The sequence below is a fragment of the Pseudomonas sp. NPDC077186 genome (assembly GCF_044543505.1).
Classification (GTDB): Bacteria; Pseudomonadota; Gammaproteobacteria; order Pseudomonadales; family Pseudomonadaceae; genus Aquipseudomonas.
This window is the reverse complement of the sequence record NZ_JBITWE010000004.1, coordinates 391,591-446,008: the sequence shown is the minus strand read 5'-3', so window position 1 is coordinate 446,008 and position 54,418 is coordinate 391,591. Positions and strand designations below refer to the sequence as shown.

55 protein-coding genes, 1 tRNA gene and 1 pseudogene (2 of these 57 running past the window's edge) are annotated in these 54,418 nt (G+C 66.1%); 26 read left to right on the top strand and 31 right to left on the bottom strand.

Annotated features, from left to right (window positions below; all coding sequences use genetic code 11):
• From ACIGKL_RS17620 to fnr, 4 genes are all read right to left on the bottom strand, one after another.
• Window positions 1-91: the 5' portion of a metal-dependent hydrolase gene (locus ACIGKL_RS17620; protein WP_397487765.1), read on the bottom strand. Its footprint begins 746 nt before the window's first position; only the first 91 of its 837 coding nucleotides appear in the window; the start codon lies at window positions 89-91; its stop codon lies beyond the left edge, outside the window.
• 202 nt (window positions 92-293) lie between these two features.
• Window positions 294-1,109 carry an ion transporter gene (locus tag ACIGKL_RS17615; protein WP_397487764.1) on the bottom strand — a complete coding sequence of 272 codons (816 nt, stop codon included), beginning with the start codon at window positions 1,107-1,109 and terminating at the stop codon, window positions 294-296.
• Window positions 1,110-1,343: 234 nt separating this feature from the next.
• Window positions 1,344-1,892 carry an adenine phosphoribosyltransferase gene (locus ACIGKL_RS17610; RefSeq protein ID WP_021442869.1) on the bottom strand — a complete coding sequence of 183 codons (549 nt, stop codon included), beginning with the start codon at window positions 1,890-1,892 and terminating at the stop codon, window positions 1,344-1,346.
• 44 nt (window positions 1,893-1,936) lie between these two features.
• Window positions 1,937-2,671: a fumarate/nitrate reduction transcriptional regulator Fnr gene (gene fnr, locus ACIGKL_RS17605; RefSeq protein WP_397487763.1), complete on the bottom strand. Its 735-nt coding sequence runs from the start codon at window positions 2,669-2,671 to the stop codon at window positions 1,937-1,939.
• Window positions 2,672-2,825: 154 nt separating this feature from the next.
• Here fnr and ACIGKL_RS17600 point away from each other — a divergent pair, with 154 nt between their 5' ends.
• Entirely contained in the window at window positions 2,826-3,269 is a 444-nt protein-coding gene (locus ACIGKL_RS17600; RefSeq protein ID WP_397487762.1) for a hypothetical protein, read from the top strand.
• 73 nt (window positions 3,270-3,342) lie between these two features.
• Here the strand turns inward: ACIGKL_RS17600 and hemN are convergent, their stop codons facing one another.
• The 14 genes from hemN to ccoN (ACIGKL_RS17530) form a co-directional block, all read right to left on the bottom strand.
• Window positions 3,343-4,725 carry an oxygen-independent coproporphyrinogen III oxidase gene (gene hemN, locus ACIGKL_RS17595; RefSeq protein ID WP_397487761.1) on the bottom strand — a complete coding sequence of 461 codons (1,383 nt, stop codon included), beginning with the start codon at window positions 4,723-4,725 and terminating at the stop codon, window positions 3,343-3,345.
• A gap of 93 nt (window positions 4,726-4,818) precedes the next feature.
• Window positions 4,819-5,502, bottom strand: coding sequence for a sulfite exporter TauE/SafE family protein (locus ACIGKL_RS17590; protein WP_397487760.1), 684 nt, complete (start codon window positions 5,500-5,502; stop codon window positions 4,819-4,821).
• Window positions 5,495-5,701 carry a cbb3-type cytochrome oxidase assembly protein CcoS gene (ccoS, locus tag ACIGKL_RS17585; protein ID WP_096826649.1) on the bottom strand — a complete coding sequence of 69 codons (207 nt, stop codon included), beginning with the start codon at window positions 5,699-5,701 and terminating at the stop codon, window positions 5,495-5,497. Before ccoS ends, ACIGKL_RS17590 begins: the two co-directional genes overlap by 8 nt.
• Before the next feature lie 46 nt (window positions 5,702-5,747).
• The gene (locus tag ACIGKL_RS17580) at window positions 5,748-8,156 is read right to left on the bottom strand and encodes a heavy metal translocating P-type ATPase (RefSeq protein ID WP_397487759.1); all 2,409 of its coding nucleotides are present in this window, start codon (window positions 8,154-8,156) and stop codon (window positions 5,748-5,750) included.
• A gap of 8 nt (window positions 8,157-8,164) precedes the next feature.
• Window positions 8,165-8,683, bottom strand: coding sequence for a FixH family protein (locus tag ACIGKL_RS17575; protein WP_397487758.1), 519 nt, complete (start codon window positions 8,681-8,683; stop codon window positions 8,165-8,167).
• A 13-nt stretch (window positions 8,684-8,696) separates the two neighbouring features.
• Window positions 8,697-10,109: a cytochrome c oxidase accessory protein CcoG gene (gene ccoG / locus ACIGKL_RS17570; RefSeq protein WP_397487757.1), complete on the bottom strand. Its 1,413-nt coding sequence runs from the start codon at window positions 10,107-10,109 to the stop codon at window positions 8,697-8,699.
• 161 nt (window positions 10,110-10,270) lie between these two features.
• Window positions 10,271-11,266, bottom strand: a complete 996-nt coding sequence (gene ccoP / locus ACIGKL_RS17565) for a cytochrome-c oxidase, cbb3-type subunit III (protein WP_397487756.1) — start codon at window positions 11,264-11,266, stop codon at window positions 10,271-10,273.
• On the bottom strand, window positions 11,263-11,448 hold the full coding sequence (locus ACIGKL_RS17560; protein WP_397487755.1) for a cbb3-type cytochrome oxidase subunit 3: 186 nt from the start codon (window positions 11,446-11,448) through the stop codon (window positions 11,263-11,265). The genes ccoP (ACIGKL_RS17565) and ACIGKL_RS17560 overlap by 4 nt, the downstream gene beginning before the upstream one ends.
• 6 nt (window positions 11,449-11,454) lie before the next feature.
• Window positions 11,455-12,063 carry a cytochrome-c oxidase, cbb3-type subunit II gene (gene ccoO, locus ACIGKL_RS17555; RefSeq protein WP_397487754.1) on the bottom strand — a complete coding sequence of 203 codons (609 nt, stop codon included), beginning with the start codon at window positions 12,061-12,063 and terminating at the stop codon, window positions 11,455-11,457.
• Complete coding sequence (gene ccoN / locus ACIGKL_RS17550; protein ID WP_397487753.1) at window positions 12,063-13,505, bottom strand: cytochrome-c oxidase, cbb3-type subunit I; 1,443 nt, start codon at window positions 13,503-13,505, stop codon at window positions 12,063-12,065. The genes ccoO (ACIGKL_RS17555) and ccoN (ACIGKL_RS17550) overlap by 1 nt, the downstream gene beginning before the upstream one ends.
• Before the next feature lie 343 nt (window positions 13,506-13,848).
• Window positions 13,849-14,775 carry a cytochrome-c oxidase, cbb3-type subunit III gene (gene ccoP / locus ACIGKL_RS17545; RefSeq protein ID WP_397487752.1) on the bottom strand — a complete coding sequence of 309 codons (927 nt, stop codon included), beginning with the start codon at window positions 14,773-14,775 and terminating at the stop codon, window positions 13,849-13,851.
• Window positions 14,772-14,951: a cbb3-type cytochrome oxidase subunit 3 gene (locus ACIGKL_RS17540; RefSeq protein ID WP_397487751.1), complete on the bottom strand. Its 180-nt coding sequence runs from the start codon at window positions 14,949-14,951 to the stop codon at window positions 14,772-14,774. The genes ccoP (ACIGKL_RS17545) and ACIGKL_RS17540 overlap by 4 nt, the downstream gene beginning before the upstream one ends.
• A gap of 5 nt (window positions 14,952-14,956) precedes the next feature.
• Complete coding sequence (gene ccoO / locus ACIGKL_RS17535) at window positions 14,957-15,565, bottom strand: cytochrome-c oxidase, cbb3-type subunit II (RefSeq protein WP_397487750.1); 609 nt, start codon at window positions 15,563-15,565, stop codon at window positions 14,957-14,959.
• On the bottom strand, window positions 15,565-17,004 hold the full coding sequence (ccoN, locus tag ACIGKL_RS17530) for a cytochrome-c oxidase, cbb3-type subunit I (protein ID WP_397487749.1): 1,440 nt from the start codon (window positions 17,002-17,004) through the stop codon (window positions 15,565-15,567). The genes ccoO (ACIGKL_RS17535) and ccoN (ACIGKL_RS17530) overlap by 1 nt, the downstream gene beginning before the upstream one ends.
• 101 nt (window positions 17,005-17,105) lie before the next feature.
• Here ccoN (ACIGKL_RS17530) and ACIGKL_RS17525 point away from each other — a divergent pair, with 101 nt between their 5' ends.
• From ACIGKL_RS17525 to nahK, 8 genes are all read left to right on the top strand, one after another.
• Entirely contained in the window at window positions 17,106-17,813 is a 708-nt protein-coding gene (locus ACIGKL_RS17525; protein WP_397487748.1) for an alpha/beta family hydrolase, read from the top strand.
• A 152-nt stretch (window positions 17,814-17,965) separates the two neighbouring features.
• Complete coding sequence (locus ACIGKL_RS17520) at window positions 17,966-19,375, top strand: circularly permuted type 2 ATP-grasp protein (protein ID WP_397487747.1); 1,410 nt, start codon at window positions 17,966-17,968, stop codon at window positions 19,373-19,375.
• A gap of 2 nt (window positions 19,376-19,377) precedes the next feature.
• Window positions 19,378-20,328, top strand: a complete 951-nt coding sequence (locus ACIGKL_RS17515) for an alpha-E domain-containing protein (RefSeq protein WP_397487746.1) — start codon at window positions 19,378-19,380, stop codon at window positions 20,326-20,328.
• Complete coding sequence (locus ACIGKL_RS17510; RefSeq protein WP_397487745.1) at window positions 20,325-21,119, top strand: transglutaminase domain-containing protein; 795 nt, start codon at window positions 20,325-20,327, stop codon at window positions 21,117-21,119. Before ACIGKL_RS17515 ends, ACIGKL_RS17510 begins: the two co-directional genes overlap by 4 nt.
• Before the next feature lie 118 nt (window positions 21,120-21,237).
• A complete protein-coding gene (gene pqqF / locus ACIGKL_RS17505; protein ID WP_397487744.1) occupies window positions 21,238-23,625 on the top strand; it encodes a pyrroloquinoline quinone biosynthesis protein PqqF in 2,388 nt (795 codons plus the stop codon).
• A gap of 286 nt (window positions 23,626-23,911) precedes the next feature.
• Entirely contained in the window at window positions 23,912-25,096 is a 1,185-nt protein-coding gene (locus ACIGKL_RS17500; protein ID WP_397487743.1) for a porin, read from the top strand.
• 268 nt (window positions 25,097-25,364) lie between these two features.
• Window positions 25,365-26,519 carry a nitric oxide-sensing protein NosP gene (gene nosP, locus ACIGKL_RS17495; RefSeq protein WP_397487742.1) on the top strand — a complete coding sequence of 385 codons (1,155 nt, stop codon included), beginning with the start codon at window positions 25,365-25,367 and terminating at the stop codon, window positions 26,517-26,519.
• On the top strand, window positions 26,458-29,103 hold the full coding sequence (nahK, locus tag ACIGKL_RS17490; protein ID WP_397487741.1) for a hybrid sensor histidine kinase/response regulator NahK/ErcS': 2,646 nt from the start codon (window positions 26,458-26,460) through the stop codon (window positions 29,101-29,103). Before nosP ends, nahK begins: the two co-directional genes overlap by 62 nt.
• A gap of 263 nt (window positions 29,104-29,366) precedes the next feature.
• Here the strand turns inward: nahK and ACIGKL_RS17485 are convergent, their stop codons facing one another.
• Window positions 29,367-30,056: a crotonase/enoyl-CoA hydratase family protein gene (locus ACIGKL_RS17485; RefSeq protein ID WP_397487740.1), complete on the bottom strand. Its 690-nt coding sequence runs from the start codon at window positions 30,054-30,056 to the stop codon at window positions 29,367-29,369.
• 186 nt (window positions 30,057-30,242) lie between these two features.
• Here ACIGKL_RS17485 and ACIGKL_RS17480 point away from each other — a divergent pair, with 186 nt between their 5' ends.
• Together ACIGKL_RS17480 and ACIGKL_RS17475 are read left to right on the top strand one after the other, a co-directional pair.
• Window positions 30,243-30,461 carry a hypothetical protein gene (locus tag ACIGKL_RS17480; protein WP_021444924.1) on the top strand — a complete coding sequence of 73 codons (219 nt, stop codon included), beginning with the start codon at window positions 30,243-30,245 and terminating at the stop codon, window positions 30,459-30,461.
• A gap of 94 nt (window positions 30,462-30,555) precedes the next feature.
• Window positions 30,556-30,645: transfer RNA gene (locus ACIGKL_RS17475), tRNA-Ser, on the top strand.
• Between the two features lie 262 nt (window positions 30,646-30,907).
• On the opposite strand, the gene ACIGKL_RS17470 is transcribed toward ACIGKL_RS17475, so the two are convergent.
• Window positions 30,908-31,396, bottom strand: coding sequence for an SLATT domain-containing protein (locus ACIGKL_RS17470; protein WP_397487739.1), 489 nt, complete (start codon window positions 31,394-31,396; stop codon window positions 30,908-30,910).
• A 281-nt stretch (window positions 31,397-31,677) separates the two neighbouring features.
• The gene (locus ACIGKL_RS17465) at window positions 31,678-31,893 is read right to left on the bottom strand and encodes a DNA-binding protein (protein ID WP_397487738.1); all 216 of its coding nucleotides are present in this window, start codon (window positions 31,891-31,893) and stop codon (window positions 31,678-31,680) included.
• A gap of 30 nt (window positions 31,894-31,923) precedes the next feature.
• Between ACIGKL_RS17465 and ACIGKL_RS17460 the strand changes: the two are divergent.
• The 9 genes and pseudogenes from ACIGKL_RS17460 to efp all read left to right on the top strand — a co-directional run bounded on the left by ACIGKL_RS17460 (window position 31,924) and on the right by efp (window position 38,030).
• A pseudogene (locus ACIGKL_RS17460) lies at window positions 31,924-32,133 on the top strand (hypothetical protein).
• A gap of 67 nt (window positions 32,134-32,200) precedes the next feature.
• Entirely contained in the window at window positions 32,201-33,028 is an 828-nt protein-coding gene (locus ACIGKL_RS17455; protein WP_397487737.1) for a metal-binding protein, read from the top strand.
• A 25-nt stretch (window positions 33,029-33,053) separates the two neighbouring features.
• Entirely contained in the window at window positions 33,054-33,824 is a 771-nt protein-coding gene (locus ACIGKL_RS17450) for a hypothetical protein (protein WP_397487736.1), read from the top strand.
• 2 nt (window positions 33,825-33,826) lie between these two features.
• Entirely contained in the window at window positions 33,827-34,303 is a 477-nt protein-coding gene (locus ACIGKL_RS17445; protein WP_397487735.1) for a hypothetical protein, read from the top strand.
• 216 nt (window positions 34,304-34,519) lie between these two features.
• The gene (locus tag ACIGKL_RS17440; RefSeq protein WP_397487734.1) at window positions 34,520-34,816 is read left to right on the top strand and encodes a type II toxin-antitoxin system MqsR family toxin; all 297 of its coding nucleotides are present in this window, start codon (window positions 34,520-34,522) and stop codon (window positions 34,814-34,816) included.
• A 2-nt stretch (window positions 34,817-34,818) separates the two neighbouring features.
• Entirely contained in the window at window positions 34,819-35,220 is a 402-nt protein-coding gene (locus ACIGKL_RS17435; protein ID WP_031306592.1) for a type II TA system antitoxin MqsA family protein, read from the top strand.
• 743 nt (window positions 35,221-35,963) lie between these two features.
• Window positions 35,964-36,170, top strand: coding sequence for a hypothetical protein (locus ACIGKL_RS17430; protein WP_397487733.1), 207 nt, complete (start codon window positions 35,964-35,966; stop codon window positions 36,168-36,170).
• 107 nt (window positions 36,171-36,277) lie between these two features.
• Entirely contained in the window at window positions 36,278-37,420 is a 1,143-nt protein-coding gene (earP, locus tag ACIGKL_RS17425) for an elongation factor P maturation arginine rhamnosyltransferase EarP (protein WP_397487732.1), read from the top strand.
• A gap of 34 nt (window positions 37,421-37,454) precedes the next feature.
• Window positions 37,455-38,030: an elongation factor P gene (gene efp / locus ACIGKL_RS17420; protein WP_397487731.1), complete on the top strand. Its 576-nt coding sequence runs from the start codon at window positions 37,455-37,457 to the stop codon at window positions 38,028-38,030.
• A 120-nt stretch (window positions 38,031-38,150) separates the two neighbouring features.
• Here efp and ACIGKL_RS17415 read toward each other — a convergent pair whose 3' ends face one another.
• Entirely contained in the window at window positions 38,151-39,113 is a 963-nt protein-coding gene (locus tag ACIGKL_RS17415; RefSeq protein WP_397487730.1) for a LysR family transcriptional regulator, read from the bottom strand.
• A 100-nt stretch (window positions 39,114-39,213) separates the two neighbouring features.
• Between ACIGKL_RS17415 and ACIGKL_RS17410 the strand changes: the two genes are divergently transcribed.
• Window positions 39,214-39,966, top strand: coding sequence for a sulfite exporter TauE/SafE family protein (locus ACIGKL_RS17410; RefSeq protein WP_397487729.1), 753 nt, complete (start codon window positions 39,214-39,216; stop codon window positions 39,964-39,966).
• A 17-nt stretch (window positions 39,967-39,983) separates the two neighbouring features.
• On the opposite strand, the gene ACIGKL_RS17405 is transcribed toward ACIGKL_RS17410, so the two are convergent.
• Window positions 39,984-40,838: a LysR substrate-binding domain-containing protein gene (locus ACIGKL_RS17405; RefSeq protein ID WP_397487728.1), complete on the bottom strand. Its 855-nt coding sequence runs from the start codon at window positions 40,836-40,838 to the stop codon at window positions 39,984-39,986.
• A 97-nt stretch (window positions 40,839-40,935) separates the two neighbouring features.
• Between ACIGKL_RS17405 and ACIGKL_RS17400 the strand changes: the two genes are divergently transcribed.
• The 3 genes from ACIGKL_RS17400 to ACIGKL_RS17390 all read left to right on the top strand — a co-directional run bounded on the left by ACIGKL_RS17400 (window position 40,936) and on the right by ACIGKL_RS17390 (window position 42,976).
• A complete protein-coding gene (locus tag ACIGKL_RS17400) occupies window positions 40,936-41,169 on the top strand; it encodes a DUF1127 domain-containing protein (RefSeq protein ID WP_122107716.1) in 234 nt (77 codons plus the stop codon).
• Between the two features lie 80 nt (window positions 41,170-41,249).
• Window positions 41,250-41,732: a DUF3291 domain-containing protein gene (locus tag ACIGKL_RS17395; RefSeq protein ID WP_397487727.1), complete on the top strand. Its 483-nt coding sequence runs from the start codon at window positions 41,250-41,252 to the stop codon at window positions 41,730-41,732.
• Between the two features lie 32 nt (window positions 41,733-41,764).
• Window positions 41,765-42,976, top strand: a complete 1,212-nt coding sequence (locus tag ACIGKL_RS17390; protein WP_397487726.1) for a winged helix-turn-helix domain-containing protein — start codon at window positions 41,765-41,767, stop codon at window positions 42,974-42,976.
• 69 nt (window positions 42,977-43,045) lie between these two features.
• Here the strand turns inward: ACIGKL_RS17390 and ACIGKL_RS17385 are convergent, their stop codons facing one another.
• From ACIGKL_RS17385 to ACIGKL_RS17360, 6 genes are all read right to left on the bottom strand, one after another.
• Window positions 43,046-44,392: a class II 3-deoxy-7-phosphoheptulonate synthase gene (locus ACIGKL_RS17385; protein ID WP_397487725.1), complete on the bottom strand. Its 1,347-nt coding sequence runs from the start codon at window positions 44,390-44,392 to the stop codon at window positions 43,046-43,048.
• A gap of 135 nt (window positions 44,393-44,527) precedes the next feature.
• Entirely contained in the window at window positions 44,528-46,315 is a 1,788-nt protein-coding gene (locus tag ACIGKL_RS17380) for an amidohydrolase family protein (protein WP_397487724.1), read from the bottom strand.
• A complete protein-coding gene (locus ACIGKL_RS17375; RefSeq protein WP_397487723.1) occupies window positions 46,312-47,052 on the bottom strand; it encodes a sulfite exporter TauE/SafE family protein in 741 nt (246 codons plus the stop codon). The genes ACIGKL_RS17380 and ACIGKL_RS17375 overlap by 4 nt, the downstream gene beginning before the upstream one ends.
• Complete coding sequence (locus ACIGKL_RS17370; protein ID WP_397487722.1) at window positions 47,052-47,834, bottom strand: SDR family NAD(P)-dependent oxidoreductase; 783 nt, start codon at window positions 47,832-47,834, stop codon at window positions 47,052-47,054. The genes ACIGKL_RS17375 and ACIGKL_RS17370 overlap by 1 nt, the downstream gene beginning before the upstream one ends.
• Window positions 47,834-48,760 carry a bile acid:sodium symporter family protein gene (locus ACIGKL_RS17365; RefSeq protein ID WP_397487721.1) on the bottom strand — a complete coding sequence of 309 codons (927 nt, stop codon included), beginning with the start codon at window positions 48,758-48,760 and terminating at the stop codon, window positions 47,834-47,836. The genes ACIGKL_RS17370 and ACIGKL_RS17365 overlap by 1 nt, the downstream gene beginning before the upstream one ends.
• A 2-nt stretch (window positions 48,761-48,762) precedes the next feature.
• The gene (locus ACIGKL_RS17360; protein WP_397487720.1) at window positions 48,763-50,091 is read right to left on the bottom strand and encodes a flavin-containing monooxygenase; all 1,329 of its coding nucleotides are present in this window, start codon (window positions 50,089-50,091) and stop codon (window positions 48,763-48,765) included.
• A gap of 137 nt (window positions 50,092-50,228) precedes the next feature.
• Between ACIGKL_RS17360 and ACIGKL_RS17355 the strand changes: the two genes are divergently transcribed.
• Window positions 50,229-51,008 (top strand): spermidine synthase, encoded by a 780-nt coding sequence (locus ACIGKL_RS17355; protein ID WP_397487719.1) that lies wholly within the window; start codon window positions 50,229-50,231, stop codon window positions 51,006-51,008.
• A gap of 96 nt (window positions 51,009-51,104) precedes the next feature.
• On the opposite strand, the gene ACIGKL_RS17350 is transcribed toward ACIGKL_RS17355, so the two are convergent.
• Window positions 51,105-51,896, bottom strand: a complete 792-nt coding sequence (locus tag ACIGKL_RS17350) for a crotonase/enoyl-CoA hydratase family protein (RefSeq protein ID WP_397487718.1) — start codon at window positions 51,894-51,896, stop codon at window positions 51,105-51,107.
• A 326-nt stretch (window positions 51,897-52,222) separates the two neighbouring features.
• Between ACIGKL_RS17350 and ACIGKL_RS17345 the strand changes: the two genes are divergently transcribed.
• Window positions 52,223-53,938, top strand: a complete 1,716-nt coding sequence (locus ACIGKL_RS17345; RefSeq protein ID WP_397487716.1) for a DEAD/DEAH box helicase — start codon at window positions 52,223-52,225, stop codon at window positions 53,936-53,938.
• A 149-nt stretch (window positions 53,939-54,087) separates the two neighbouring features.
• Here the strand turns inward: ACIGKL_RS17345 and ACIGKL_RS17340 are convergent, their stop codons facing one another.
• Window positions 54,088-54,418, bottom strand: the 3' end of a protein-coding gene (locus ACIGKL_RS17340) for a DODA-type extradiol aromatic ring-opening family dioxygenase (protein WP_397487715.1). It continues 437 nt past the right edge of the window; only the last 331 of its 768 coding nucleotides appear in the window; its start codon lies beyond the right edge, outside the window — the gene reads right to left on this strand; its stop codon occupies window positions 54,088-54,090.

Here is a 54,418-nt window from a genome sequence, read left to right as displayed (position 1 = left end):
ACCAGTACTTGGGCGTCTCGGAGAAGCTGAAGTCCATGCGGCGAACCGGGAAGCTGGATTTCGTCTGGGGCAGGGTGGCGCTGGCGCTCATCGTTCGAGTCCTCTTCTGGGGAGCCGGTGCTCCCGGTTGTTGTGCGGCTCTGGGTGACACGAGCAATCGTGTCATTGAACGATGTAACTATCGGGCGCAGGCGCGCCGGACGCCGCCAACTTAAGGCGGGTCGTGTCGGACGATCACGGTGGAATGAAGGGGCCAGGGCGGGTGCAACCCGCCCGGGTTGGGGAACGCGTGGCTAGCGGCTCTGGCGCAGCTCGGCGATTTCGCTGCGCAGCGCCCTGAGCTCGTCGAGGATGGCCTGCTCGCGAGCCACCGCGGCCTGCTCCGCGGCGCTCGGTTCGTGGGTGCTCTGCATGGCGTTGACGATCACCGCGATGAACAGGTTGAGCATCATGAAGGTAGCGATGAGGATGTAGGGCACGAAGAACAGCCAGGCCAGCGGATAGGCCTCCATCACCGGACGCACGATGCCCATCGACCAGCTCTCCAGGGTCATCACCTGGAACAGGGTGTAGAGGCTGGCGCCGATGCTGCCGAACCACTCGGGGAAGCTCTGGCCGAACAGCTGGGTGGCCATCACCGCGGCGACGTAGAAGATCAGCCCCATCAACATGACGATGCTACCCATGCCCGGCAGCGAGGCGAGCAGCGCCTGCACCACCTTGCGCATGCTCGGGTTGATCGAGATCAGCCGCAGCACGCGCAGTACCCGCAGGGCGCGCAGCACGGCGAAGGGGCCGCTGGCCGGCACCAGGGCGATGCCCACCACCAGGCAGTCGAACACCGCCCAGGGGTCGCGCAGCAGGCCGGGGCCGCGGGCGGCGAAGCGCAGCGCCAGCTCGACGACGAAGCAGGCGAGGATGATGGCGTCCAGGGTCAGCAGCGGCCGGCCCCAGTCGGCCATGATCGCCGGCGAGGTCTGCAGGCCGAGAATGGCGGCGTTGACCACGATCAGCAGGGTGACCAGGCGCTGCACGGCGGCGCCGTCCATCAGCTGGCCCAGGCGCAGGCGCCAGTCGGCGGGGGATTGCTTCAGTTCGAGTTCGTTCATGGCGATGGTTGACTAGGTAAAGGGCAGCAAAGAGATCAAAAGTCTGCTCATGGCTTTGCGAGCTAGAGCCAGGCAAGGCGAAAGCGGGCGAGGATGCGGAGTTTACATCTGTAAATGAGCAATCCGAGCCCGCTTTACTCGCGTTGCTCGCCCGTCGGGCCAGCCTGCGGCTGTTACTCCCGTTGCTCGTTGCAACGCAGCCTGGCCGACGCGCAGCTAGCCAGGGGCGGGCTTTTAGCGGTCGTCGAGGGCGAAGGCGGTCAGGCAGAAAGTGGGGATGCCGATGTCCTGCAGCTTCTGCGAGCCGCCCAGTTCCGGCAGGTCGATGATCGCCGCGGCTTCATGGATGCTGGCGCCCATGCGCCGCACCAGCTTGGCGGCGGCCAGCAGGGTGCCGCCGGTGGCGATCAGGTCGTCGAAGATCAGCACCGAGTCGCCTTCGCACAGGCTGTCGGCATGCACCTCGAGAAAGGCCTCGCCGTACTCGGTCTGGTAGCCCTCGCTGAGTACGTCGGCCGGCAGCTTGCCCTGCTTGCGGAACAGCACCAGCGGCTTGTTCAGTTCGTAGGCGATGATCGAGCCGATCAGGAAGCCGCGCGCGTCCATGGCGCCGATATGGCTGAACTCGGCTTCCACGTAGCGCTGGATGAAGCTGTCGGCGACCATGCGCAGGGCGCGCGGCGACTGGAACAGCGGAGTGATGTCGCGGAAGATCACCCCCGGCTTGGGAAAGTCCGGCACCGGGCGGATCAGGGTCTTGATGCTGAATTCGTCGAAAATCATCGCGGGTTCCTGAAAGGCGCTGCGCCCACGACTCGCGGGCGAGCTCAGACGTCGAGGTTGCCGCCGGCCAGGGCGCACAGCTCGATGGGGTCGAGAATGTGCACTTCCTTGCCTTCGGCTTCGAGCAGCTTGTTCTGTTGGAAGCGGGTAAATACGCGAGACACCGTCTCCACTGCAAGGCCCAAATAGTTACCAATTTCGTTGCGCGACATGGCCAGGCGGAACTGGTTGGCGGAGAAGCCGCGGGCACGGAAACGCGCGGAGAGGTTGACCAGGAAGGTGGCGATGCGTTCGTCGGCGGTCTTCTTCGACAGCAGCAGCATCATCTGCTGATCGTCGCGGATCTCGCGGCTCATGATGCGCATCAGCTGGCGGCGCAACTGCGGCAGCTGCAGGGCCAGGTCGTCGAGGCGCTCGAAGGGGATCTCGCACACCGAGGTGGTCTCCAGCGCCTGGGCCGACACCGGGTAACGTTCGCCGTCGACGCCGGACAGACCGACCAGCTCGCTGGGCAGGTGGAAACCGGTGATCTGCTCCTCGCCACCGTCGCTCAGGCTGAAGGTCTTCAGCGCCCCGGAGCGCACGGCGAACACCGAGCCGAAGGCATCGCCCTGGCGGAACAGGAATTCACCCTTCTTCAGCGGCCGGCCGCGTTTGACGATATCGTCCAGCGCGTCCATGTCTTCCATGTTCAGCGAGATCGGCAGGCACAGGCTGGCCAGGCTGCAATCCTTGCAATGGGCTTGATGCTGCGCACGCAGCTTGATGCTCTCGGACATCGTTGGGCTTCCTGGGTAAACACGCAATGTTCGTAAGGGTACAGCAGGGGGCGCACGCCAGCCAGTCGTACCAAGGCCTGACCATCCGCTCAAGTTCGTCGCCAGACGGCCGACCCTGACAGTGGAACCATAGTTCAATGCAGGGAGCAGCGCGATGCGCATCGAATCCGGCGGTTCGCTGGCCAATCTGGTCGGTGGCGTGCAGCGACAAAATAGCGCAGGCGAGCGCAGCCCCGAGGAGGTGCGCGAGGGGTTGCGCGTCAGCCTCTCAAAGCTCGGGCAAAGCCTCTCGGCCAAGGCCGGCAAGGATCGGGACATCGACGACAGCGGGCTGCCCGACAGCATCAAGCAGCTGCTGAAGATGATCCGCGAGCTGAAGGCGCAGATCGCCGAGAAGCAGGCGCAGATCGATGCGCTGCTGGGCGATCAGCGCCTCGACCCGCAGGCCAGGCGCCTGCAGCTGGAGGCGCTGCAGAGCGAGCTGGCCAGCCTCAGCGGGGCCCTGGCCGCGGCCAACGCCAATCTGATCAAGCTGATGAGCGACAACAATCTCAGTGACGAGCAGATGATGACCGCCGCCAGCCTGGCGATGGCCTAGCCCTGAGTCGCACCGTTGCTGCGTCGGGGAACCCTGATCGTCGGCAAGCCGGCTCCTACAGGTGCGGCGGCCGTCAGATCACCCGTGAGAAGCGCTGGCGTACCTGATCGTTGAGGTAGCGATCGAACAGCATGCACAGCGAACGCACCAGCAGGCGCCCGGCGGGCAGCACCTCGATGTGCTCATCGCTCAGCGTGATCAGGCCGTCGCGGGCCAGCTGCTGCAGCTCGGGCCAGAGCGCGGCGAAGTAGTCGCGAAAGACCAGGTCGTGGGCCTGCTCGATTTCGGCGAAATCCAGCTGGAAATGGCAGATCAATTGCTGGATCACCGCGCGGCGCACCCGGTCGTCGGCGTTGCAGTGCAGGCCGCGGCGGGTGGCCAGCTGGCCGTTGCCGAGGCTTTGTTGGTAGCTGGCGATGTCGCTGTCGTTCTGGCTATAGAGATCGCCGATCTGGCTGATGGCCGACACTCCCAGGCCGATCAGGTCGCAATGGCCGTGGGTGGTGTAGCCCTGGAAGTTGCGCTGCAGGGTGCCTTCCTCCTGGGCCACGGCCAGCTCGTCGTCGGGCAGGGCGAAGTGATCCATCCCGATGTAGCGGTAGCCGGCGCGGGTCAGCTGCTCGATGCTGGCCTGCAGCATTTCCAGTTTCTGCGCCGGGCCGGGCAGGTCGTCGGCGCTGATGCGCCGTTGCGGCATGAAGCGCTCGGGCAGATGCGCGTAGTTGAACAGCGACAGGCGGTCGGGCTGCAGGGCGATCACCTCGGCGACGCTGCGGGCGAAGCGCTCGGGGGTCTGCTTGGGCAGGCCGTAGATCAGGTCGATGTTCACCGAACGGAACTGCAGGGTGCGCGCCGCCTCGACGATGGCGCGGGTCTCCTCCAGGGTCTGCAGGCGGTTGACCGCGCGCTGCACCTCGGGGTCGAGGTCCTGTACGCCGAGGCTGACGCGGTTGAAGCCCAGCTCGCGCAGCAGGCCCATGGTCGACCAGTCGGCCTCGCGCGGGTCGATCTCGATGCTGTAGTCGCCGGAATCGTCGTCCAGCAGGTGGAAGTGCTGGCGCAGGTGCTGCATCAGCCGGCGCAGTTCGTCGTGATTGAGAAAGGTCGGGGTACCGCCGCCGAAGTGCAGCTGCTCGATCACCTGGCCCTTGTCCAGGTAGCGACTGATGATCTCGATCTCGCGTTCGAGCTTCTCCAGATAGGGCAGGGCGCGGCCACGGTCCTTGGTGATCACCTTGTTGCAGGCGCAGTAGTAGCAGATGTGCGCGCAGAACGGGATGTGCAGGTACAGCGACAGCGGGCGCTTGCCCCTGCGACTGTCGCGTAGGGCGTGCAGCAGGTCGAACGGGCCGATGTCGTCGTGGAACTGCACGGCGGTCGGGTAGGAGGTGTAGCGCGGGCCGGCCAGATCGTAGCGGCGGATCAGGTCGGCGTCCCACTGGATGGCGTCGAGCATGGGGGAAAATCCTGGAAAGGCAGTGGGGCCAGTCTAGGGAGGCGGATGGACGGGGGCCTTGACCTGAATCAAGGGCGTGTGAGGGCGCTGTCGTCAGTGCCCCATCAGCCAGTGCTGGTGCGGGCCGGGCAGGGTCCAGAGGCCGAACAGCATCACCAGCAGGCCGCCGGCCATGCGCACGCCGCGCTGGCGCAGCAGGGCGGTGATGCGTTCGGCGGCCAGGCCAGTGGCCAACAGCACCGGCCAGGTGCCCAGGCCGAAGGCCAGCATCAGCAGGGCGCTGTCGATCGCGTTGCCCTGGCTGGAGGCCCACAGCAGGGTGCTGTAGACCAGCCCGCAGGGCAGCCAGCCCCATAGACCGCCGAGCACCAGGGCGCGCGGCAGGCTGCTGACCGGCATGAAGCGCCGGGTCAGCGGCTGGATCTGCCGCCACAGGCCGCGGCCGAGCGCCTCGATGCGGGTCAGGCCGCTCCACCAGCCGGCCAGGTATAGGCCCATGGCGATCAGCAGCAAGGCTGCCAGGGTGCGCATCGCCACTTCGCCGGCGCTGCCGGCAATGGCCCAGCCAGCCAGGCCGAGGAGCAGGCCGGCGGCGGCGTAGCTGAGGATGCGGCCGAGGTTGTAGGCCAACAGCAGGCGCAGGCGGCGGCCGCGCTGTTCGGCCGGGATGGCGAGGGTCAGTGCGCCCATCAATCCACCGCACATGCCCAGGCAGTGGCCGCCGCCGAGCAGTCCGAGAATCAGCGCCGATACCAGCAGCGGCGCCAGCTCAAGCATCGGGCTTGTCCTGCTTGCTCTGCTCTTCGGCCTGTTCGACGCCGGCCTTGTGCAGCGGGTCTTCGTCGTCGAACAGGATGCTGTGCGCCGGGCCGTCGAGGTCGTCGTACTGGCCGCTGTCCACCGCCCAGAAGAACAGCCAGATGGCGAAGCCGACCAGGGCGATGGCCACGGGGATCAGGATATAGAGGGCGGACATGCGGTCTCCGGCGTTGAATCAGAGCAGGCGCGAGCGCTGCTCGCGTCTAAGGGGTCGGGGTGCGGCTCAGCCGTAGCGCATTGAGCACCACCAGCAGCGAGCTCAACGACATGCCCACCGCGGCCCAGATCGGGGTAATCCAGCCGAGGGCGGCGAAGGGCAGCACCAGGCCATTGTACAGGGTGGCCCACGCCAGGTTCTCGACGATGATGCGCCGCGTGCGCCTGGCCAGGGCCAGGCCCTGCACCAGGCTGCCCAGGCGGTTGGATAACAGCACCGCATCGGCGCTGGTCTTGGCCAGATCGGAGGCCGAGCCCATGGCCACGCTGATATCGGCGGCGGCCAGCACCGGCACGTCGTTGACCCCGTCGCCGAGCATCAGCACGCGGCGGCCGGCGCCGTGCAGCTGCTTGAGCACAGCCAGCTTGGCGTCCGGGGTCAGGCCGCCGCGGGCATCCTCGATGTCCAGTTGGCGCGCTACCTCGCCAACCATCGGCGAGCTGTCGCCGGACAGCAGGTGGATCTGCCAGCCGCGGGCGCGGGCGGCGGCGATCAACTCGGGTGCATCCTCGCGCAGGCGGTCATCGAGCACGAACCAGGCCAGCGGCCCTTGTTCATCGCCCAGCAGCAGCCATTGCCCGTGTTCGTCGGCAATCGACGGCACGGCCTGGCCGCTCAGGGCGCAGACGAAGCCGGCCTCGCCGATGCGCAGCAGGCGGCCGTCGACGCGGCCCTGCAGGCCCTGGCCGGGGTGGCTGTCGACCGACTCGGCGGCGCGCGGCGCCTGGCCGAAGGCGCGGGCGATGGGGTGTTCGGAGCGATTCTCCAGGGCCGCGGCCAGCGCCAGGCAGGCGTCCTGGTCCAGCTCGCGCAGCGGCTGGATGGCCCTGAGCGTCAGGCGGCCCTCGGTCAGGGTGCCGGTCTTGTCCAGCACCAGGGTGTCGATCTGGTTGAGCCCTTCGAGCACATGGCCACGGGTCAGCAGCATGCCCAGCTTGTGCAGGCTGCCGGTGGCGGTGGTCAAGGCGGTGGGGGTGGCCAGGGCCAGGGCGCAGGGGCAGGTGGCCACCAGCAGCGCGAGCACCACCCAGAAGGCGCGCTCGGCGTCGATCTGCCACCAGATCAGGCCGACCAGCGCGGCGGCGATCAGGATAAACAGCAGGAACCACTGCGCCACCCGGTCGGCGACCTCGGCCAGGCGCGGCTTCTCGCTCTGCGCCCGCTCCAGCAGGCGGACGATGGCCGACAGGCGGGTGGCGTCGCCCAGGGCCTGCACTTCGACGGTCAGCGGTCCCTCGACATTCAGCGTGCCGGCGGTGACACTGTCGCCGACGCCGCGCGGCTGTGGCAGGTATTCGCCGGTGAGCAGGGATTCGTCGACGCTGGATTGACCGGCCAGCACGCGGCCGTCGGCGGGAATCAGCGCACCGGGCTGCACCAGCACGCGCTCGCCGCTCTGCAGTTCGCTGAGCAGCACGCGCTGGCTCTGGCCGCCTGCGTCCAGGCGCAGGCAGGAGGCCGGCAGCAGCTTGACCAGCTGCGCGGTGGCCGCCGCCGTGCGTTCGCGGGCGCGCCGCTCCAGATAGCGGCCGGCCAGCAGGAACAGGGCGAACATGCCCACCGCGTCGAAGTACAGCTCGCCCTGGCCGGTGACGGTGGACCAGATGCCGGCGACGTAGGCACCGCCGATGGCCAGCGACACCGAAACGTCCATGGTCAGATGGCGGGTACGCAGGTCGCGCAGGGCGCCGCGGAAGAACTGGCCGCAGCAGTAGAAGACGATGGGAGTGGTGAGGAACAGGCTGGTCCAGCGCAGGATCTTGTCCAGCTCCGGCGACAGGTCGATGTTGAACTCCGGCCAGGTGGCCATGGTCGCCATCATCACCTGCATCCACAGCAGCCCGGCCACGCCCAGTTCGCGCATGCTGCGGCGGTTCTCGGCGGCCAGGCGTTCGGCGGCCTGATCGGCGCGCCAGGGGTGGCCGGCGTAGCCGATCCGGCGCAGTTCGGCGAGCAGCTTGCTCAGGGCGACCTGGCTGTCCTGCCAGCGCACCTGCAGGCGGTGGTTGGACAGGTTCAGGTAGGCCTCGGCGACCCCTGGCACGCCACGCAGGTGCTTCTCGATCAGCCAGCCGCAGGCGGCGCAACTGATGCCCTCGATCAGCAGCTGGGTCTCGCTCAGCTCGCCCTGCTGCTGGACGAAGGGCTGCTGCACCTCGCTGCGGTCGTACAGTGCCAGTTCGTCCGGCAGGGCCTGGGGCAGCGCCTGGGGGTTGGCGGCATTCTCGCTGCGGTGCTTGTAGTAGTGCTCCAGGCCGCCGGCGACTATGGCCTCGGCCACCGCCTGGCAGCCGGGGCAGCACAGCTCGCGGTTCTGGCCGAGTACCACGGCGTGGAAGCGGCTGCCGGCAGGCACCGGCAGGCCGCAGTGGAAGCAGGGGGTAGGGGCGGGCATCGGCAGGGTCAGTAGGACGGGTTGTCACCGATCAGGATGGGCTGGCCATCGGCGATGTTCTCTTCCTCGAACAGGCGCCAACTCTGGCTGCCTTCCTGGCCGAGTAGTTCGACGAAGCGGCGGCCGCTGACCTGGTCGACCATCTGCCCACGGTACTGGCCATCGGCGGTCGGTTGCAGGATGACGCGGCGATCGCGCTCCGGCTGGGTCGGCGAGATCAGGTTGAGGACGATCTGCTGCGGCCGGCTGTTGCCTTGCAGGCTCAGGGTCGCGGTGCCGGTGCTGTCGTCGAGCACCAGCTCGCCGTGCAGCTGCAGGCGCTCAGCCAGCTTCTCGCGCTCCAGCGACTGGTTGATGCCCTTGCCGACGTCGTAGTAGTCGTCGGAGATTAGTCCTGGCGGGTTGCGCGAGGCCAGGGTCAGCAGGGCCAGGCCCTGCACCACCGAGTAGCCCAGCAGGGCGATGATGAACCAGGGCCAGAACTGCTTGTACCAGGGCCTGACTGGCGATGGGGTGTGTTCGGACATGCTCTTTCCGTTGTCAGCGGACGCTCGGGCCGATAAAGCGGCTGTCGGCGTCGTTCTCGATACTGGGGGCGTCCAGCGCGCGCACGCGGAAGACGATTTCGTTGGCGCTGGAGGGCAGTTTCTCCGGGGCGATGGACAGCTCCACAGGGAAGGCATACACCTCGCCGGCCAGGGCCCGGACCTCGCGCTTGCCCTCGTAGACCAGCCCGTCGAGGCCTTCGACCTCGACCAGATAGGTCATGTCGCGCTGCGCCTTGTTCATGATCTTCAGGGTGTAGACGTTCTCGATATGGCCGCGCTCGTTTTCGCGGAACAGCACGCGGTCCTTGATCACGTCCAGCTCCACCAGCGGGCGGTTGGCCACGGCCCAGGCGAACAGGCCGATCATGGCTACCAGCGCGACGGCATAGCCTATCAGGCGCGGGCGCAGCAGGTGGGTCTTGTGCCCGGAAAGATTGTGTTCGGTTGTGTAGCTGATCAGCCCCTTGGGGTAGTTCATCTTCTCCATGATGCTGTCGCAGGCGTCGATGCAGGCGGCGCAGCCGATGCACTCGATCTGCAGGCCGTCGCGAATGTCGATGCCGGTGGGGCAGACGTGTACGCACATCTTGCAGTCGATGCAGTCACCCAGGCCCTGGGCCTTGTAGTCGGCGTCCTTCTTGCGCGGGCCGCGCGACTCGCCGCGGCGCGGGTCGTAGGAGACGATCAGGGTGTCCTGGTCGAACATCACGCTCTGGAAGCGCGCATAGGGGCACATGTAGATGCACACCTGTTCGCGCAGGTAGCCGGCGTTACCGTAGGTGGCGAGGGTGAAGAAGCCCACCCAGAACAGCGCCCAGCCGCTGGCCTCGAGAGTCAGCAGTTCGGGGATCAGCTCGCGGATGGGCGTGAAGTAGCCGACGAAGGTGATCGCAGTGAGCAGCGACACGCCTACCCAGATGCCGTGCTTGGCCACCTTGCGCGCCAGCTTGTTGCCGCTCATCGGTTGTTTGTCCAGCTTCATGCGCTGGTTGCGGTCGCCCTCGGTGACCTTCTCGGCCCACATGAACACCCAGGTGAACACGCTCTGCGGACAGGTGTAGCCGCACCAGACGCGGCCGGCGAACACGGTGATGAAGAACAGGCCGAAGGCGCAGATGATCAAGAGCCACGACAGCAGCATGAAGTCCTGCGGCCAGTAGGTGGCGCCGAAGATGTGGAATTTGCGCTCGGGCAGGTTCCACCAGACGGCCTGGCGGCCATTCCAGTTCAGCCACACGGTACCGAAGAACAGCACGAAGAGCAGGGCCCCGCCGGCGCGGCGCAGATTGCGGAACAGGCCGGTGAACGCGCGGGTGTAGATCTTCTCGCGGTTGGCGTAGAGATCGACGGTGGCGGCTTTTGCGGAAGGAGGGGTGACGTCCTGGACGGGGATCTGTTCGCTCATCAATGCATACCAAAGCGGTTGGTTGGCAGCCCGGGCCGATACGTGCCGGTCAGGGTCAATTCACGGTAGCTACATGGTACGCCCGAAAGACAACGCCCGGGTGCGACCAGCGGTCGCGTCCCGGGCGTTCATTGACCCTTGTCAAAAGAGTCGTTCTGCGATTACTGCTCTTGTGCCTTGTGCGACAGGCTGTACACGTAAGCGGCCAGCAGATGCACCTTGTCGTTGCCGAGGAATTCTTCCTGGGCCGGCATGTTGCCGTGACGACCGTAGCGGATGCTCTGTTGCAGTTGCGCGTAGCTGCTGCCGTAGATGAAGGCAGCCGGGTTGGTCAGGTTCGGTGCGCCCATGGCCGGGGTGCCCTTGCCGTCGGCGCCGTGGCAGGCGAAGCAGGTACCGGCGAAGACCTTCTGGCCTGCTTCGATATCGGCTTCCACGCCTTCCGGCAGCTCACGACCAGCCAGCTCGGTCAGCACGTAGGCGGCGACGTTGCGCACGCCGTCTTCGCCGATGGCCGGGCCCTGGGCCGGCATGGCGCCCTGGCGGCCTTTGAGGATGGTGGTCTTGATGGTCTGTGCCTCGCCGCCCCAGCGCCATTCGCTGTCGGTCAGGTTGGGGAAGCCGTAGCTGCCCTTGGCATCGGAACCGTGGCACACCGAGCAGTTGGAGGCGAACAGGCGACCGCCCATCTTCAGCGCCTGCTCGTCCTTGGCCACTTCCTCGATGGGCATGGCGGCGTACTTGGCGAACAGCGGGCCGTACTGCTCGTCGGCGCGGGCCATTTCCTTTTCCCACTGGTGCACACCGGTCCAGCCGGCGTGACGCATGGAACCGTCAGCGATCTGTACGCCGGCGGCGAAGGGGGTCTGCTTGTCGTTGTCGAGGTAGTCGTAGCCCGGCAGCAGGCCTTTCCAGTTGCCCAGGCCCGGGTAGAGGGCCAGGTAGCCCAGGGCGAAGACGATGGTGGCGACGAACAGCATGAACCACCATTTCGGCAGCGGGTTGTCGAATTCGGCGATGCCGTCGAATTCATGCCCGACGGTTTCCTCGGTGGTCTCCTGGCGCTGGCCCTTGCGGGTGCCGAAGATCAGCCAGGTCAGGGCGAAGATGGTGCCCAGAGACAGAATGGTTACGTACCAACTCCAGAACGTGGTCATTGGTTATTGCTCCTGGAAGAGTCTTGGTCGCGCTTGGAATCGGGCTCTTCGTCGGCGAAGGGCAGGTTGGCGGCCTCGTCGAAGCCGGACTTGCGCTTGCTGCTGTAGGCCCAGAGCACCACGCCGATAAAGGCGATGAATACCACCGCCGTGCCGATGCCGCGAATAGTCCCGATATCCATAACGTCTTACCGTTTGTTCTTGATGGAAGTGCCGAGGACCTGCAGGTACGCGACCAGCGCGTCCATTTCGGTCTTGCCTTTCACTGCATCCTTGGCGCCGGCGATGTCCTCGTCGGTGTAGGGGATGCCGAAGCCGCGCATGACTTCCATCTTCTTCGCGGTATCGCGGCCGTCGAGCTTGTGCTCCACCAGCCAGGGGTAGGCGGGCATCTTCGACTCGGGCACGACGTTGCGCGGGTTGTACAGGTGGGCGCGGTGCCACTCGTCCGAGTAGCGGCCGCCGACTCGTGCCAGGTCCGGGCCGGTCCGCTTGGAGCCCCACAGGAAGGGGTGGTCCCAGACGCTTTCGCCGGCCACCGAGTAGTGGCCGTAGCGCTCGGTCTCGGCGCGGAACGGACGGATCATCTGCGAGTGGCAGCCGACGCAGCCTTCACGGATGTAGAGGTCACGACCTTCCAGTTGCAGTGCGGTGTAGGGCTTGAGGCCTTCGACCGGCTCGTTGGTGACGTCCTGGAAAAACAGCGGGACGATCTGGGTCAGGCCGCCGATGCTGACGGCGATCACCATCAGCAGCGCCATCAGGCCGATATTCTTCTCGATGATTTCGTGTTTCATCAGTGAGCTACTCCGGCGGGAATCTGCGCAGCCGCTTCGTATTCAGCCGGCTTGGCGGCACGCACGGTGCGGTAGGTGTTGTAGGCCATCAGCAGCATGCCGGTGACGAAGAAGGCGCCGCCGATCATGCGCACCACGTAACCGGGGTGGCTGGCTTCCAGCGCTTCGACGAAGGAGTAGGTCAGGGTGCCGTCTTCGTTGACTGCGCGCCACATCAGGCCCTGGGTGATGCCGTTGACCCACATCGAGGCGATATACAACACGGTGCCGATGGTGGCGAGCCAGAAGTGCGCGTTGATCAGGCCGACGCTGTGCATCTGCTCACGACCGAAGACTTTCGGGATCAGGTGGTAGAGCGAGCCGATGGAGATCATCGCTACCCAACCGAGGGCGCCGGCGTGAACGTGGCCGATGGTCCAGTCAGTGTAGTGGGACAGGGCGTTGACGGTCTTGATCGCCATCATCGGGCCTTCGAAGGTGCTCATGCCGTAGAAGGCCAAGGACACCACCAGAAAGCGCAGGATCGGGTCGGTGCGCAGCTTATGCCAGGCGCCGGACAGGCTCATCATGCCGTTGATCATGCCGCCCCAGCTCGGAGCCAGCAGAATGACCGACATGGCCATGCCCAGGGACTGCGCCCAGTCGGGCAGGGCGGTGTAGTGCAGGTGGTGCGGGCCGGCCCAGATGTACAGGGTGATCAGCGCCCAGAAGTGCACGATGGACAGGCGGTAGGAGTAGATCGGACGCTCGGCCTGCTTGGGTACGAAGTAGTACATCATCCCCAGGAAGCCGGTGGTCAGGAAGAAGCCCACGGCGTTGTGGCCGTACCACCACTGGATCATCGCGTCGGTGGCGCCGGCGTACATCGAGTACGACTTGAACAGGCTGACCGGCATGGCCATGCTGTTGACGATGTGCAGCATGGCGGTGACCAGGATGAAGCCGCCGAAGAACCAGTTGCCCACATAGATGTGCTTGGTCTTGCGCTTGACGATGGTACCGAAGAACACCACAGCATAAGCAACCCAGACAATGCCCAGGAGGATGTCGATCGGCCACTCCAGCTCGGCGTATTCCTTGGTGCTGGTGAGGCCCAGCGGCAGGGTGATGACTGCCAGGACAATCACTGCTTGCCAGCCCCAGAAGACGAAGGCGGCCAGACCGTCGGAGATCAGACGCGCTTGACTGGTGCGTTGCACGACATAGAAGGACGTTGCCATCAACGCACACCCGCCGAAGGCGAAGATTACCGCGTTGGTGTGCAGCGGGCGCAGGCGGCCGAAGCTGGTCCACGGAAGGTTCAGGTTGAGTTCCGGCCACACGAGTTGTGCGGCGATGAACACGCCTAGACCCATCCCAATGACCCCCCAGATCACCGTCATAATGGCGAACTGGCGGACCACCTTATAGTTATAAGCAGTCTGACTGATTGCTGTGCTCATGCTAGGGGTTCCACGGTTAATGGAGTTTTATGGGGCAAAAATCGGCGGCAAGTATGGAGAAAGCAGGTAGCCATTGCAACGCAACATACCGACACGATTAGGGTTTCAGAGCCTTTCGCGTGCCTTGGCCGGCGCCCTCGACAGAGGTGTTGGCAGGCCGTGCGCAAGCGAATTGCGCGATGCTGAGAAGGGATCGCCTTGGAGTTGTGGCAGATGACGACTGAAAGGCAGCTTAGCCCAGGTCAAGGAAATTGCCGGGCTATTGGTCGGCGGGTGCGACACTGGGTCGCAGACATATAAAGGAAGGGCCGGCGACCGCTGTTGCGGTCGCCGGCAAAGGGGGTTACTCGGCGTCGCCCTGGCTCAGCTTGAGCACGTAGGCGGCCAGCAGGTGGGCCTTGTCGTTGCCGAGGAAGTCTTCCTGGGCGGGCATGTTGCCGCTGCGGCCGTAGCGGATGGTCTGCTGCAGCTGGGCGAAGCTGCTGCCGTAGATAAAGGCGCTGGGCTGGGTCAGGTTCGGTGCGCCCATCAGCGCCATGCCGCTGCCGTCCTGACCGTGGCACGCCGAGCAGGTGCTGGCGAAGATCTGCCGGCCGGCGGCGATGTCGACCTGCGCATCTTCCGGCAGCTCGCGGCCGCCCAGCTGGGTGAGGACGTAGGCGGCGACGTTGCGCACGCCGTCCTCGCCGATGGCCGGACCTTGCGCCGGCATCATGCCGATGCGGCCCTTGAGGATGCTGGTCTTGATGTTCTCCGCCGCACCGCCCCAGCGCCAGCTGCTGTCGGCCAGGTTGGGGAAGCCATAGCTGCCCTTGGCGTCGGAACCGTGACAGACCGAGCAGTTGGAGGCGAACAGGCGGCCGCCCATCTTCAGCGCCTGCTCGTCCTTGGCCACCTCCTCGATGGGCATGGCGGCGAACTTGGCGAAGATCGGCCCGTACTCCTCGTCGGCGCGATCCATCTCGCGCTGCCACTGGGCGACCTGGGTCCAGCCATCCTGGTAGCCCGGCAGCCAGCCCTTGTAGTTGCCCAGGCCGGGGTATAGGGCCAGATAGCCGACGGAAAAGATCAGGGTGCCGATAAACAGCATGAACCACCACTTGGGCAGCGGGTTGTCGTATTCCTCGATGCCGTCGAAGGCATGGCCCATGGTCTGCTCGGTGGGGTTCTTGTGCACCTCGCTCTTGCGCGTGGCGAAGATCAGCCAGAACAGGGCGACCAGGGTGCCGATGGTCAGCAGGGTGATGTACCAGCTCCAGAAGGGGGTCATGCGTCAGTCCTCGAAACGGCGGGCTTCTGATCGTCGGCGAAGGGCAGGTTGGCCGCTTCGTCAAAGGCGTCGCGGCGTTCGCCGCTATAGGCCCAGAGGGTCACGGCGGAGAAGGCGATCAGCACCAGGGCGGTCCCCAGACCGCGCAGGGTGCCGACATCGATAAGCTCGAACATGGTGCTCACCTCTTGTTCTTCACGGCGGTGCCGAGCACCTGCAGGTACGCGACCAGCGCGTCCATCTCGCTCTTGCCCTTCACCGCGTCGCCAGCGCCGGCGATGTCCGCGTCGCTGTAGGGCACGCCGAGCATGCGCAGGGCGCCCATCTTCTTGGCGGTGTCCTTGCCGTCGAGCTTGTTCTCCACCAGCCAGGGGTAGGACGGCATCTTCGACTCGGGCACGACGTTGCGCGGGTTGTACAGGTGGGCGCGGTGCCACTCGTCCGAGTAGCGGCCGCCGACCCGTGCCAGGTCCGGGCCGGTACGCTTGGAACCCCACAGGAAGGGATGATCCCAGACGCTTTCGCCGGCCACCGAGTAGTGGCCGTAGCGCTCGGTCTCGGCACGGAACGGACGGATCATCTGCGAGTGGCAGCCGACGCAGCCTTCCTTGATGTAGATATCGCGACCTTCCAGCTGCAGCGCGGTGTAGGGCTTGAGGCCCTCGACCGGCTCGTTGGTGACGTCCTGGAAGAACAGCGGGACGATCTGGGTCAGGCCGCCGATGCTGACGGCGAGGATCATCATCAGTGCCATCAGGCCGATGTTCTTTTCGAGAGTCTCGTGTTTCATCAGTGCGCTCCTTCAACCGAGAACTGCGCGGCGGCTTCCACTTCGGCCGGTTTCGCCGCACGCACGGTCAACCAGGTGTTCCAGGCCATCAGCAGCATGCCGGCGAAGAAGATCGCACCGCCGATCACCCGCACCACGAAGCCGGGATGGCTGGCTTCCAGCGCCTCGACGAAGGAGTAGGTGAGGGTGCCGTCCTCGTTCACCGCGCGCCACATCAGACCCTGGGTGATGCCGTTGACCCACATCGAGGCGATGTACAGCACGGTGCCGATGGTGGCCAGCCAGAAGTGGGCGTTGATCAGGCCGACACTGTGCATCTGCTCGCGGGCGAATACCTTGGGAATCAGGTGATAGAGCGAGCCGATCGACACCATGGCGACCCAGCCGAGTGCGCCGGCATGGACGTGGCCGATGGTCCAGTCGGTATAGTGCGACAGGGCGTTGACGGTCTTGATGGCCATCATCGGGCCCTCGAAGGTGCTCATGCCGTAGAAGGCCAGGGACACCACCAGAAAGCGCAGGATCGGATCGGTGCGCAGTTTGTGCCAGGCGCCGGAGAGGGTCATCATGCCGTTGATCATGCCGCCCCAGCTGGGGGCCAGGAGGATCAGCGACATCACCATGCCAAGCGACTGGGCCCAGTCCGGCAGCGCGGTGTAGTGCAGGTGGTGCGGACCGGCCCAGATGTACACCGCGATCAGCGCCCAGAAGTGGACGATGGACAGGCGGTAGGAGTAGACCGGGCGCTCGGCCTGCTTGGGCACGAAGTAGTACATCATCCCCAGGAAGCCGGCGGTGAGGAAGAAGCCCACGGCGTTGTGCCCGTACCACCACTGGATCATCGCGTCGGTGGCGCCGGCGTACAGCGAGTAGGACTTGGTCAGGGTCACCGGGATCTCCAGGTTGTTGACGATGTGGAGGATCGCCACGGTGAGGATGAAGCCGCCGAAGAACCAGTTGCCCACGTAGATGTGGCTGACCTTGCGCTTGACGATGGTGCCGAAGAAGACGATGGCGTAGGCGACCCAGACCACGGTGATGAGGAGGTCGATCGGCCATTCCAGCTCGGCGTATTCCTTGGAGCTGGTCCAGCCCAGCGGCAGGCTGATGGCGGCCAGGACGATCACCAGTTGCCAGCCCCAGAAGGTGAAGGCGGCCAGCTTGGGCGCGAACAGCGCCGCCTGGCTGGTGCGCTGCACCGCGTAGTAGCTGGTGGCGAACAGTGCGCAGCCGCCGAAGGCGAAGATCACCGCGTTGGTGTGCAGCGGCCGCAGACGGCCGAAGCTGGTCCACGGCAGGTTGAAGTTGAGGTCGGGCCAGGCCAGCTGGGCGGCGATGAAAACGCCGAGTCCCATGCCGACGATGCCCCAAACCACCGTCATAATGGCGAACTGGCGAACCACCCTGTAGTTGTAGGCGGAACGGGTTGTTGTGTTCATGTCTGGGCTTCCATCCACGGTTATGGCAGAGCGGCCGATAACCGGGGTGTGCGCAGGCATGAGCAAGCCACGACCGCCACGGATATCGACGCGAGGCAAGCATGAGCAAAGGGCCATCCGGGTTTATTGACGCCGATCAATGCGCGCAGGGGCTGCCCTGGCTGTGGGACAGGCCGGCGGGCGAGGCGCGCGCGACGCTGATCCTCGCCCACGGCGCCGGGACGCCGATGGACAGCGAGTTCATGCGGCGCATGGCCCAAGGCCTCGCCGTGCGCGGGGTTGCGGTGCTGCGCTTCGAGTTCGCCTACATGGCTGCCAGGCGCCTGGACGGCAGGAAACGCCCGCCCAATCCACAGGCGCAACTGCTGCAGCAATGGCGTGAGGTGCATGCCCGGGTGCGCCAACAGGTCGCAGGGCCGCTGGCCATTGGCGGCAAGTCGATGGGCGGACGCATGGCCAGCCTGCTGGCCGACGAACTGGGCGCCGACGCCCTGGTCTGCCTGGGTTATCCCTTCTACGCCGCCGGCAAGCCGGAAAAACCGCGGGTCGCGCACCTGGCCGAGCTGCGCACCAAGACGCTGATCGTGCAGGGCGAGCGCGACGCCCTGGGCAACCGCGAGGCGGTGGCCGGTTATGCCCTGTCGCCGGCGATCCGCCTGCACTGGTTGACGGCGGCCGACCACGACCTCAAGCCGCTAAAAAGCTCGGGCTGCAGCCATGAGCAGCACCTGGCCGACGCGGCGCAGGCGGTGGCGGACTTTCTAGCCGACGTTTCGTCAGGTGGCTGTGGCGCTGGCCCTGCCACCTAACGGGGCGGCGCGCGACTCGCGGGTCACATCGCTGCACCGCGTTGGTGCGTAGGTCTCGGGAATTTTTATCAAGGCATTGAAATAAAAGGAATTACCGTGCTGGCTCGGGCCTTGCAAAGCTCCCTGCAAGTCCGGGTGACAAGGAGTACGGCATGGCCCGCACCTTTTATGACGAGATGTACGACGCGAGCGGCGCTGTCCGCCCGCACTACCGCGAATTTGCCCGCTGGCTGGCAGAAACGCTGGACGATCTGCTGGCCCAGCGCCGACGCGAAGCCGACCTGCTGTTCCACCGTGCCGGCATCACCTTCACCCTCTATGGCGACGATCAGGGCACCGAGCGCCTGATCCCCTTCGACATCGTCCCGCGCAGCATACCGATGAGCGAATGGCGCATGGTCGAGCGCGGCTGCATCCAGCGCGTGCAGGCGCTCAACCTGTTCCTCGCCGACCTCTACCACGACCAGCGCATCATCAAGGCCGGCATCATTCCCGCCGAGCAGGTGCTGGCCAACGAGGGTTACCAGATGGCCATGCAGGGCCTCGACCTGCACCGCGACATCTATGCGCATATCGCCGGCGTGGATCTGGTGCGCGACGGCGACGGCAGCTACTACGTGCTGGAGGACAACCTGCGTACCCCCAGCGGCGTCAGCTACATGCTCGAAGACCGCAAGATGATGATGCGCCTGTTCCCCGAGCTGTTCGCCGCGCAGCGCGTGGCGCCGGTGGATCACTACCCGAATCTGTTGCTCGACACCCTGAAGAGCTCCAGTGCGCTGGACACCCCCACGGTGGTGGTGCTGACCCCGGGGCGCTTCAACAGCGCCTATTTCGAGCACGCCTTCCTCGCCCGCGAGATGGGGGTGGAGTTGGTGGAGGGCGCCGACCTGTTCGTCCGCGACGACAAGGTGTATATGCGCACTACCGCAGGGGCCAAGCAGGTAGACGTGATCTACCGTCGCCTCGACGACGCCTTCCTCGACCCGCTGGCCTTCAACCCCGATTCCATGCTCGGCGTGCCCGGCCTGCTGGCCGCCTACCGCTCGCGCAATGTGGTGCTGGCCAACGCCATCGGCACCGGGGTGGCCGACGACAAGTCGGTCTACCCCTACGTCGGCGACATGATCCGCTTCTACCTGGACGAGGAACCGATCCTGAACAACGTGCCGACCTGGCAGTGCCGCAAGCCGGAGGAACTGTCCCACGTGCTGGCCCACCTGCCCGAGCTGGTGGTCAAGGAAACCCAGGGTTCCGGCGGCTACGGCATGCTGGTCGGGCCGGCGGCGAGCAAGGCCGAGATCGAGGCCTTCCGCGCACGGCTGATGGCCAAGCCCGAGGCCTATATCGCCCAGCCGACGCTGAGCCTGTCGACCTGCCCGACCTTCGTCGAGCGCGGCATCGCCCCGCGCCATATCGACCTGCGCCCGTTCGTCCTGTCCGGTCGCGAAACCCGCCTGGTGCCCGGTGGCCTGACTCGCGTGGCGCTGCGCGAAGGCTCGCTGGTGGTCAATTCGTCGCAGGGCGGCGGGACCAAGGACACCTGGGTGGTGGAGGACTGATCATGCTGTCGAGAACTGCCTCCGATCTGTACTGGATGTCGCGCTACCTGGAGCGCGCCGAGAACCTCGCACGCATGCTCGACGTCAGCTACTCGCTGTCGTTGATGCCGCAGGACGGCCGCGGCGACGGTCTGGATGAACTGGCCATGCCGCTGCTGATCACCGGCACCCTGGACGCCTACCTGGAGTGTCACGGCCCGCTGCATGCCGAGCGCATGCTGCACTTCTTCGCCCTCGACGCGAGCAACCCGGCGAGCATCTACTGCTGCCTGCAGGCCGCGCGCGCCAACGCTCATGCGGTGCGCGGGCGGATCACCGCGGACATGTGGGAGAACATCAACGCCACCTGGCTGGAAATGCGCGGCATCGCCGAGCAGGGCCTGGGCCGCTACGGCATCAGCCGCTTCTGCGAGTGGGTCAAGGAGCGCTCGCACCTGTTCCGCGGCGCCACCTTCGGCACCATCATGCGCGGCGAGGCCTATCGCTTCATTCGCCTGGGCACCTTCATCGAGCGCGCCGACAACACCCTGCGCCTGCTCGATGCGCGCTACGAGATGCTCGGCGAGGAGATCGACGAGCTGGAAGAACGCACCGCGCGCAGCTACTACCAGTGGAATGCGCTGCTGCGCGCGCTGTCCTCGTCCGAGGCTTTCGCCGAGATCTACCGTGGTTCGCCGCGCACGCGCAAGGTCGCCGAACTACTGCTGCTGCGCCACGAGGTGCCGCGTTCGCTGCGCGCCTGCATGGAGGAACTCAACCTGATGCTCGCCGGCCTGCCCGGCGACAACGGCCGCTCGGCGCAGCGCCTGGCCGCCGAGCTGGATGCGCGGCTGCGCTACACCGGCATCGACGAAGTGCTCGACGAAGGCCTGCATGCCTGGCTCACCGACTTCATCCTGCTGGTACGCCAGTTGGGCAACACCATTCACACGTCCTACCTGGAGGTCGCATGAGACTCTCGATCAGCCACGACACTACCTACCGCTACGACGACCAGGTACGCGCGAGCATCCAGTACCTGCGCCTGACCCCCCACGACAGTGAGCGCCAGCAGGTGCTCAGCTGGCAGCTCGACCTGCCGCGCCCGGTGCGCGCGCAGCTCGACCCCTACGGCAATATCCTCCATGTGCTGACCCTCGACGAGCCGCACGAGGCCATCGTCATCGGCGCCCGCGGCCAGGTCGATATCGACGAGGCGCGCGAGGCCGAACACGAACGCCAGTCGGCGCTGCCGTTCCTGCGTTTCACCCGCCTGACCGAGGCCGACGACGCCCTGCGCGAGTTCGCCAGCCAGCAGTGCAAGGCGCGCAGCGACCGCAACGCGCTGATCGAGCTGATGCACGCGCTCAACGCCCATATCGCCTACCAGCCGGGGATCACCGCGGTCGACACCAGCGCCGCCGAAGCCTTCGCCGGGCGCCGCGGCGTCTGCCAGGACCATACCCACGCCTTCCTCGCCTGCGCACGCAGCCTGGGCGTGCCGGCGCGCTACGTGTCCGGCTACCTGTACACCGACAACGCCGCGCACCTGGCCAGCCACGCCTGGGCCGAGGCCTGGCTGGACGGCGCCTGGTACAGCTTCGATGTGACCAACTGCCTGGCCCGGCCTGAGCGCCACCTCAAGCTGGCGGTCGGCCTGGATTACCTCGACGCCTGCCCGGTGCGCGGCATGCGCCGCGGCGGTGGCGGCGAGCAGATGCACGCGCTGGTGCAGGTGGCGCCGCTGCAGGTGCAACAGCAGTAGCCGCGTTGCGGGATGACTCGCCCCTACGACCAAAGTGCCGGTCGGACCGGGCGAAAGCAGCATTGCCGGCGCTTCACGCCGGGGCGACTCTGGGCGCGGACTGCCCCGAGTAGCTGCGATGCATGGCGTTTCACCTTCTTTCTCCGCCGGCCGCCACCGTCTGCGCCTGAGCAATGGCGCCACCCTGGACGTGGCGCAGCAGCCTTGGGCCGAGCGGGTGGGTATCTGCCTGCGGGTGGCGGCGGGCAGCCACGACGAGCCTGCCGCCTATCCGGGGCTGGCGCATTTTCTCGAGCACCTGCTGTTTCTCGGCAGCCGCGACTACGGCGTGGAGCAGGGGCTGATGGCCTATGTGCAGGGCTGCGGCGGCCAGATCAACGCCTCGACCCAGGCGCGTCATACCGATTTCGTCTGCGAGCTGCCGGCCGAGCGCCTGCGGCCGGCGCTGGCGCGCCTGTTCGACATGCTGTGCCGGCCGCTGCTGGACAGCGCGGCGCAGCTGCGCGAGCGCGAGGTGCTGCAGGCCGAATACCAGGCGCGCAGCGCCGACGCCGACAGCCACATCGATCACGCCCTGGGCCAGGCGTTGGCGGCGGGGCATCGCTGTGGCGACTTCCTCGCCGGCGATCGCGCCAGCCTGGCCGTCGAGCAGGCCGCCTTTCAGCAGGCGCTGCACGGCTATCACCGCCGCCATTACCAGGCCGGCAACATGCGCCTGACGCTGGTGGGGCCGCAGTCGCCGGCAGAACTGCTGGATATTGGTCGATCTCTGCTGGAGGAGCTGCCGGCGGGCGAGGCGGCGGCGGGCGAAACGCCGCCGCCCATGCTGCCGCTGCGGACGCCGCGCCTGGCGCTGCAGCACGCTAGCGCAGGCCTGTACCTGGGCTATGCCGTGCAGCTGACCGAGCCCGACCTGGCAGCGGCGCTGGAGCTGCTGCTGGACGTGCTGCAGGAGCCGGCGCCTGGCGGGCTGCTCGCCGATCTGCGCACGGCCCAGCTCTGCCGGCAGCTGCAGGCGCGTGTGCTGTACCGGCATGCCGGGCAGTGCCTGCTGCGCCTGGACTGCGTCGGCACCGGCGCGGAGCAGGGCGCTGTGCTGATCGCCGAGCTGCAGGGCTGGCTGCGCCAGGTGCGGGCGGATCCGCTCTGGCCGGCGCGTCTGGCCGACTGGCGTCAGGCCCAGGCCTTGCGCCGGTTCGGCATGGGGCCTCTGGCCTTGGCGCGTAGCCTGCAGGACGCCGAAGCCGAGCCGGACGACGCCCGCCTGCTGCAGACGCTCGATGCCTTGCTCGCCCAGCTGGCCGGTGGCGCCGGGCTGATCGAGCTGGCGTGCGACAACCAGGCGCGACCTCCGTGGCCGGCCACCGGCCTGGCGCTGCCGCTGGCCGCATTGCCGCCGCGCGAGTTGCCCGCGCCGCGGCTCAGCGGGCGCCTGGTGCCGGGCGAGGCGCTGCTGACCTTGCCCGAGGTGGTGTCGCCCATTCTGCCGCTCGCTCGCCTGCGTCATTACCCCGGCGCGGCCGCCGGCGGGCCGGCCGCGCTGCACTGGCGTGGCGAAATGGCCGGTCAGCCCGCCTTGCCCGAGTTGCAGGCGCGTATCGCCGATCTGCAACGCAGCTGTGAACGCCTGGGCGTCGTCCTGCAGCTTGAGGTGCAGGCGGGCGGCTGGAGCCTGGCGCTGCACGGCGCCGCGGCCCTGCTGCCGGGCTGCAGCGCGCGGCTGTTGCCGCTGTTGCTGCTGCCTGCGACCGAGACAACCGAGCCGATGGCGGAGGGCCTGCTGCTGCGCCGGTTGCTGCAGCGGTTGCCGGAGCAGGTCGGCGCCCGAAACGGCTGCGGCCTGCAGGGACTCAGCGTCGGCCTAGGGCAGAGCGAGCGGGCGCAGCTCGACGCGCTGTTCGCCGCGGTCGAGCCCTTGCCCGGCGGGCAGCCGCCGGCGGCGCCAAACCAAGCGCTGATCTGGCGCGAGCTGGAGCAGCCGGGCGGCGATGCGGCGCTGGTGCTGCTGTGTCCGCTGGTGGATGTCGATCCGCGCAGCGAGGCGGCCTGGCGCATGCTCGGTCAACTGCTGCAGGGCGGCTTCTATCGCCGCCTGCGCGGCGAGCTGCAACTGGGCTATGCGCTGTTTGCCGGCTACCGCCAGGTGCAGGGCGTGCGCGCGCTGCTGTTCGCCCTGCAGTCGCCGGTGTGCGATGCGGCCGGAATCTTCGAGCATATCCGCAGCTTTCTCGATCAACAGCGCCGGTGCATCGCCGCGCTGCCCGTGGAGGAGTTCGCCGGCTGCCGCTTTGATCTGGCGCAGGCCCTGCGAGCGCCCAAGAGCAATGTGGCGCGCGCCGAACAGCTGTGGCAGCTGCAACTGGCCGGACTGAACGAGGCGCACCCGCAACGGCTGCGCCAGGCGCTGGTCGAGCTGACGCCGGACGAGCTGCAGGCGGCCTACGCGCAGTTGTTGCAAACCGGCAACTGGCGCGTACTGGCCAGTGGGCCCGGGCCGCACGCCTAAGCGCGTTTTTTCTTCCCTCTTGATTTCTCGACGGCCTGTGGTGCGCGCAGCGCACCCTACGGGATGGACGCGCCATGCCCCTCTACGTCCAAGGATTACCCGGTACTACGACCTTTCGCCCGCTACCGGTAGCGGGTCGGTCGCGGGCCGCCCGGGGCAAGCCGGGCAGGGCGCGCCAAAGCAGCGGGCAAACGCTGCCAAGGCAGCGTATGGCCGCCGCCGCTACCTTTCGATAATCGCCTCCGACCCGACTGCCCTGGCGGTCGCCACTCAAGCGGAGAGCGTTATGCACAACAAGAAGATCGCCAACCCCCGGTTTCTGCCCCTTGCCTTGACTGCGGCCGTCGCCCTGGCCGGCGCCCAGCAGGCCGCCGCCGAGATCGTCCTGTACGACCAGGACGACACCACCTTCTCCACCGACGGCTATATCAACGCCTTCTACGTCAACAGCGACGTGGATCGCGAAGGCGAGCAGTTCGACCGCCGCCAGTCGCGGGTGAAGATGGGCTTTCTGCCCAACTGGATCGGCTTCAACTTCGGCAAGCAGATCGACGATCTCAAGCTCGGCGGGCGTTCCTCGTTCTGGGTGACCATCAACGACAGCGAGCAGAACGGCACCGACACCGCCATCGACGTGCGCCAGTTCTACGGCACCGTGGCCAACCCGGAGTGGGGCGAGGTGCTGGTGGGCAAGGACTTCGGCCTGTTCTCGCGCTCCAACATCTTCCTCGACGAACTACTGGCCGGCTATGGCAACGTCTCCGACACCCTCGGCCTGGTCGACGGCACCGGCGTGTCCTTCGGCAATATCGGCACCGGCTACCCCTATCCGTTCCCCACTTCGCAGATCACCTACCGCAACAACCACCTGGCCGAGGGCCTGCGCGTCGCGGTGGGCATCATGGACCCAGTGGACACCAACGACGACAGCGCCGTGGGCAAGGCCTATCAGGAAGAGCCGCGCTTCGAATCGGAGGTCAGCTACCAGTTCGACCTCGGCGGCTCGACCATCTACACCTGGGTCAACGGCGCCTACCAGACCTCGGAAAACACCGACGACAGCGTCGATACCGTCACCTCCAAGGGCCTCGGCTACGGCGTACAGGCCAAGTTCGGCGGCCTCTCGCTGACCGGCTCGGGCTTCCAGGCCAAGGGCATCAACCCCTTCTTCACCAATAACCTGGGCGAGCCGACCCTGCGCGACATCGACAGCGACGGCTACCTGCTGCAGGGCTCCTACACCTGGGGCAAGAACCGCGTGGCGCTGTCCTACGGCAAGACCGAGGACGACGGCAACGGCCTGGGCGTGGCGGCCGACTACGAGACCCGCGGTCTGGCCTACTTCCGCACCATCAACGACAACCTCAAGCTGGTGGCCGAGTACAACCAGTACGAGATCGACGCCGCCGAGGGCAGCGGCCTGAACGAGGACACCGACACCTTCGCCGTGGGCGCCGTGCTCAGCTGGTAAGCACCGTTGCACAGGGCCGGGCAGGGGGCGACCTCTGCCCGGTCTTTTTTTGCCACGTTCGTTCGCTGGGCAGCGTAGGGTGGACATGGCGAAGCCTTGTCCACCGGCGATTTGGCGGACAAGCCTGGTGGCATGTCCGCCCTACGGGCTAGCGGATTTCATCCAGGCGCTACCTAGGAAGGCCCGACCCAGTACTCAAGTAGCATGGGGCGCGCGCCGTCTGCTTCGTAGAATTCCCCCATATCCAGCAGGTGTATTGGGGCGTGTTATGGCCATGGAACAGTCGGAGGGCGTGCTCAGCGCCGTCTCCAGCACGAAGGATGTGGAGCAGGCCGCCCAGGAGCTGGCGCGCCAGCTGATCCATCCCTACCTCGGCTTCGTGCTGTTCTTCTGCTCGGCCGAGTACGACCTCGAAGCCCTCGGCCGGGCCCTGGAGCAGCACTTCGGCGGCGTCAGCCTGGTCGGCTGCACCAGCGCCGGCGAGATCACCCCGCAGGGCTACGGCCGCGGCTGCGTGGTGGCGCTGGGCTTCGACCTGCGCTGCTTCTCCATCGCCAGCGCGCTGATCGACGAGATGGAGCGCTTCAACCTGCTCGATGCGCAGCAACTGGTGGACGGCCTGGTGCGTGACTGCCGCAGCAACGAGCTGGCCTCGATCAAGGGCCACAGCTTCGCCCTGACCCTGCTCGACGGTCTGTCCAGCCGCGAGGAGCTGGTGCTCGGCGCGCTCAGCGCGGCGCTGGGCAGCATCCCGCACTTCGGTGGCTCGGCCGGCGACGACAACCACCTGACCCACACCCACGTCTATCATGGCGGGCGCTTCCACAGCGGCGCCGCGGTGGTGGTGCTGTTCAACACCTGGCTGGACTTCGAGGTATTCAGCACCCACCACATCCAGCCCCGCGCCGAGAAGCTGGTGGTCACCCGCGCCGACAGCGCCAGCCGGCGGGTCTACGAGCTCAACGCCGCGCCGGCCGCGCAGGAATACGCCGAGCTGATCGGCGTGCCGCTCGATGCCCTGGATCATCGGGTGTTCGCCGCCTACCCGCTGGCGGTGCGCATCAGCGATCACTACTACGTGCGCTCGATCCAGCGGGTCCACGACGACCTCAGCCTGAGTTTCTACTGCGCGGTGGAGAACGGCATCGTCCTCACCGCCATGCGTCCCGGCCCGCTGCTGCCGAACCTCGAGCAACTGTTCGCCGGCCTCGAACAGCGTCTCGGTCCGCCGCTGCTGACCATCGGCTGCGACTGCTTCCTGCGCCGCCTGGAGATCGAGAACGACGGCGGCAGCCTGCCAGTGTCGGCCTTCCTGCGCCAACAGCGGGTGATCGGCTTCAACTCCTACGGAGAGCAGTTCAATGGCATGCACATCAACCAGACCTTCACCGGAGTCGCCATCGGCCGCCCTGGTCGCGGCTGATGGCGCCGAACTGCAGGCGCGCCTGGCCGCGCTGGAAGGCGAGAACGCCAAGCTCAAGCGGATCAACGCCGCGCTGATCGAGCGGGTGGAGTCGATCCACTCCCGTGGCGACGACGCCTACGCCGCCTTCCAGCACTCGGTGGTGCTGGCCGAGCAGGTGCGCGAGCGCACCGACGCGCTGAACCAGGCGATGGCCGAACTGAAATCCAGCAACCAGCTGCTCAGCGATGCGCGATTGCGCGCCGAGACCGCCCACCAGCACCTGATCGACGCCATCGAGAGCATCTCCGACGCCTTCGTGCTGTTCGACGACCGCCAGCGCATCGTCCTGTTCAACAGCCGCTTCAAGGCGCTATGGGCGCGCAGCCGGGCGCGCATCGGCACCGGCACGCGGCTAGAGGAGATCAAGCGCCTGAGTCGCAGCACCGGCCTGGTGGTGGAGGCGCAGCTGGGCAAGGAGGGCGAGCCGAGCCTGTTCCGCCTGCAGGACGGGCGCTGGGTGCAGGTCAGCGAGCGGCCGACCCGCGAGGGCGGGCTGGTGATCCTCTACACCGACATCACCGAGGTCAAGCAGAGTGAGGCGCTGCGCCGCGAACAGGCGCTGGCGCAGAAATCGCGCCTGCTGCAGCGCGCGGTGGACAACCTGTCCCAGGGCATGGCCATGGTCAACGCCGAGGGCGCGTTGGAGCTGTGGAACCACCGCTTTCTCGAACTCTGCGGTCTGGCGCCGATCAACGCGCATCGGCCCTTCGCCGAGGTGATGGCCGAGAGCGAGCTGGAGCCGCTGACCCCGGCCAGTCGCGACATCGCCGGCAAGCCGCTGCGCCAGGTCGAGGTGCGCCTGTTCGACGGGCGCATGCTCGAGGTGCGCACCCACCCGTTGCCCACCGGCGGCTTCGTCAACACCTTCACCGACATCACCGAGCGCCACCGCCAGGCCCAGGCGCTGAGCGACAGCGAGCGCTGGATCCGCCTGATCACCGACCACGTGCCCGCGCTGATCGCCTACCTGTCGGCCGATCTGGTCTACGAGTTCACCAACAAGGTCTACGAGGAGTGGTACTGCTGGCCGCGCAGCGCCATGCTCGGCCAGAGCCTGCGCGAGGTGCACAGCGAGGAACATTGCCGGCGCCTGGAACCCTATGTCGAGCGGGCGCTGTCCGGCGAGAGCGTGACCTTCGAGTTCGCCGAAACCAATCACAGCGGCCAGGAGCGCTACATGCTGCGTTCCTACGTGCCCAACCGCCAGGCCAGCGGCGAGGTGGTCGGCATCTTCGTGCTGATCCGCGACATCACCGAGCGCCGGCGTACCGCCGAGGCGCTGCACCAGGCCTACCAGCACCTGGAGCAGCGCGTGCGCGAGCGCACCGCCGAGCTGACCACGGTCAACGAGCAGCTGCGCCGCGAGATCGACGAACGCACGCAGATGGCAGCGCGCCTGCGCGAGGCCAAGGGCGAGGCGGAGCAGGCCAACCTGTCCAAGACCAAGTTTCTCGCCGCGGTCAGCCACGACCTGCTGCAGCCGCTCAATGCCGCGCGGCTGTTCACCAGCGCGCTGCTGGAGAAGGACGACCTGTCCGGCTGCGCGCCGCTGGTGCGCAATGTCAGCAACTCGCTGGAGGACGTCGAGAGCCTGCTCGGCACCCTGGTCGATATCTCCAAACTGGATGCCGGGGTGATCAAGCCGGATATCGCGCCGTTCGCCGTCAGCGAGCTGCTGGAGAACCTGGCCGCCGAATACCACCAGATCGCCGGCAGCGAGGGCCTGCGCCTGGACTACCTGCCCAGCGCGGCGCTGGTGCGCAGCGACGTGCAGCTGCTGGCGCGGATCCTGCGCAATTTCTTGAGCAACGCCATCCGCTACACCGCCAGCGGGCGCATCCTGCTCGGCTGCCGGCGGCGCGGCAACAGCCTATCCATCGAAGTCTGGGACAGCGGTATCGGCATCGCCCAGGACAAGCTCGGCGAGATATTCCAGGAGTTCAAGCGCGGCGACACGCTGCAGCGCAAGCAGGACCGCGGCCTCGGCCTAGGCCTGGCCATAGTCGACAAGATCGCGCGCATGCTCGGCCACCGCATCCGCGTGGCCTCGCAGCCGGGCAGGGGCTCGATGTTCGCCGTCGAGGTGCCGCTGACCCGCCTGGCGCCCAAGGCGCGGGCGCTGCACGACAGCCCGGATCAGTTGCTCGAACGCCTCGCCGGCGCACGGGTGTGGGTGCTGGATAACGACGCGGCGATCTGTGCCGGCATGCGCACATTGCTCGAAGGCTGGGGCTGCCGGGTGGTCACGGCGTTGTCGGAGGAAGACCTGGCGCGCCAGGTGGACAACTACCACGCCGAGGCCGACCTGCTGATCGCCGACTACCACCTCGACGACGAACGCAACGGCGTCGACGCGGTGGCGCAGATCAACGCCCGGCGCAGCGCCGCGCTACCGGCGCTGATGATCACCGCCAACTACAGCAACGAGCTCAAGCAGCAGATGCGCGAACTCGGCCACAGCCTGCTGCACAAGCCGGTACGGCCGATGAAGCTGAAGGCGGCGATGAGTCATCTGCTCGAGCGCGGCGGCTTGGGCGCCTAGGCACAGGCGTTTCGCTCGCAATCCGGGGGCACCCTCAAGCCCGGTACCAGGCCATAGCACCGTTCACATAGGGCCGCGCGCTCTGCTTCCCTCTCCCATTTATGGGAGAGGGGTTGGGGGAGAGGGCTGAAAACGCCGCGAAACTGCCAGTGTTCCCCTCTCCGAACGCGGCCCGCAGAGGGGCGAGGGGGCTGATCGTGTCTGCGCGATGCTTAAGTGAGCGGCATTGCCGGCCCAGACCAGGCTCCGAAGCGACGGAGGTCTCAGACCAGGTGCTGCTTGTCCAGCGCGATGGCCGCGTCCAGGGTTTCCAGCAGGGCCTTGCGCACCTTGAGCTTGGTGTTCTTGTGCGCGGTCATGTTGATCTTCTTCATCTGCTGGGCCACGGCCTGGGCGGTGGCCAGCAATTGCTCGGCCGGCACCACCTTGTCGAGGAAGCCGGCGTCCACCGCGCCCTGCGGATCGAACATCTCGCCGTTGATCACCGAGCGGTGGAAGGCCGACTTGCGCAGGCGGTCGCGGGCCAGCTCGATGCCGACGTGGTGCATGGTCATGCCGATCTGCACCTCGTTCAGGCCGATATTGAACGGCCCCTCGACGCCGATCCGGTAGTCGGCCGACAGCAGGATGAAGGCGCCCTTGGCCACTGCATGGCCCGGGCAGGCGACGATGATCGGGTAGGGGTGGGCGAGCATGCGCCGCGCCAGGGTCGAGCCGGCCGCCACCAGGTTGATCGCGTTCTGCGGGCCGGAGGTCATCACCTTGAGGTCGTAGCCGCCGGAGAGGATGCCCGGCTGGCCGGTGACGACGACGATGGCGCGATCCTGCTCGGCGCGGTCCAGCGCGGCATTGAAGGCGGCGATCACGTCAGGGGAGATGGCGTTGACCTTGCCGTTGCTCAGGGTCAGGGTGGCGATGCCGTCTTCGAGTTGGTAGCTGATCAGGTCGCTCATGGCAGTTTTCCTTATTAAGGCCGCGGGGCTGAATGTGGGCAGAAGGTACTCAGCCGCACCGCTCCGGTAAAGCGCCGCGGCTGACCGGCGGGTCAGCGATTTCGCCTATTGCAGCGATGGCCGATGGCAATTGGCCGAGGGTTCGGGGCGGCAACTAGAGTGGGCGGCGAATCGAAGGAGTCGCCCATGAACCTGTTGTCATCCATCCTCTGCGTCGCCGCGGCGCTCGTCCTGCTGCTGGTCTCGGTGCTGATCGGCGAGCGACCGCAGCTGCACAACCCGCTCGGCGTGCTGGCCCTGTTCGCCGTAGGCCTGTTCATCTCCCTGGGTTTTCTGCTGTTCGGCCACATGCGCTTCGACGAGCTGCTCGGCGAGCGCCGCGGCGAAGACCCGTCCTGCTCTTAAGCGCATGAATCTTCTGAAAAAAAATTTGCCATCGGGAAAACATTCGACTACATTAGCGCGCCTCGACGGGCTACACGCAAAAACGTCGAGATCCGGTGAAGTGTCCGAGTGGTTGAAGGAGCACGCCTGGAAAGTGTGTATACGGGAAACCGTATCAAGAGTTCGAATCTCTTCTTCACCGCCACTTTCGCAATACTAAAGCCCCGAAAGCTCACAAGCTTTCGGGGCTTTTTGCTTGCTGGCTTTCGGCGGGTGTCGAACGCCGGGTTTACGCGTAACGTGAGCAGAGCCGGAGCACTTAACGAGCACCTGCATAGGCAGCGATGCGTCGGGAGTCGGCGCAGCCAGGTGCGGCACTGTCCGAGAAGAACGCGTAACGCCCTCCCGAGTTCTCCCCATCCTATGGGAGCAAGCCATATGCGGAGCGGACGATAAGAGCGGTAAGCTCAGCCTGCATTGCCGCTGCAGCCGTTCTCCAGATGGCCGCAATGCCGCCGATAGATGCGCTTCGGGATGATGGGGGCGCCGTTCGTCAATCGGCTCCACTCATCCTGCAGCATCCTGACTTGGGTGCTGCGTTTGCCCTCTGCGGCAGCATCCGATATCGACATTACTTCAATCTCCAACTCGAGCCTCGCGTAGTTGGCCGCTGTCGCTCGGTGCCGCTCGGCTCGTTCAGAAAAGCGAAAGTACAGCTGCAGGCTGGCAAGAACGGTTATAACCATGCCCAACACGGCCAATACTGCGTAGTAAATATCCGGCAGGTGTAAGCGAATGTGGATGGTGGCCACCATGGTCGCTGCCGCCGAGAAGAAAATTAACGAGCCGCCCACCCACCCGTTCCAACGGCCAAATTGGTTAGCAGAATCGAAATGTGCATGTTTCAGGCACCTTACGCGGCAGCGCCATTTTTGGATTAGCTCTTCCTCTTTCATCTCAGTCTCCATAAGAAACCGACCAGTGTTCGAAGGCGACCACGACTACAAAATGCCATCAGACACAATCAAGCTAGACACGCCGCCGCGCGTTGTCTAAGCCAGGCGTCCAGTGGGCGCTCACACGCCTACGCAACAAGCCCCGCAATAGCGGGGCTTGTTCTGCGAATCCCGCGTAGCCATTCACGTTCTAGATGGCGCCGATACTATCCTGCACGCGACCGTATAGACGGAAACACCCGTCAGGGCGGCGAAGGCGGCTTGCGTATAGAAAGGAGGATTCATGCCGTCCACTCCTGATCCAGCAGCCAGGAACGGAGCAGGGCGCTGTTAACCATGCGGCGTTTGCCTAGCTTTACGGTGGGGAGAACGCCTTTCATTGCCCAGGCACGCGCGGTGCCGTAGGTCAGGCCGTTACGGTCGGCCCAGGACTCGACGGTTTCCACGTCCTGTTGCGGGCCTACCAGCTTCGAAGGTTCCAGCTCTTCCAGTTCCATGCTCGTTCCGTCACTATTCGGGTCAAGCTTGTGAGGCAATCCGATATCACTTGGAAAAGGTGAAAGAACCTGCGTTACCGGAAGGCTCGCATCAGCACCGAGGAGGTTGAGGTGTTGGTAAAGCTGTTCCCTAGCTATGCGCTATGGATCGCCAGCGGCCAAGTCGCTCCAGAAGCAGGGCAAACAAGCCCCGAATACGATCAGGCTAATTCAAACTTGCCAAATCAAAACGCGGGATAGCGATTGCAACGGAAGTGGCTAGGCGATGGTATGCCCGAAAATGATATTAGGCTGAACGGATTCGCGTATGGGGAACTACAGTAAGAACATCTCAAAACGGTTGCAGGAGTCCCGGATAGAGGCGGGATATTGCTTGATATGTAAGCAGTACGGGGCGCTGAGTTTTGATCATGTACCCCCGCAAGGGAGCATAACCATCAGTAAAACAGAACAGTTGCTGATTACTGAGGTGCTTAACGTTGAAGAGGTACAGATAAAAGGAGTTATTTCAAATAACGGAAGCAAATTCAAGACAATTTGTAAGTCCTGTAATGGGTTGCTAGGTAGATATGATTCGGAGATTGCAAGAGTGTGCAAGCTTGCAACTGAGAAAATATCAGCGCATCTGTCTAATGTGTTTTCGACACATACACATATATTTATTGAATACGATCCTGTTGGCTACTGTAGGGCTATGGTGGGTCATGTGCTTTCAGCAACAACAGCAAGAGAGTGCGCATATGAGCCGCAGGCGACAGAATATTTTTCTCCACTAGAAAAATTTGTGCTGGTGGGGGATTTGGCTGTTCAGGACACGCATGATTTTTACTGCTGGTTTTATCCCTATGTAAGGCATGTGAGCGGAAAGCAGTTTGCTTTCATGAATGACGGGTATAGCAGTGTAATGAGTTGCTTGTACTTCTTTCCAATAGCATTTCTCATTGCCAAAAAAGGGCAGGGCACTTTTCCAGTGCAAGCTAAAAAAATAGAGTTTTCACATAAAACTCTAGCGCTTGATCTCTCTCATGCAAATATCAAGAACTCAAGCTTTCCTTTTGCTGGGCTAGAGGGCAATCAGATACTAGCGCTTTCTGACTCTCAAATTACAGTGAGCATTCCCGCGAGAAAGAAATAACTAGCGGGAGAGGCAAGGAGGCAATATGAGATCCGACTGGGACGACGCACCAGACTATATACGCAGCAAGAAAAAGCCCGGCCCATGGCGAATGGTTGCCATCCTGGGCGTGGGCTCCGCGATTACCTGGGGCGTGATCGCGCTGTTTGCCAAGCCAATAGTGATAAATGTTGACCAACTCAAGCAGGCGATCCACGTAGATGGCAAACCGCTGTTCAGCCAGCAACCGGCGCCACAGCCCTACAGCGAGCAGGAAGAGCCCATAAGGCTGCCATCCATTCCCATCGATCCACCCGCACAACGGGTTGCATACGAACCGGTCAGCCAGCCTCAGCCATACGCCTCGATAGAGTGGACGGAGGAAGAAAAGGCGAGGGCAATTGCCAGTTCTCAGAACGTGTTCAGTGACAAGAACTACACGCCCAAGCAGCCGGCCAGCACCTACACACCGCCCGCTACCCATCGTATAGCCCAAGCACCCCAGCAGACGCAGCAGCGCCAAGCTAAGCAGATAAGCCGCGAGCGAACTTCCAAGTGGATCAAAAGCTGGAACGGCGGCACGAATTACCTGGCGGAATGGCTATCCGTGAACAACTACATCGACGGCACCAGCGTCTGCACCAATCACCGGCGTGGATCAATCGACTACCGCGAATGCCGCAAGGCCGCCAAACAGCACTTTCACGAACAGTGCAGAACCTGGCGTGCCCGTTATGACAGTGACCGCAAGACAAGCAGTGATCGTATGAAGACGCGCTATTGCTCTGCGGCGAGCAGTTTTAATCCGATGGGGTGAATATGAGCATAGATGCTATTTATAAAATAACGCCGGACGTTGCTACGAACCTGGGGGTTTTAATTTTCTCTTTTGTCTGTCCTGGCTTTTTGCTTTGGTATTTGATATCGCCTGAGCTGTTTGTTGCTTTGGATTTCTTAAAGCTATTAGTGTTGGCTGTTGCTGTTTCTGCGCCAACTTTCATTGTTCCTTATATGATTAGTTTTGCTTTTTTTTTGGTAATGAAGAAAAAGGTTGTGGATGGTGTTGAGCTATATGGAGGGCCTAAGAGCTGGTATTTAAGGCATGGAATCAATAATGCTATGCACATGTACGCAATAGTTGCTCTGTGCTATTGGTTTGGTGCGAGTGGAGGAAGGCTGCTTGTTTTTGTTTTGATCGTTATAGTTTTTAGTGTTCTTGCCGAAATGTATAGTTCGGTTATGTTTTTAAGAAACCCTAGAAAAGTAAGTGGCGTCACGGTGTTTAGTGATGACTAGGGCAGAATATGGGCTCTTACTATTCAACTCGGTGGATTAGGACGGCGTTTAGCCTGTAGCACGCGCTGGCGAAGATGGTGGAAGTAATGGCGGTCAGCAGGTTTTGATGGCTTGGAGGCCGCACCGGCAAGCAGTTCGTTGCGCAATCGTGTACGGCTGTCGTGTGGCATGGATGCTACCTTGAAGAAATTAACCTAAAAGGTTATTTTGTGCGGCATGGAAAAGCGCAAACCCCATTTCAAGCTTGAGCTGGTGAAGCAGGCCGTAGCTGAGCAGCGTTATCGCTTCACCCGCGTAGCCCTTGAAGGGGGCACTGAGCTGGGTATGGAGGTGGCCGACATGCTGGCCGTTATCGGTGCCCTGAGCAGCCGCGACTTTTTCAAGAGCATGACAACCTATGCGGATCATACTACCTGGCAGGACGTTTACCGACCCGAGACCGATTTCGGGCAGGTTTACCTGAAGTTCACGCTGGTGGCCGATCTGCTGATCGTTTCCTTTAAGGAGAAGTGACCATGAAATGTCCAGTATGCGGCGGGGCGGAACTGGTTCACGACACCCGCGATATGCCCTTCACCTACAAGGGGCAGACCACCCAAATTACTGCAGTAACGGCTGACTGGTGCGATGCCTGCGGCGAGTCCCTGACTGGGCCGGCTGAGAGTGAACGCGTTATGCGTGCCATGAACGAGTTTCGCCAGCAGGTAAACGCCCAAGATGGAAATCAGGAGCTGATTCGTAGTGTGCGTAAGCAATTGCGGTTGAGCCAGCGCGAAGCGGCCGAGCTGTTCGGCGGTGGTCCGAATGCGTTTTCTCGATACGAGCGAGGCAGCACAGAAGCACCACAACCGCTGGTGCAGTTGTTCAAGATCCTGGGTCGGCACCCGGAATTGATCAACGAGTTGCGTGCAGGCTGAGTGTCGAAAAAGTGTCGAAATCATAGGGCCGAATAGCGACGAATCGAGCGGGCTAGGGTAGCTGAAAGCCCCGTGTTGAGCGGGTTTGGCACTGATTGACACGCTACCGAAACGGGTTCGAACCGCTTCTTCACCGCCGCTTTCAAAAAGCCCAGCCTTGCGCTGGGCTTTTTCATTTTCGCCTGGCCGATCTGCACGGCGCCTGCGCTCGGCAGGCGCCGCTCGCTAGCGGCTCCGGGCGTGCTGGCCTGCGCATCGCGAGCGCTCCCGAGGCCGGTCGAATCCAGGGCGCCGCAGTCTCTCTATTTCCAGTACTCCGCCGTCTATCCCCGTACCAGAGCAGTGCGCGTGGCACGGGGCAATTTGTATGGTTCGTAAATACGCTTAACTGGCAAATAACCATAAATATCATTAACTGTGATTCCGGCTGGCGGCAGCGGAGCGCTGTCGAGGTTCCCGGCGTTCGTTGCATCTGCTGGGCGGTCCTTTCGTTTTTGCGGAGAGATGCGTCCAGACAGCCGTGCTTCAAACTCAGCTCGTTGACTCTGGCCATGCTGATGTCCAGCGCCCCCTATGGCCTGGCCGCGGATGCGCCCGTCGTGCTGGCTCTCTATCTGGCGGACATCTGAGTGGCCGGCTGCGATCCATTGGCAATAGCCATGGTGACTATCGAAACCACTGATTTCCGCGCAGACGGCCAGGCGCCTAAGGTGGACTCAACGCAGATTCAGTTGGAGGTCGTTATGTCCCGTATCGATGTGGTGTCCCTGATCGGCAGCGCCGTACCCGCCGAACTCAGGTCCGACGGCCATATGGCGTGCTGGCTGCTGATGGTCGACGGCCAGCCCAAGGCCGGCCCCTTCGCCTCGCGCGAGGCCGCGCTGGCCTGCCAGGCGGTGTGGCTGCTGAGCACCGCCGCGCGCGACGAGGGCGCCGCGCTGTTGGCCTGATCCCATGGTTTTCCTGCGCGCGCTCCCGCGCTCCCCTTGGCCCGCCTCTGGCGGGCTTTTTCTTGTGCGCGAGGTACACTGGCGGCCTTTTTCCGAGGGGCGCATGCGTGGCGAAGTGGGACATTTTCTGCAGCGTGGTGGATAACTACGGCGATATCGGGGTGACCTGGCGCCTGGCGCGTCAGCTGGTCGCCGAGCACGGCCATGCGGTGCGCCTGTGGGTGGACGAGCTGGCCGCCTTCGCGCGCCTGTGCCCCGGGGCCAGCACCACGGCCGCCCGCCAGCAGCTGGCCGGCGTCGAGCTGTGTCACTGGAGTGCGCCCTGGCCCGCGGTGGAGCCGGCCGAGGTGGTGATCGAGGCCTTCGCCTGCCAACTGCCGCCTGCCTATATAGAGGCGATGGCCGCCAGCGGGGCGCGGCGGCTGTGGCTAAACCTGGAATACCTCAGCGCCGAGGACTGGGTGGCCGGCTGCCATGGCTTGCCGTCGCCGCAGCCGGGCGGCTTGCAGAAATTCTTCTTCTTTCCCGGCTTCGCCGCCGGCACCGGTGGTCTGCTGCGCGAGGGCGATCTGCTGGCGCGGCGGCGTGCGTTCCAGGCCGACGCGGCGGTGCAGCAGGCCTTTCTCCAGCGCCTCGGCGTGACGCGCCAGGCCGGCGCGCGGCTGATCTCGCTGTTCGCCTACGAGAACCCGGGGCTGGCGGACTGGCTGCAGGCGCTGGCGAACGAGCGTCAGGCCAGTCAGCTGCTGGTGCCGCAGGGCAAGATCCTCGGCGACCTGCAGGCCTGGCTCGGCGAGGACGGGCTGGTTCCCGGCGACTGCCGGCAGCGCGGCAGCCTGCAGATCCAGGTGCTGCCGTTTATGGCGCAGGACGACTACGACCGCTTGCTCTGGTGCTGCGACCTCAATGCGGTGCGCGGCGAGGATTCCTTCATCCGCGCGCAGTGGGCCGGGCGACCGCTGCTCTGGCACATCTACCAGCAGGAGGAGGGCGCCCACTGGGACAAGCTGGAAGCTTTTCTGGCGCTGCATGGCGCCGAACTGTCGCCCGCGGCGGCCGCAGCCCTGGGCGGATTGTGCCGCGCCTGGAACGCCGGCAAGGGCGCGGGCGAGGCCTGGGACAGGCTGTTGCCGGTCTGGCCGGAGCTGGCCGCGCACGCCGAGCGTTGGTGCGTCGAGCAGGCCGCTCGGCCGGACCTTGCCACGGCGCTGGAACAGTTTTACCGAAATTGGCTATCATACGCGGCCTAGATTTCTGTACCTCCCGCATATTTCGGATATTCGTATGAAAACCGCACAAGAAATGAAGCCCAACAGCGTGGCCCTGATCGACGGCCAGCCGTGGCTGATCCAGAAGGCCGAGTTCACCAAGTCCGGCCGTAACAGCGCCATCGTCAAGATGAAGCTGAAGAACCTGCTCAACGGCTCCAAGACCGAGACCGTGTACAAGGCCGACGACAAGATGGAGCCGGTGATCCTCGAGCGCAAGGAAGTGAACCTGTCCTACATCAGCGGTGAGGACTACGTGTTCATGGACCCGGAGTACAACTCCTACGAGCTGCGCGCCGAAGACCTGGAAAGCGTCCTGCCGTTCATCGAAGAAGGCATGACCGACGTCTGCGAAGCCGTGTTCTTCGAAGGCAAGGTGATCTCCGTCGACCTGCCGACCACCATCGTGCGTCAGGTGGTGTACACCGAGAACGCCGCCCGTGGCGACACCTCCGGCAAGGTGATGAAGCCGGCCAAGCTGCGCAACGGCACCGAGATCAAGGTCGCCGAGTTCGTCGGCATCGACGACTGGATCGAGATCGACACCCGTGACGGTTCCTACAAGGGCCGCACCCAGGCGCCGCAAGCCTAAGCCTGCGCGTCAGACAAAACCCGGCCTTGGCGCCGGGTTTTTTGTGCCTGGGATTTGGGCTCTGCCGGCGGCAAGGCTCTGGCTTTGTCGCGGCTAAAGCCCCTCCCACGTTGTCCCGTGCTATTGCGGCGGCGTCGCCAGGCCGGCCTGCAGGGCCTGGTCCCAGGGCGGCGGGAAGCCGAAGCGCTGCTTGAGAAAGCTCAGCAGCAGGCGTGTGCGCGGGCTGGTTTCGCGCTCCAGGCGCAGGGCGTAGATGCTCACCGGCTCTGCTGGCGGCAGGCCGGCCTCGCAGAACAGCGGCAGCAGTTCGCCGCGCTGCAGGTGCTCGCTGCTCAGCCAGGTCGGCAGGTGGGCGATGCCCAGGCCGGCGAGGGCGCTGAACAGCAGGGTCTCGGCGTTGTTGGTGGTCAGGCGCAGGCGCTTGGGCTTGCACAGCTGCAGCTTGCCGTCGGCCTCGAAGCGCCAGGCGTAGGGCGGCGCCAGACTGTCCCAGTCGAGGCCGTCGTGCTGCTCCAGCTCCAGCGGGCTGCGCGGAATACCGCGGCGGCGCAGGTAGTCCGGGCTGGCGCAGAGGATGCGGGTCATCGAGGCCAGCGGCGTGGCGACCAGGCGGCTGTCCGGCAGCGGGCCGATGCGCACGACTATGTCCACTTCACCGAGGTGTTCGCCGTGCAGGTCGGTGAAGCTGTCGATCAGGCGCAGCTGCACGTCCAGCCCGGGGTTGGCGCCGAGAAACTCGGCGATGGCCGGGGCCAGGTGGCGGCGACCGAAGGGCGAGGGCGCGTCGATGCGGATCAGCCCCTCCGGCGCGCTGCTCAGCGACACCGCTTCGGCGCGCGCCAGGTGCAGCTCGGCGAGGATGCGCCGGGCGCGCTCGGCGAAGGCCAGGCCGGCCGGGGTGACGCGCACCGCGTGGGTGCTGCGGCTGAACAGGCTGCTGCCGAGCCCGCGCTCCAGGGCGTCGATGCGCCGCGCCACCGCCGAGGGCGTCAGCGGGTGGCGGCGCGCGGCGGCGGAGAAGCTGCCGGCCTCCAGTACGTCGAGAAAGAGTTGCAGCTGGTCGGTCAGGGCATCGGGGTTCATGGTGGCTCTGCTGTGCGTGATAAGCGCAGCCATTGTGCAAGTCTGTGCGTTTCCGCGCCAGCCGCCCCTGATTAGCATGCGCCCATTGCCTGGAGGTGCCATGAATTTGCTCGATCTATCGCTGAATCTGCTGCTGGGCCTGAGCCTGGGCACCCTGGGCGGGCTGTTCGGCATCGGCGGCGGCTTGATCGCCATTCCGGTGCTCGGCGTGCTGTTCGGCCTGGATCAGCAACTGGCCCAGGGCACGGCCCTGGTGATGGTGGTGCCCAACGTGATGCTGGCGCTGTGGCGCTACCACCAGCGCAACCGCATCGATCCGCGCCACGCGCTGCTGCTCGGCGGTTCCAGCCTGCTCTGCGCCTGGCTGGCTTCGCTCTACGCGGTGGGGCTGGAGGCGCGCACCATGCGCTGGGCCTTCGTCGGCTTCCTGCTGGCCCTGGCCGCCTACAACCTGCTGCGCATGTCGATGCGCCAGGCGCCGGCCAGCGCCGAGCTGCGTCATCCCTGGGGCTGGTTCGGCGCGCTGGGCGGAGTGTCCGGCGCCATGGGCGGGCTGTTCGGCGTCGGCGGCGCGGTGGTGGCCACGCCGGTGCTGACCAGCCTGTTCGGCACCAGCCAGGTGGTGGCCCAGGGGCTGTCGCTGTCGCTGGCCTTGCCAAGCACCGGGGTGACCCTGCTGACCTACGCGCTGCACCAGCACGTCAACTGGTGGATGGGCGTGCCCCTGGCCCTTGGCGGGCTGCTCAGCATCAGTTGGGGCGTGCGCATGGCCCATGCGTTGCCGGAACGCCTGCTGCGCAGCCTGTTCTGTGGCTTTCTGCTGGTCTGTGCGGCGCTGCTGGCCCTGGAGTAGCGGCCTCGGGCGCTCGGCTACAGACGAAAGCCCTCGACTATATGCTCGGCCAGGCACTCGGTGACCGGCGACTGGCTGGCCTCGTTGCGCAGCAGCACGATGCTCGCCGAGGGCATGGCCGGCAGCCCCTCGGCCTCGCCGATGATGCGCATGTCCGCGGTGATCAGGCTCTGCAGCTGGGCGGTGATCGCCAGGCCGGCGCTGACCACCGCCATGATCGCCGACAGGCTGGGGCTGGTGTAGGCGATGCGGTATTCGCGCTCCATGGCGTCCAGCGCATTGCACGCCCAGGAGCGGCAGAAGCATTGCGAGTTGAACATCGCCAGCGGCAGCGGCTCCTGCTCGTGCGGGCTGAAGCCCTGGGCCTCGGCCCAGACGATGCGCTCCTGGCGCAGCAGCTGGCCGATTTCCTTGCCCGGCTCGCGGGTGACTATGGTCAGGTCCAGGTCCTGGCGCTGCAGCAGCTGGAACGAGGGTTCGCAGTGCAGCTCGACCTGCACCATGGGGTAGGCCTGGGCGAAGCGAGAGAGGATGCCGGGCATGAAGCGCATCACGTAGTCGTCCGGCGTGCCGATGCGCACGGTGCCGACCATGTGCGGCTCGCGCAGGGTGGTCAGCAGCTCGCCGTGCAGCTTGAGGATGCGTCGGGCGTAACCCAGCAGCAGCTGGCCCTCGGCGGTCAGGCTGACCTGGCGGCCGTCGCGCTGGAACAGCGGGCGTTGCATCACGTCTTCCTCGAGGCGCTTCATCTGCATGCTCACCGCCGATTGGGTGCGGTTGACCGCCTCGGCGGCGCGGGTGAAGCCGCCCTGGTCGACGATGGCGACGAAGGTACGCAGCAGTTCGCTGTCGATGCTGGGGTACAGGGCCATCCATCAATCTCCCAGATGCAGTGCATAAGAAACATTCGTTGGATTGATCTTAAGCCCGGCGCGAGACTGGCGCCAACCCCACAGGGAGGGCAAAGAGATGAAAGGTCAAAAAGGTTATGCCGTCGCTCAGCCGCTGCACTTCGCCGCTCCGCGCCTGGGCGCCCGCTTGCTGTCGATGGCGCGTCAGTTGCGCCGCTGGTGGCAGCTGGCCGAGCAGCGCCGTCGTCTGGGCATGCTCGACGATGCCGCGCTCAAGGACATCGGCCTGAGCCGCGCCGATGCGCTGCAGGAGAGCGAGCGGCCGTTCTGGGACGATCCGCTCAAGCGCTGAGGCCGTGGTGCTGCCGGGCTCTCCCGCTCGGCAGCGCAGCCCGATACCCGAAAAATGCAATGGATAGACAAGGAGTGCCCATGCCCGGTTACCACCTGGCCCAGCTGAATATCGCCAACCTGGCGGCGCCGCTGGATTCACCGCCGCTGGCCGATTTCGTCGCCAACCTGGAACGCATCAACGCTTTGGCCGAGGCCTCGCCCGGCTTTGTCTGGCGCCTGATGGACGAGGGCGGCGACGCCACCGCGTTGCGCCCGTTCGGCGAGGAGGTGTTGGTCAATCTGTCGCTCTGGCGCGACGTCGAGAGCCTGAGCGACTACGTCTACAAAACCGCCCACCGCGAGATGCTCAAGCGCCGCCGCGAATGGTTCGAGCCGGTGGCGCAGGCGCATCTGGTGCTCTGGTGGGTGGCGGCCGGGCAGCGGCCGAGCCTGGAGGAGGCGGCCGAGCGTCTGCAACGCCTGCGTCGCGAGGGGCCGACGCCAGCGGCCTTCAGCTTTCGCCAACGCTTCCTGGCGCCCGACGCGCAGCCGTCGTTGCCACTGGAGCTGGCGCGCGACTAGTCTGGGCGCATCGCCACACCAGGGACGGCCGCATGCCCGATTCTCTCTCCCTCGCCGAAGCCCGGCGCCTGGTCCTGGCCGCCCAGGGCTTCGGTCGTGCCCCGCGCGGCGCCGTCGGCCGACGCCAGTTGCTGAGCCAGCTGCAGCGCCTCGGTGTGCTGCAGCTCGATTCGGTCAACGCGTTGGTGCGCTCGCACTACCTGCCGGCCTTTTCCCGTCTCGGCCACTACGCGCCCGAGCTACTCGACCAGTTGGCCTGGGGCAAGCCGCGCCAGCGCGCGCTGTTCGAGTACTGGGGCCACGAGGCCTCGCTGTTGCCGCTGGAGATCCATCCCCTGCTGCGCTGGCGCATGCGCCGCGCGGCGCAGGGACGCGGCATCTACCGGCAATTGGCGGAATTCGGCGCGCAGCGCGGCGAGCTGATCGCGCGGGTACTGCAGGCGGTGCGCGAGCAGGGCGCGCTGGGCGCCGGCAGCCTGTCGAGCCGCCAGCAGCGCGCCGGCCCCTGGTGGGACTGGAGCGACGAGAAGCATGCGCTGGAATGGCTGTTCGCCGCAGGCGAAGTGACGGTGGCCGGACGCCGCGGCTTCGAGCGCCTGTACGACCTGCCCGAGCGGGTGATTCCCGCCGCCATCCTCGCGCAGGCGGAGCCGGACGAGGCCGAGGCGCAGCGCCGCCTGCTGCTGCGCTCGGCCGCGGCGCTGGGCGTCGCCACCGAGCAGGATCTGCGCGATTACTACCGGCTCGACGCCGCCGACTGCAAGGCGCGCCTGGCCGAGTTGGTCGAGGCCGGCGCGCTGCGGCCGCTGCGCGTCGAGGGCTGGAAGGCGCCGGGCTACTGCCTCGGCCAGCCGCGCATTGCGCGGCGGATCGAGGCCAGCGCGCTGCTGTCGCCCTTCGACTCGCTGATCTGGGCCCGCGAGCGCACCGAGCGGCTGTTCGGCTTTCGCTACCGCCTGGAAATCTACACCCCGGCGCACAAGCGCGTGCACGGCTACTACGTGCTGCCGTTCCTGCACCAGGAGCGCCTGCTGGCCCGTGTCGACCTGCGCAGCGAACGGGCGCAGGGTCGCCTGGCGGTGCATGCCGTGCATCTGGAGGCGGCGTGGCCGAGCGAGGACGCGCTGCCGGCGCTGGCCGGCGCGCTGCGCGCGCTGGCGCAGTGGCTGGGGCTGGACGGGGTGGCGCTGCACTGCCGCTCGCAGGCGGCGCAGCGCTTGCGCGGGGCGTTGATGGAAACCTAGCCCGGATGCAATCCGGGGATATCTGGCAGGCTCTCCCCGGATTGCATCCGGGCTACGGCAGACGTTTCCCTAGCGGCGCACCTGCTTCAGCGTCTCGGCGATCATAAAGGCCAGCTCCAGCGACTGGTCGGCATTCATCCGAGGGTCGCAGTGGGTGTGGTAGCGATCCGACAGGCTGTCCTCGGTGACCGGGCGGGCGCCGCCGATGCATTCGGTGACGTTCTGCCCGGTCATCTCGATATGGATGCCGCCGGCGTGGCTGCCTTCGGCCTGGTGCACGGCGAAGAACTGTTTGACCTCGGCGAGGATCTGCGCGAAGTCGCGGGTCTTGTAGCCGCTCGAGGCCTTGATGGTGTTGCCGTGCATCGGGTCGGAGCTCCACAGCACCTGGCGGCCTTCGCCCTGCACCTTGCGCAGCAGGCGGGGGAAGTGCTGCTCGACCTTGTCGGCGCCCATGCGCACGATCAGGTTGAGGCGGCCTGGGTCGTTGTCCGGGTTGAGCACGTCGATCAGGCGGATCAACTCGTCCGGGTCCATGCTCGGGCCGACCTTGATCCCGATGGGGTTCTCGATGCCGCGCATGAACTCGACATGGGCACCATCCAGCTGGCGGGTGCGGTCGCCGATCCACAGCATGTGCGCCGAACAGTCGTACCAGCGCCCGGTGAGGCTGTCCTGACGCACGAAGGCCTGCTCGTAGTTCAGCAGCAGCGCCTCGTGGGCGGTGAAGAAGCTGGCTTCGCGCAGTTGCGGCGCGCTGTCCATGCCGACCGCGCGCATGAAGGCCAGGGTCTCGTCGATGCGGTTGGCCAACTGGTGGTACTTCTCGGAGAGGGCCGAGTTGGCGATAAAGTCCAGGTTCCACTGGTGCACCTGGTGCAGGTCGGCGAAGCCGCCCTGGGCGAAGGCGCGCAGCAGGTTGAGGCTGGCGGTGGCCTGGTGGTAGGCCTGCAGCAGGCGCTCCGGATCCGGCACGCGGCTGGCGGCGTCGAACTCGATGGCGTTGACGATATCGCCGCGGTAGGCCGGCAGGGTGACGCCGTCGATGGTCTCGCTGCCGGACGAGCGCGGCTTGGCGAACTGGCCGGCCATGCGCCCGACTTTCACCACCGGGCAGCCGGCGGCGAAGGTCATGACGATGGCCATCTGCAGCAGCACCTTGAAGGTGTCGCGAATCTTCGCCGCGGAAAACTCGGCGAAGCTCTCGGCGCAGTCGCCGCCCTGCAGGAGGAAGGCGCGGCCCTGGGTGACCTCGGCGAACTGCCGGCGCAGCTCGCGCGCCTCACCGGCGAACACCAGCGGCGGGTAGCCGGCCAGGGTCTGCTCGACCTGGGCGAGGTGGGCGGCATCGGGGTATTCGGGTTGCTGCTGGATGGGTTTGGCCCTCCAGCTTGCGGGGCTCCAGGCGTGCGACATGCGGCGTCTCTATCGGCTAATCGGACAGACCTGCATGGTAACCGATAAGCCCGCTGGCCGTAGGGTGTGTGGGGCCGCCTAGGCCGTGCGCACCGAGTCGCCTCCGAGGGGCTGGTGTGGTGCGCGCGGCGCACCCTACGCGGTGGTCGGTTGCAGGCCTGCCGCCGGCTGGCGGCGCGGCAGCACCTCGCGGCCGGGCAGGAAGCGCCCGTAATCCTGCGTCTTGCCCAGCTCCTCGGGGTATTCCAGGCCGCGGCGGTAGGCGATGCGGCCGTTGATCAGGGTCGCCTCCACCGCCGCATCGTTGCGCTTGACCACCCGCGTCAGGCCGAGCACTTCCATCGGCGCCTCGGCGATGGCGTCCAGCTCCGCGGTGAGCCCCTCGGGGTTGACGATCACCAGGTCGGCGCGGTCGCCGACGCGGATATAGCCGGCGTCCACGCCGATGAAGTCGGCCAGCTCGCCGCTGCAGCGGCGCACCGCCTGGCCCAGTTCCATAAAGGGCGTGCCGGCCAGCTGCGCATCGCGCACGTACTTGAGAAAGCGCAGCGGGAAGTTGTACTGGGCGATGGAGCGCAGGTGCGCGCCGGAGTCGGCGAAGCCGGGGTGGGTCCAGGGACTGGCCAGCAGCTTGCGCATGATCGGCTCGCGATCGTTGCCGTAGCAGGTGCTCCACTTCAGCGCCTCGCGATACTGGCAGGCCAGCTCGAAGTAGGCGTCCACCGCATCCAGGCCACGGATCTCGCCCAGCTGCTTGAAGTTCTTGCCGACCATCGAGGCATCCGGGCACTCGGTCACCCAGCAGTCGGAGAAGTCGCGGTGCCACAGGCCCTTGGTCAGCACCGCCTTGACCTGCTGCTTGAACAGGGCGCGGAATTCCGGCTCCTTGACCTTGGCGTACAGCTCGTCCGGGTCCTTGATATTGCGCAGTATCTCGCCAGCGCCGAATTCCTCGAAGGCGTTCACGTTGAGCCCTTCCAGGCGCAGGGTGAAGGGTGCTGGCAGAGTCTGCCAGCGGAAGTGGCCGCGCAGCACGCGGTTGGCCAGCCAGCCGGAGAGGCGGGTGAAGCGGTGCAGCAGCGGCTGCGACTTGAGGTCCAGCGCCGTGAGCATGGTGCACTTGAGCGGCTGTCTGAACCAGCCGTGGGCCTGCCAGAGGAAGGCGAACACATTGACCTTGGTCACCGCGTTGGGCGCGCCCTGCAGCACCGCGCCACGGCGGCGGAGGATGGCGAACAGGCGGGAGAACTCCTTCCAGCTGGCGAAGGTCGAGGGCAGCGGGCTGGACCAGGCGCGTTCGCCGTCCATCTTGTCCAGGCGCGTGGTCATCACCGACAGGCCGATGCAGCCGGCGTCCAGCGCTTCTTCCAGCAACTGCTCCATGCGCTGCAGCTCGGCCTCGCTCGGCGCCACCTTGCTGGTGGCGCGCTGCAGGCCCATCACCGCCACGCGCAGCTCGGAGTGGCCGAGGAAGGAGCTGACATTGGGGCCCAGTGCCAGCTGGTCGTAGAAGGCGCGGTAGCCGGCGGCGTCGCGCCAGCGCTTCTTCTCCTTGAGGATCGGCAGCACGTACTCGCGCGGCACCGCCTCGACGCGGGTGAACAGGTCCGAGCAGTCCTCGGCGTCGGCCAGCACCATGCTGATCGAGCAGGAGCCGATGGTCACGCTGGTCACGCCGTGGCGCACCGACTCCTTGAGCGCCGGCGCGGCGATCACTTCGGCGTCGTAATGCGAGTGGATTTCCAGAAAGCCCGGGGTGATCCACTTGCCGGCGGCGTCGATCACCTCGGCGCCGCGCTCATCCAGCGGGCTGAGGCTGAGGGTGTCGATACGGCCGTGCTTGATGCCGATATGGCGCAGCGCGCCGGGTGCGCCGCTGCCGTCGAAGTACAGGCCGTTGTTGATGACGATGTCGAAACTCATGCGAGGCTCCAGGGGGCCAGCAGCAGAACGCCGGTGACCAACAGCAGGCAGTAGATGGCGAGGCGGAAATGGCGCTCGTCGAAGCGCCGGTGCAGGCGCTCGTCCAGCCATAGGCCGAGCAGCAGCAGCGGGGCGTAGGCCAGCACCTGGGGCAAGGCCGGTTGCAGGCGGCCGTCGAGCAGGAAGGCGGCGGTCAGCAGGCTGTTGAGGCTGAACCAGACCGTCACCAGGGTGGCGCGAAAGCGTGCCTTGTCCAGCGTGGTACCGGCCAGGCCGTAGACCAGCAGCGGCCCGCCGGAGGCGAACAGGCCGTGGCTGAGGCCGGCGGCCAGGGTGATCAGGCGGGTCAGCCATTGCGGCCGTACCGGCAGCGCCTGGGCGTGGCGCAGGCGCCACAGCTCGCGGCCGGCGAACCACAGGATCAGCAGGCCGAAGCCGCGCTTGAGCAGCGCCGCGTCGAGATAGGGCAGCAGCCAGTAGCCGAGCAGGGTGCCGGCGAGCATGCCCGGCAGTATGCTGCCGAGCAGCAGCGGACGGTCGATCTGCGCGCGGTGGCGCCACACCAGGTAACCGGTCATGCCGATATTCAGCGACACCAGCACCGGCAGCAGCTGGTCGATGGGCAGCAGCAATGCACCCAGCGACAGGGCGATCACTATGCTGCCGAAACCGGTGACCGCCTCCAGGGTGTAGGCCAGCAAGATAAAGGCGCCGAGGGCGTAGGGGGCGAAGGCCATCAACCCAGCTCTCCGGCGAAGCGCCGGCTCATCTGCCGGTAGTAGAGGGCCGGGGCGACGCGCCAGAGCAGGCTGGCCAGCCAGCTGCCGCGATCCGGAAACAGCCGCTCGCGGCGCTGCTCCAGGGCCTCGAGGATTTCCCCGGCCATCCAGTCGGCGCCGCGAATGCGGCCGATGGTCGAGCGCGCATGGCCGGCCGGCTGGCCGTCGCCGCCCAGGGCGTTGCGCTCGATGGGGGTGTCGAGAAAGCTCGGGTAGACCATCAGCAGGCCAATACCGTCGCGGCCGATCTCCGCACGCAGCACCTCGAAGGCCTGGCTCAGGGCGCTTTTCGCCGCGCAGTAGCCGGCGCGGCCGAGTACCGGCATCCAGCCGGCCATGGAGCCGATGGCGACCACCTGGCCGCGGCTCTCGCGCAGCAGCGGCAGGGCGGCGAGGGTCAGCTCCAGCGGCGCGTGGTAGTCCACCGCCATGACCTTGCGCAGCACCGCCGGGGCGGTGCACACGGTGGGCGAGCGGTGGGTGATGCCGGCGTTGTTGAGCAGCACGTCGAGGCGACCGAAGTGCGCGCGGCAAGTCGCCAGCAACTGCTGGTGCAGCGCCGGATCGGTGATGTCGCCGGCGACGCCGAGCACGCGCGCTGGGCCCAGCTCGCCGACGCGCGCGGCCAGGCCGCTCGCGTCGATATCGGTTAGCAGCAGGGCGTCGCCGCGGGCGTGGCAGGCGCGCGCCAGTTGCCAGCCGAGGCCGCTGGCGGCGCCGGTGATCAGGACGACTCGCATCATTTTTCTCCGAGAGCGATCAGCGGGGCTGCGAGTGGCGGCGGCGGGCGGCGCGACCAGAACCAGGCCAGGGCCAGGCCCGAGACCAGGTGCCAGCAGCCCCAGAAGGCGGCGATCAGCAGCATGCCGCCGGCCTGGGGGAAGAAGGTGAAGATGATCACCAGGCCCAGCGCCGAGTTCTGGATGCCCACCTCCAGGGTGATGGCGCGGCGTTCGGCGGCCGCCAGGCCGCTCAGCCGCGCGCTGAGGTAGCCGATGCTCAGGGCCAGGGCGTTGTGCGCCACCACCAGCCAGAAGAACAGGTGGAAGTGCGTGGCGAACTGCTCCAGGTTACGGCTGAAGGCCAGGGCGACGAAACCGAGCATCACCAGCAGGGCGAACAGGCGCAGCGGTTTTTCCACCTTGAGGGTCAGCTGCGGAAAGCGCCGGCCGACCCACATGCCGGCCACCAACGGCAGACCCAGCACCAGCAGCACCAGCAGGAGCAGGCCGAGCGGGTCGAGGGCGATCTGCGTCAGTAGCGGCCGGGTGTACGGGTTGAGCCAGGCGTACAGGGCGAAGTTCAGCGGCGTCAGCAGGCTGGCGGCGAGGCTGGACACCGCGGTCATGCTCACCGACACGGCGACGCTGCCGCGCGCCATCCAGGTCATGATGTTGGAGAAGCTGCCGCCGGGGCAGGCGGCGATCAGCGCCATGCCCAGGGCCAGTTCCGGCTGGATGCGCAGCGCCCAGCAGGCCAGGCAGGTCAGCGCCGGCAGCAGCACGAACTGCGCCAGCAGGCCGATCAGCGGCGCCTTGGGCGCGCGGGCGATGCGGCGGAAGTCCTCGGCGCGCAGGTCGAGCGACACGCCGAACATCATCAGGGCGACGATCAGGTTGATCAGCACCAGGCTGCTGGGGTCGAAGGCGATAGTGACGGCTTCCACGTTCAGGCTCCCTGGGCGGCCGGCACGGCGCCGGCGGCCAGCTCGCGGCGCAGCGCCGCGCTGTAGGTGGCGATGCGCTGACGATAGCTGTCCTTGTGCACGTAGTAGGCCATGCGTTCCAGGTCCAGGTACCGGTAGCCGCCGTCCAGGCGCTGCCCGGCGCGTTCGCGCTTGAGCCGGCGCAAGGCTTCGGCCGCCGGACTGCCGGCCTGCAGCTGACGGATGTACAGGGCCACCAGCTCGGCCTGCTCGTCGCGGCCCTGCCAGCCGAGACCGGAGGCCTCGACCATGCCGAGCATGAACAGGTCGTCGCGCTCGGGGTGGAAGACGTTGAGGTACAGCTGCGGCGCGCCGGCGCCCTGCGGCCAGTTCAGCTCGCCGCGTTCGATAAAGGGATAGTCGAGCTTGTAGCCGGTGGCCATCAGGATCAGGTCGTACTCGCCCTGTTCGCCGTTGGCGAAGCGCACGCTGTGGCCGTCCACCGCGACGATATCGCCGCGGGCGCGGATATCGCCGTGGCCGAGGTGGTGCAGCACCAGCGAGTTCATCACTGGGTGCGACTCGTACAGGCGGTAGTCCGGATCCGGCAGGCCGTACTGCGACGGCTTGCCGACCAGGGCGCGCACCAGCAGGCCGTCGACCAGCTGCTTGAGCCGGCGCGGCAGCTTGATCGCGCCGCCGAAGGTGTCGGTGGGCTTGCCGAGAATGAACTTGGGTAGGAAGTAGTAGCCGCGGCGCACCGACAGGTCCACCGAGGCGGCGCGGTGCACGGCATCCACCGCGATGTCGCAGGCCGAATTGCCGCAGCCGACCACCAGCACGCGCTTGCCGGTGAAGAGCTCGGCGCTCTTGTAGGCGCAAGAATGCAGCAGCTCGCCGCTGAACTCGCCCGGCAGCGCCGCCAGGTTCGGCGTATGCAGGGTGCCATTGGCGATCAGCACGCCGTCGAAGCGCCATTCGCGGCGCTCGCCATGGCGCTCGCTGATCAGCTGCCAGCCTTGGTCCAGGCGCTGCAGCTGCACCACTCGGGTGTCGAACTGGTAGTGCGGGTACAGGCCGAACTGCCGCGCGTAGTCGCGGAAATAGCGGCGCATCTCGCTGTGGTGCGGGTAGGGCGCCACCTCGGCGCGCATGGGGAATTCGCGGAACTCGGTGGTGCCCTTGGAGGAAATCAGGTGGGCCGAGTGGTACATGGTGCTGTGCGGGTTGTCGATGTCCCACAGGCCGCCGACATCGCTGTGCAGCTCGAAACCGACGAAGTCGATGCCGTGCTTCTTCAATTGCCGGGCCGTGCACAGGCCCATGGGACCGGCGCCGATGATGGCGTACATGGCGAACCTCGTTATTGTTATGAGTGAGCAGCGCAAGTGCTGGAATTATCGCGTGACCGGGGGCGGCCGCTTCAATGACAATCGGCGCCTTTGCCCCGTCGCTTCTGGTGCGGGATGTCACTGCTGGAGGGAGAGCCATGCCGGGATTGCCGCCGAGCGACGAGTTGCAGATGCAGGACGAGGTGCTGCTGGCCGAGGTGCGCGATGCCTTCGGGGTGATCCGCGTGGTGCAGATCGGCGCCTACCGTTTCCTTGAGTTCGGTGAGGCCATCGAGCAGAGCTGCGTGTTCGCCGGCGACCCGAGCTGGCTGGAGTACGACTACACCCGCGCCATGCTGCTCGGTGCGTTGTGCCACGATGCGCCGGAGACCGCGCTGTTTCTCGGTCTGGGCGCCGGCAACCTGACCCAGGCCTGCCTCAAGTTTCTACCCTTGGAGGATGTCGAGGCCATCGAGCTGCGCCCGGACGTGCCGCGCCTGGCCATGGAGTTTCTCGGCCTGGACGACGACCCGCGGCTGACCATCCGCATCGGCGACGCCACCGAGCTGCTGGGCAGCGCCGAGACCGCCGACCTGATCTTCCTCGATCTGTACACCGACCAGGGGCCGGGCGCCGGCCACCTGGCCTGGCGCTTTCTCGAGCGTTGCCGGGAAAAGCTCAACCCCGGCGGCTGGCTGATCATCAACCAGTGGGCCGGCAACGACGGCAAGCCGCTCGGCGCCGCGCTGCTGCGCGGGCTCTACCACCGCCACTACTGGGAATGCCCGGTGAAGGAGGGCAACGTGGTGCTGCTGATCCCGGAAGGCCTCGACCAGCAACTGGATCGCGGCCGCCTGCAGGCGCGCGCCGGCGAGCTGGCGCCGCGCCTGGGCTACTCGCTGCAGCCCTTGATCGAGGCGTTGCGCCCGGCCACCTGAGGCGCAGGGCAGGGCGGATGTCGCTGCTTACAGCCGGCAGAAGCGGTGGATCGGTGACGCGCGATCCACCCTACGAGAGCGAGCAGGCCGTTTCGCTTAGCGCCCCTGAAAATTCCCTGGGCGCCGTTCGAGCATGGCGCGCACGCCCTCGGCGGCGTCCTCGCTGGCCATCAGCTGCTTGACCGTGCCGTGCAGCGCGGCGGCTGCCGCGGCTTCGCCCTCGCGCACCGCCTGGCGTGCCGAGGCCAGGGTGGCGCGCACGCCCAGCGGCGCCTGCGCGGCGATTCGTTCGGCCAGGCGCAATGCCTTAGGCAGCAGTTCCTCGCTGGCCAGCACCTCCTGCACCAGCCCCAGGCGATAGGCCTCGTGCGCATCGAACTCGTCGCCGGTAAGCAGCCAGCGCATGGCGTTGCCCCAGCCGGCCTGCCGGTGCAGGCGCAGGGTGGCGCCGCCGAAGGGGAAGATGCCGCGCTGCACCTCCATCTGGGCGAAACGGGTGTTGCTGGCGCACAGGTTGATGTCCGCGGCCAGCATCAGCTCAATGCCGATGGTGTAGCAGTAGCCCTGCACCGCGACCAGCACCGGCTTGCTCACCCGCGGCCCGCCGAACACGCCCCAGGGGTCGCAACCGCCCGCGGGAATCTGCCAGCCGGCGGCGAACTGGGCGGCCACCTTGGCCAGGTCTAGCCCTGCGCTGAAGTGCTCGCCATGGGCGAACACCAGCGCCACGCGCGCCTCGTCGTCGCGCTCGAACTCGCCGTAGGCCAGGCACAGGTCGTCGAGCATGTCGAGGTCGAAGGCATTGCGCTTGGCCACCCGGTCGAGGCCGAGCAGCAGGATGTGGCCGCGTTTTTCGCGGCTGACGCGGCCGCGGTCGGAGGAGGTCATGAGGATGATCCTTGGCTCGTGGAGGAGGTCGCAGGGATATAGCCGGCCGCCAAGCGCTTGTCCATGGCGGCGACCGTTTGGCAGCGCACGGCCGGGAAAACTGCAAAAACCGCCACCCGCGTCAGGATTTTCCGGTATAGTGCGCGCCGGCCAATTCTCTGGCCACGTTCAGGTAGCGCAATTCGCCCGAAGCTCGACTTCGGCAGCCAGTCCCGCAGCGGACTATCCTTGACGATTCACTTTTCATCACGTCTTCGCAAATCCCCGCCGAACCAGGCTGCCAGGGTGACCCACAAGGTCTTACACGGCATGCGCAGCTTTGGAACATGGGTCTTTGCGGATGCACTAGAGGCAGACCCATGACCCAGGAAATCGGCGGCTTCGCCGCGCTCGGACTTCACCCCAATATTCTCGCCGCTCTGACCGCCGTCGGTTACGAGGAGCCCTCGCCGATCCAGGCGCAGGCGATTCCGGTGATCCTCGCCGGCCACGACATGATCGGCCAGGCGCAGACCGGCACCGGCAAGACCGCCGCCTTCGCCCTGCCGTTGCTGTCCAAGGTCGACCCGGCCAAGCGCGAGCCGCAGGTGCTGATCCTCGCCCCGACCCGCGAGCTGGCCCTGCAGGTGGCCACCGCCTTCGAAACCTACTCCAAGCAGATGCCCGGCCTGAACGTGGTCGCCGTCTACGGCGGCGCGCCCATGGGCCCGCAGCTGAAAGCCATCCGCCAGGGCGCGCAGATCATCGTGGCCACCCCGGGCCGTCTGGTCGACCACCTGCGTCGCGACGAGAAAGTGCTGTCGACCATCCAGTACCTGGTGCTCGACGAGGCTGACGAGATGCTCAAGCTGGGCTTCATGGACGACCTCGAAGTGATCTTCGAGGCCATGCCGGAAAGCCGCCAGAGCGTGCTGTTCTCCGCCACCCTGCCGCACTCGATCCGCGCCATCGCCGAGAAGCACCTGCGTAACCCGCAGCACATCAAGATCGCCTCCAAGACCCAGACCGTGACTGCCATCGAGCAGGCGCACCTGATGGTCCACGCCGACCAGAAGCACGCCGCCGTACTGCGCCTGCTGGAAGTCGAGGAGTTCGATGCGCTGATCGGTTTCGTGCGTACCAAGCAGGCCACCCTGGACCTCGCCGCCGCGCTGGAAGCCAAGGGCTACAAGGCCGCCGCGCTGAACGGCGACATCGCCCAGAACCAGCGCGAGCGGGTGATCGACTCGCTCAAGGACGGCCGCCTGGATATCGTCATCGCCACCGACGTGGCCGCCCGCGGCCTCGACGTGCCGCGCATCACTCACGTGATGAACGTCGACATGCCCTATGACCCGGAATCCTACGTGCACCGTATCGGCCGCACCGGTCGTGCCGGTCGTACCGGCCGCGCGCTGCTGCTGGTGACCCCGCGCGAGCGCCGCATGTTGCAGGTGATCGAGCGCGTCACCGGGCAGAAGGTCGGCGAGGTCAAGCTGCCGAACGCCCAACAGGTGCTGGATGCGCGGATCAAGAAGCTCACCGGTAGCCTGGCGCCGCTGGTGGCCGATGCCGAAGCCAGTCATGGCGAGCTGCTCGACCGCCTGACCGCCGAAATCGGCTGCAGCCCGCGCGCGCTGGCCGCCGCTCTGTTGCGCAAGGCGACCAACGGCCAGGCCCTGGATCTGGCCAGCGTCGAGCGCGAGCAGCCGCTGGTGCCGGGCGCCGGTGGCGCGCCGCGCGAGCGTCGTGAGCGCGATGGCGAGCGCAGCGCTGAGCGCGGTGAATACCGCGAACGTCGTGCGCCGCTGCCGCTGACCGAGGGTCGCGTGCGCTGCCGCACCGCCCTGGGCACGCGCGACGGCATCGCCGCGAAGAACCTGCTCGGCGCCATCCTCAACGAGGGCGGCCTGGCTCGCGAAGCCATCGGCCGCATCCAGATCCGCGAGACCTTCAGCCTGGTCGAGCTGCCGGAAGATGGCCTCGATCGCCTGCTCGGCAAGCTCAAGGACACCCGCGTCGCCGGCAAGGCCCTGAAGCTGCGCCGCTACCGCGAGGATTGATCCCGCGGCATTAAACGAAAAGCCCCGCCAAGTGCGGGGCTTCTTCGTTTCTGGCCCGTAGCCCGGATGCAATCCGGAGCCGATGGGCTTGCCAGGCGCGTAGCCCGGGTTGGGCGCACCGATATCCAGGCAAGGCCCTGTGCGCCGGTTCAGCCGAAGCGGTAGATATCCATGCCCAGCGCCCCGTAGGTGAAGCCGGCATGCTCCAGCTTGAAGACGCCGCCGGCGCCGCGGGCGAAGAACAGCGGCAGCAGGTGCTCGTCCGTGGGGTGGTTGCGCGCGGCGTGCGGCGCCAACTGGCGGTAGCGGTGCAGGGCGTCTTCGTCGTCGGCTTCGAGTTGGGCCACCATCCAGTCGCGAAACTCCCTGGCCCAGGGGGTGACCACCTCGGGGCCGGCGCGCCAGTCGAGCTCGCCGAGGTTGTGGGTGATGCTGCCGGAGCCGATCAGCAGCACGCCTTCGGCGCGCAAACCGGCCAGG

Bases quoted from the DNA above. Each gene is read 5' to 3' on its own strand.
- ACIGKL_RS17600 (WP_397487762.1), top strand. From the start codon at position 2,826: ATGCGCATCGAATCCGGCGGTTCGCTGGCCAATCTGGTCGGTGGCGTG.
- ACIGKL_RS17560 (WP_397487755.1), bottom strand. From the start codon at position 11,448: ATGGATATCGGGACTATTCGCGGCATCGGCACGGCGGTGGTATTCATC.
- ACIGKL_RS17345 (WP_397487716.1), top strand. From the start codon at position 52,223: ATGGGTCTTTGCGGATGCACTAGAGGCAGACCCATGACCCAGGAAATC.
- ccoN (WP_397487753.1), bottom strand. From the start codon at position 13,505: ATGAGCACAGCAATCAGTCAGACTGCTTATAACTATAAGGTGGTCCGC.
- ACIGKL_RS17515 (WP_397487746.1), top strand. From the start codon at position 19,378: ATGCTGTCGAGAACTGCCTCCGATCTGTACTGGATGTCGCGCTACCTG.
- ACIGKL_RS17405 (WP_397487728.1), bottom strand. From the start codon at position 40,838: ATGGCCCTGTACCCCAGCATCGACAGCGAACTGCTGCGTACCTTCGTC.
- ACIGKL_RS17395 (WP_397487727.1), top strand. From the start codon at position 41,250: ATGCCCGGTTACCACCTGGCCCAGCTGAATATCGCCAACCTGGCGGCG.
- ACIGKL_RS17470 (WP_397487739.1), bottom strand. From the start codon at position 31,396: ATGAAAGAGGAAGAGCTAATCCAAAAATGGCGCTGCCGCGTAAGGTGC.
- ACIGKL_RS17610 (WP_021442869.1), bottom strand. From the start codon at position 1,892: ATGATTTTCGACGAATTCAGCATCAAGACCCTGATCCGCCCGGTGCCG.
- ACIGKL_RS17615 (WP_397487764.1), bottom strand. From the start codon at position 1,109: ATGAACGAACTCGAACTGAAGCAATCCCCCGCCGACTGGCGCCTGCGC.
- ACIGKL_RS17590 (WP_397487760.1), bottom strand. From the start codon at position 5,502: ATGCTTGAGCTGGCGCCGCTGCTGGTATCGGCGCTGATTCTCGGACTG.
- nosP (WP_397487742.1), top strand. From the start codon at position 25,365: ATGGCCATGGAACAGTCGGAGGGCGTGCTCAGCGCCGTCTCCAGCACG.
- ACIGKL_RS17450 (WP_397487736.1), top strand. From the start codon at position 33,054: ATGAGATCCGACTGGGACGACGCACCAGACTATATACGCAGCAAGAAA.
- ACIGKL_RS17430 (WP_397487733.1), top strand. From the start codon at position 35,964: ATGTCCCGTATCGATGTGGTGTCCCTGATCGGCAGCGCCGTACCCGCC.
- ccoO (WP_397487750.1), bottom strand. From the start codon at position 15,565: ATGAAACACGAGACTCTCGAAAAGAACATCGGCCTGATGGCACTGATG.
- ACIGKL_RS17435 (WP_031306592.1), top strand. From the start codon at position 34,819: ATGAAATGTCCAGTATGCGGCGGGGCGGAACTGGTTCACGACACCCGC.
- ccoO (WP_397487754.1), bottom strand. From the start codon at position 12,063: ATGAAACACGAAATCATCGAGAAGAATATCGGCCTGATGGCGCTGCTG.
- ACIGKL_RS17575 (WP_397487758.1), bottom strand. From the start codon at position 8,683: ATGTCCGAACACACCCCATCGCCAGTCAGGCCCTGGTACAAGCAGTTC.
- efp (WP_397487731.1), top strand. From the start codon at position 37,455: ATGAAAACCGCACAAGAAATGAAGCCCAACAGCGTGGCCCTGATCGAC.
- hemN (WP_397487761.1), bottom strand. From the start codon at position 4,725: ATGCTCGACGCCATCCAGTGGGACGCCGACCTGATCCGCCGCTACGAT.
- ACIGKL_RS17540 (WP_397487751.1), bottom strand. From the start codon at position 14,951: ATGTTCGAGCTTATCGATGTCGGCACCCTGCGCGGTCTGGGGACCGCC.
- ACIGKL_RS17415 (WP_397487730.1), bottom strand. From the start codon at position 39,113: ATGAACCCCGATGCCCTGACCGACCAGCTGCAACTCTTTCTCGACGTA.
- ACIGKL_RS17455 (WP_397487737.1), top strand. From the start codon at position 32,201: ATGGGGAACTACAGTAAGAACATCTCAAAACGGTTGCAGGAGTCCCGG.
- ACIGKL_RS17375 (WP_397487723.1), bottom strand. From the start codon at position 47,052: ATGGCCTTCGCCCCCTACGCCCTCGGCGCCTTTATCTTGCTGGCCTAC.
- ACIGKL_RS17370 (WP_397487722.1), bottom strand. From the start codon at position 47,834: ATGCGAGTCGTCCTGATCACCGGCGCCGCCAGCGGCCTCGGCTGGCAA.
- fnr (WP_397487763.1), bottom strand. From the start codon at position 2,671: ATGTCCGAGAGCATCAAGCTGCGTGCGCAGCATCAAGCCCATTGCAAG.
- ACIGKL_RS17580 (WP_397487759.1), bottom strand. From the start codon at position 8,156: ATGCCCGCCCCTACCCCCTGCTTCCACTGCGGCCTGCCGGTGCCTGCC.
- ACIGKL_RS17355 (WP_397487719.1), top strand. From the start codon at position 50,229: ATGCCGGGATTGCCGCCGAGCGACGAGTTGCAGATGCAGGACGAGGTG.
- ACIGKL_RS17480 (WP_021444924.1), top strand. From the start codon at position 30,243: ATGAACCTGTTGTCATCCATCCTCTGCGTCGCCGCGGCGCTCGTCCTG.
- ACIGKL_RS17485 (WP_397487740.1), bottom strand. From the start codon at position 30,056: ATGAGCGACCTGATCAGCTACCAACTCGAAGACGGCATCGCCACCCTG.
- ACIGKL_RS17525 (WP_397487748.1), top strand. From the start codon at position 17,106: ATGAGCAAAGGGCCATCCGGGTTTATTGACGCCGATCAATGCGCGCAG.
- ACIGKL_RS17350 (WP_397487718.1), bottom strand. From the start codon at position 51,896: ATGACCTCCTCCGACCGCGGCCGCGTCAGCCGCGAAAAACGCGGCCAC.
- ACIGKL_RS17520 (WP_397487747.1), top strand. From the start codon at position 17,966: ATGGCCCGCACCTTTTATGACGAGATGTACGACGCGAGCGGCGCTGTC.
- nahK (WP_397487741.1), top strand. From the start codon at position 26,458: ATGGCATGCACATCAACCAGACCTTCACCGGAGTCGCCATCGGCCGCC.
- pqqF (WP_397487744.1), top strand. From the start codon at position 21,238: ATGCATGGCGTTTCACCTTCTTTCTCCGCCGGCCGCCACCGTCTGCGC.
- ACIGKL_RS17360 (WP_397487720.1), bottom strand. From the start codon at position 50,091: ATGTACGCCATCATCGGCGCCGGTCCCATGGGCCTGTGCACGGCCCGG.
- ccoP (WP_397487756.1), bottom strand. From the start codon at position 11,266: ATGACCACGTTCTGGAGTTGGTACGTAACCATTCTGTCTCTGGGCACC.
- ACIGKL_RS17400 (WP_122107716.1), top strand. From the start codon at position 40,936: ATGAAAGGTCAAAAAGGTTATGCCGTCGCTCAGCCGCTGCACTTCGCC.
- ACIGKL_RS17380 (WP_397487724.1), bottom strand. From the start codon at position 46,315: ATGAGTTTCGACATCGTCATCAACAACGGCCTGTACTTCGACGGCAGC.
- ACIGKL_RS17410 (WP_397487729.1), top strand. From the start codon at position 39,214: ATGAATTTGCTCGATCTATCGCTGAATCTGCTGCTGGGCCTGAGCCTG.
- ccoP (WP_397487752.1), bottom strand. From the start codon at position 14,775: ATGACCCCCTTCTGGAGCTGGTACATCACCCTGCTGACCATCGGCACC.
- ACIGKL_RS17440 (WP_397487734.1), top strand. From the start codon at position 34,520: ATGGAAAAGCGCAAACCCCATTTCAAGCTTGAGCTGGTGAAGCAGGCC.
- ACIGKL_RS17390 (WP_397487726.1), top strand. From the start codon at position 41,765: ATGCCCGATTCTCTCTCCCTCGCCGAAGCCCGGCGCCTGGTCCTGGCC.
- ccoG (WP_397487757.1), bottom strand. From the start codon at position 10,109: ATGAGCGAACAGATCCCCGTCCAGGACGTCACCCCTCCTTCCGCAAAA.
- ACIGKL_RS17385 (WP_397487725.1), bottom strand. From the start codon at position 44,392: ATGTCGCACGCCTGGAGCCCCGCAAGCTGGAGGGCCAAACCCATCCAG.
- ccoS (WP_096826649.1), bottom strand. From the start codon at position 5,701: ATGTCCGCCCTCTATATCCTGATCCCCGTGGCCATCGCCCTGGTCGGC.
- ACIGKL_RS17510 (WP_397487745.1), top strand. From the start codon at position 20,325: ATGAGACTCTCGATCAGCCACGACACTACCTACCGCTACGACGACCAG.
- ACIGKL_RS17500 (WP_397487743.1), top strand. From the start codon at position 23,912: ATGCACAACAAGAAGATCGCCAACCCCCGGTTTCTGCCCCTTGCCTTG.
- ACIGKL_RS17445 (WP_397487735.1), top strand. From the start codon at position 33,827: ATGAGCATAGATGCTATTTATAAAATAACGCCGGACGTTGCTACGAAC.
- ccoN (WP_397487749.1), bottom strand. From the start codon at position 17,004: ATGAACACAACAACCCGTTCCGCCTACAACTACAGGGTGGTTCGCCAG.
- ACIGKL_RS17465 (WP_397487738.1), bottom strand. From the start codon at position 31,893: ATGGAACTGGAAGAGCTGGAACCTTCGAAGCTGGTAGGCCCGCAACAG.